This window comes from Streptomyces cacaoi, from assembly GCF_006539165.1.
In the GTDB taxonomy this organism is placed as follows: Bacteria; Actinomycetota; Actinomycetes; order Streptomycetales; family Streptomycetaceae; genus Streptomyces; species Streptomyces cacaoi.
On the sequence record NZ_BJMM01000004.1, the window covers coordinates 285,199 to 342,188 of the forward strand.

General features: G+C 74.0%; 47 protein-coding genes (2 of these 47 only partly in view). 21 read left to right on the forward strand and 26 right to left on the reverse strand.

The genetic code is table 11. The annotated features are described in order from the left end of the window. Nucleotides 1-1,246 carry the 5' portion of a hypothetical protein gene (locus SCA03_RS06700; RefSeq protein ID WP_141275251.1) on the reverse strand. It extends 191 nt beyond the left edge of the window, so only the first 1,246 of its 1,437 coding nucleotides appear in the window; its start codon is at nt 1,244-1,246; its stop codon lies beyond the left edge, outside the window. 10 nt (nt 1,247-1,256) lie between these two features. Continuing rightward, complete coding sequence (locus SCA03_RS06705) at nt 1,257-1,901, reverse strand: TetR/AcrR family transcriptional regulator (RefSeq protein WP_051846221.1); 645 nt, start codon at nt 1,899-1,901, stop codon at nt 1,257-1,259. Nucleotides 1,902-2,135: 234 nt separating this feature from the next. Between SCA03_RS06705 and SCA03_RS06710 the strand changes: the two genes are divergently transcribed. From SCA03_RS06710 to SCA03_RS06720, 3 genes are all read left to right on the forward strand, one after another. Further along, entirely contained in the window at nt 2,136-3,620 is a 1,485-nt protein-coding gene (locus SCA03_RS06710; protein WP_086818203.1) for a purine-cytosine permease family protein, read from the forward strand. Between the two features lie 107 nt (nt 3,621-3,727). After that, nucleotides 3,728-5,404, forward strand: coding sequence for an amidohydrolase (locus SCA03_RS06715; RefSeq protein ID WP_086818204.1), 1,677 nt, complete (start codon nt 3,728-3,730; stop codon nt 5,402-5,404). Between the two features lie 234 nt (nt 5,405-5,638). Further along, nucleotides 5,639-6,019, forward strand: a complete 381-nt coding sequence (locus SCA03_RS06720; RefSeq protein WP_086818205.1) for a VOC family protein — start codon at nt 5,639-5,641, stop codon at nt 6,017-6,019. Here the strand turns inward: SCA03_RS06720 and SCA03_RS06725 are convergent. Further along, complete coding sequence (locus SCA03_RS06725) at nt 6,006-7,205, reverse strand: helix-turn-helix domain-containing protein (protein ID WP_086818206.1); 1,200 nt, start codon at nt 7,203-7,205, stop codon at nt 6,006-6,008. The genes SCA03_RS06720 and SCA03_RS06725 overlap by 14 nt on opposite strands. Before the next feature lie 53 nt (nt 7,206-7,258). Between SCA03_RS06725 and SCA03_RS06730 the strand changes: the two genes are divergently transcribed. Continuing rightward, complete coding sequence (locus SCA03_RS06730; protein ID WP_086818207.1) at nt 7,259-7,774, forward strand: cupin domain-containing protein; 516 nt, start codon at nt 7,259-7,261, stop codon at nt 7,772-7,774. On the opposite strand, the gene SCA03_RS06735 is transcribed toward SCA03_RS06730, so the two are convergent. From SCA03_RS06735 to SCA03_RS06745, 3 genes are all read right to left on the reverse strand, one after another. Continuing rightward, nucleotides 7,775-8,554 carry a class I SAM-dependent methyltransferase gene (locus SCA03_RS06735; RefSeq protein WP_141275252.1) on the reverse strand — a complete coding sequence of 260 codons (780 nt, stop codon included), beginning with the start codon at nt 8,552-8,554 and terminating at the stop codon, nt 7,775-7,777. A gap of 1,097 nt (nt 8,555-9,651) precedes the next feature. After that, entirely contained in the window at nt 9,652-10,575 is a 924-nt protein-coding gene (locus SCA03_RS06740) for a hypothetical protein (RefSeq protein ID WP_086816479.1), read from the reverse strand. Nucleotides 10,576-10,762: 187 nt separating this feature from the next. Further along, entirely contained in the window at nt 10,763-10,981 is a 219-nt protein-coding gene (locus SCA03_RS06745; protein WP_030874681.1) for a hypothetical protein, read from the reverse strand. Nucleotides 10,982-11,087: 106 nt separating this feature from the next. Between SCA03_RS06745 and SCA03_RS06750 the strand changes: the two genes are divergently transcribed. Together SCA03_RS06750 and SCA03_RS06755 are read left to right on the forward strand one after the other, a co-directional pair. Beyond that, nucleotides 11,088-11,909: a helix-turn-helix domain-containing protein gene (locus SCA03_RS06750; protein WP_086816477.1), complete on the forward strand. Its 822-nt coding sequence runs from the start codon at nt 11,088-11,090 to the stop codon at nt 11,907-11,909. After that, a complete protein-coding gene (locus SCA03_RS06755) occupies nt 11,906-12,214 on the forward strand; it encodes a DUF397 domain-containing protein (protein WP_086816475.1) in 309 nt (102 codons plus the stop codon). The genes SCA03_RS06750 and SCA03_RS06755 overlap by 4 nt, the downstream gene beginning before the upstream one ends. Before the next feature lie 142 nt (nt 12,215-12,356). Here SCA03_RS06755 and SCA03_RS06760 read toward each other — a convergent pair whose 3' ends face one another. The 4 genes from SCA03_RS06760 to SCA03_RS06775 form a co-directional block, all read right to left on the reverse strand. Beyond that, nucleotides 12,357-12,824 carry a hypothetical protein gene (locus SCA03_RS06760; RefSeq protein WP_030874676.1) on the reverse strand — a complete coding sequence of 156 codons (468 nt, stop codon included), beginning with the start codon at nt 12,822-12,824 and terminating at the stop codon, nt 12,357-12,359. 3 nt (nt 12,825-12,827) lie between these two features. Continuing rightward, nucleotides 12,828-14,168 (reverse strand): AAA family ATPase, encoded by a 1,341-nt coding sequence (locus SCA03_RS06765; protein WP_212767197.1) that lies wholly within the window; start codon nt 14,166-14,168, stop codon nt 12,828-12,830. Between the two features lie 85 nt (nt 14,169-14,253). Further along, on the reverse strand, nt 14,254-14,988 hold the full coding sequence (locus SCA03_RS06770; protein ID WP_030874672.1) for a LuxR C-terminal-related transcriptional regulator: 735 nt from the start codon (nt 14,986-14,988) through the stop codon (nt 14,254-14,256). Continuing rightward, nucleotides 14,985-16,307 (reverse strand): ATP-binding protein, encoded by a 1,323-nt coding sequence (locus tag SCA03_RS06775; RefSeq protein WP_086816471.1) that lies wholly within the window; start codon nt 16,305-16,307, stop codon nt 14,985-14,987. The genes SCA03_RS06770 and SCA03_RS06775 overlap by 4 nt, the downstream gene beginning before the upstream one ends. 817 nt (nt 16,308-17,124) lie before the next feature. Between SCA03_RS06775 and SCA03_RS35975 the strand changes: the two genes are divergently transcribed. Together SCA03_RS35975 and SCA03_RS06785 are read left to right on the forward strand one after the other, a co-directional pair. Continuing rightward, on the forward strand, nt 17,125-18,654 hold the full coding sequence (locus SCA03_RS35975) for a PspC domain-containing protein (RefSeq protein ID WP_312000918.1): 1,530 nt from the start codon (nt 17,125-17,127) through the stop codon (nt 18,652-18,654). Further along, entirely contained in the window at nt 18,651-18,926 is a 276-nt protein-coding gene (locus SCA03_RS06785) for a hypothetical protein (RefSeq protein WP_086814366.1), read from the forward strand. The genes SCA03_RS35975 and SCA03_RS06785 overlap by 4 nt, the downstream gene beginning before the upstream one ends. Nucleotides 18,927-19,062: 136 nt before the next feature. On the opposite strand, the gene SCA03_RS06790 is transcribed toward SCA03_RS06785, so the two are convergent. Further along, nucleotides 19,063-19,629 carry a DoxX family membrane protein gene (locus tag SCA03_RS06790; protein ID WP_051846226.1) on the reverse strand — a complete coding sequence of 189 codons (567 nt, stop codon included), beginning with the start codon at nt 19,627-19,629 and terminating at the stop codon, nt 19,063-19,065. 291 nt (nt 19,630-19,920) lie between these two features. Beyond that, a complete protein-coding gene (locus tag SCA03_RS06795; RefSeq protein ID WP_051855451.1) occupies nt 19,921-20,859 on the reverse strand; it encodes an alpha/beta hydrolase family protein in 939 nt (312 codons plus the stop codon). A gap of 57 nt (nt 20,860-20,916) precedes the next feature. Here SCA03_RS06795 and SCA03_RS06800 point away from each other — a divergent pair, with 57 nt between their 5' ends. Then, the gene (locus tag SCA03_RS06800; RefSeq protein WP_086814367.1) at nt 20,917-21,492 is read left to right on the forward strand and encodes a helix-turn-helix domain-containing protein; all 576 of its coding nucleotides are present in this window, start codon (nt 20,917-20,919) and stop codon (nt 21,490-21,492) included. Nucleotides 21,493-21,582: 90 nt separating this feature from the next. Here the strand turns inward: SCA03_RS06800 and SCA03_RS06805 are convergent, their stop codons facing one another. Both SCA03_RS06805 and SCA03_RS06810 read right to left on the reverse strand, forming a co-directional pair. Beyond that, a complete protein-coding gene (locus SCA03_RS06805; RefSeq protein ID WP_086814370.1) occupies nt 21,583-22,275 on the reverse strand; it encodes a DUF4232 domain-containing protein in 693 nt (230 codons plus the stop codon). Nucleotides 22,276-22,413: 138 nt separating this feature from the next. Further along, nucleotides 22,414-23,163 carry an SDR family oxidoreductase gene (locus SCA03_RS06810; RefSeq protein ID WP_086814372.1) on the reverse strand — a complete coding sequence of 250 codons (750 nt, stop codon included), beginning with the start codon at nt 23,161-23,163 and terminating at the stop codon, nt 22,414-22,416. Nucleotides 23,164-23,297: 134 nt separating this feature from the next. Between SCA03_RS06810 and SCA03_RS06815 the strand changes: the two genes are divergently transcribed. Next, nucleotides 23,298-23,897, forward strand: a complete 600-nt coding sequence (locus SCA03_RS06815; RefSeq protein ID WP_030874658.1) for a TetR/AcrR family transcriptional regulator — start codon at nt 23,298-23,300, stop codon at nt 23,895-23,897. Nucleotides 23,898-23,963: 66 nt separating this feature from the next. Here SCA03_RS06815 and SCA03_RS06820 read toward each other — a convergent pair whose 3' ends face one another. Together SCA03_RS06820 and SCA03_RS06825 are read right to left on the reverse strand one after the other, a co-directional pair. Beyond that, complete coding sequence (locus SCA03_RS06820) at nt 23,964-24,425, reverse strand: nuclear transport factor 2 family protein (protein ID WP_030874655.1); 462 nt, start codon at nt 24,423-24,425, stop codon at nt 23,964-23,966. Between the two features lie 189 nt (nt 24,426-24,614). After that, a complete protein-coding gene (locus SCA03_RS06825) occupies nt 24,615-25,613 on the reverse strand; it encodes a GlxA family transcriptional regulator (protein ID WP_230988509.1) in 999 nt (332 codons plus the stop codon). Nucleotides 25,614-25,721: 108 nt separating this feature from the next. Here SCA03_RS06825 and SCA03_RS06830 point away from each other — a divergent pair, with 108 nt between their 5' ends. Next, nucleotides 25,722-26,684: an alpha/beta hydrolase gene (locus tag SCA03_RS06830; RefSeq protein ID WP_086814375.1), complete on the forward strand. Its 963-nt coding sequence runs from the start codon at nt 25,722-25,724 to the stop codon at nt 26,682-26,684. A gap of 35 nt (nt 26,685-26,719) precedes the next feature. Here SCA03_RS06830 and SCA03_RS06835 read toward each other — a convergent pair whose 3' ends face one another. Continuing rightward, complete coding sequence (locus tag SCA03_RS06835) at nt 26,720-28,099, reverse strand: hypothetical protein (protein WP_371863900.1); 1,380 nt, start codon at nt 28,097-28,099, stop codon at nt 26,720-26,722. A 605-nt stretch (nt 28,100-28,704) separates the two neighbouring features. Between SCA03_RS06835 and SCA03_RS06840 the strand changes: the two genes are divergently transcribed. Then, nucleotides 28,705-29,058 (forward strand): hypothetical protein, encoded by a 354-nt coding sequence (locus tag SCA03_RS06840; protein WP_030874649.1) that lies wholly within the window; start codon nt 28,705-28,707, stop codon nt 29,056-29,058. Between the two features lie 138 nt (nt 29,059-29,196). Here the strand turns inward: SCA03_RS06840 and SCA03_RS06845 are convergent, their stop codons facing one another. From SCA03_RS06845 to SCA03_RS06865, 5 genes are all read right to left on the reverse strand, one after another. After that, nucleotides 29,197-30,552, reverse strand: a complete 1,356-nt coding sequence (locus SCA03_RS06845; RefSeq protein ID WP_174864482.1) for an NAD(P)/FAD-dependent oxidoreductase — start codon at nt 30,550-30,552, stop codon at nt 29,197-29,199. Continuing rightward, on the reverse strand, nt 30,549-30,743 hold the full coding sequence (locus SCA03_RS06850; protein WP_030874644.1) for a ferredoxin: 195 nt from the start codon (nt 30,741-30,743) through the stop codon (nt 30,549-30,551). Before SCA03_RS06850 ends, SCA03_RS06845 begins: the two co-directional genes overlap by 4 nt. Before the next feature lie 107 nt (nt 30,744-30,850). Next, a complete protein-coding gene (locus SCA03_RS06855; protein ID WP_086814377.1) occupies nt 30,851-32,080 on the reverse strand; it encodes a cytochrome P450 in 1,230 nt (409 codons plus the stop codon). A gap of 509 nt (nt 32,081-32,589) precedes the next feature. After that, nucleotides 32,590-33,237 carry a TetR/AcrR family transcriptional regulator gene (locus SCA03_RS06860; RefSeq protein WP_086814379.1) on the reverse strand — a complete coding sequence of 216 codons (648 nt, stop codon included), beginning with the start codon at nt 33,235-33,237 and terminating at the stop codon, nt 32,590-32,592. A gap of 187 nt (nt 33,238-33,424) precedes the next feature. Continuing rightward, nucleotides 33,425-34,585 (reverse strand): C40 family peptidase, encoded by a 1,161-nt coding sequence (locus SCA03_RS06865; RefSeq protein WP_030874638.1) that lies wholly within the window; start codon nt 34,583-34,585, stop codon nt 33,425-33,427. A gap of 463 nt (nt 34,586-35,048) precedes the next feature. On the opposite strand from SCA03_RS06865, the gene SCA03_RS06870 reads away from it, so the two are divergent. Then, nucleotides 35,049-37,670, forward strand: a complete 2,622-nt coding sequence (locus tag SCA03_RS06870) for an ATP-dependent DNA helicase (protein ID WP_086814381.1) — start codon at nt 35,049-35,051, stop codon at nt 37,668-37,670. A gap of 119 nt (nt 37,671-37,789) precedes the next feature. Here the strand turns inward: SCA03_RS06870 and SCA03_RS36745 are convergent, their stop codons facing one another. Next, complete coding sequence (locus tag SCA03_RS36745) at nt 37,790-39,766, reverse strand: M23 family metallopeptidase (protein ID WP_086814383.1); 1,977 nt, start codon at nt 39,764-39,766, stop codon at nt 37,790-37,792. A gap of 478 nt (nt 39,767-40,244) precedes the next feature. Between SCA03_RS36745 and icmB the strand changes: the two genes are divergently transcribed. Then, nucleotides 40,245-40,655, forward strand: a complete 411-nt coding sequence (gene icmB / locus SCA03_RS06880; RefSeq protein ID WP_030874632.1) for a coenzyme B12-dependent isobutyryl CoA mutase small subunit — start codon at nt 40,245-40,247, stop codon at nt 40,653-40,655. 331 nt (nt 40,656-40,986) lie between these two features. Here the strand turns inward: icmB and SCA03_RS06885 are convergent, their stop codons facing one another. Both SCA03_RS06885 and SCA03_RS06890 read right to left on the reverse strand, forming a co-directional pair. Next, a complete protein-coding gene (locus SCA03_RS06885; protein ID WP_371863898.1) occupies nt 40,987-42,585 on the reverse strand; it encodes a DUF5691 domain-containing protein in 1,599 nt (532 codons plus the stop codon). A 930-nt stretch (nt 42,586-43,515) separates the two neighbouring features. Further along, complete coding sequence (locus tag SCA03_RS06890; protein WP_086814387.1) at nt 43,516-44,985, reverse strand: SWIM zinc finger family protein; 1,470 nt, start codon at nt 44,983-44,985, stop codon at nt 43,516-43,518. 731 nt (nt 44,986-45,716) lie between these two features. Here SCA03_RS06890 and SCA03_RS06895 point away from each other — a divergent pair. The 7 genes from SCA03_RS06895 (at nt 45,717) to SCA03_RS06930 (ending at nt 55,752) form a co-directional block, all read left to right on the forward strand. Further along, nucleotides 45,717-46,787, forward strand: a complete 1,071-nt coding sequence (locus SCA03_RS06895) for an ATP-binding protein (RefSeq protein WP_051855494.1) — start codon at nt 45,717-45,719, stop codon at nt 46,785-46,787. Continuing rightward, nucleotides 46,784-49,666, forward strand: coding sequence for a DUF5682 family protein (locus SCA03_RS35480; protein WP_230988510.1), 2,883 nt, complete (start codon nt 46,784-46,786; stop codon nt 49,664-49,666). Before SCA03_RS06895 ends, SCA03_RS35480 begins: the two co-directional genes overlap by 4 nt. Before the next feature lies 1 nt (nt 49,667). Continuing rightward, entirely contained in the window at nt 49,668-50,888 is a 1,221-nt protein-coding gene (locus tag SCA03_RS06910) for a VWA domain-containing protein (protein ID WP_170298213.1), read from the forward strand. A gap of 236 nt (nt 50,889-51,124) precedes the next feature. Further along, nucleotides 51,125-52,297 (forward strand): ADP-forming succinate--CoA ligase subunit beta, encoded by a 1,173-nt coding sequence (gene sucC, locus SCA03_RS06915; protein ID WP_030874620.1) that lies wholly within the window; start codon nt 51,125-51,127, stop codon nt 52,295-52,297. 35 nt (nt 52,298-52,332) lie between these two features. After that, a complete protein-coding gene (sucD, locus tag SCA03_RS06920; protein WP_030889008.1) occupies nt 52,333-53,217 on the forward strand; it encodes a succinate--CoA ligase subunit alpha in 885 nt (294 codons plus the stop codon). Nucleotides 53,218-53,566: 349 nt separating this feature from the next. Next, a complete protein-coding gene (locus SCA03_RS06925; protein WP_141275253.1) occupies nt 53,567-55,099 on the forward strand; it encodes a sensor histidine kinase in 1,533 nt (510 codons plus the stop codon). Further along, nucleotides 55,096-55,752: a response regulator gene (locus SCA03_RS06930; protein WP_030889015.1), complete on the forward strand. Its 657-nt coding sequence runs from the start codon at nt 55,096-55,098 to the stop codon at nt 55,750-55,752. Before SCA03_RS06925 ends, SCA03_RS06930 begins: the two co-directional genes overlap by 4 nt. A gap of 87 nt (nt 55,753-55,839) precedes the next feature. Here the strand turns inward: SCA03_RS06930 and SCA03_RS06935 are convergent, their stop codons facing one another. Beyond that, nucleotides 55,840-56,990, reverse strand: partial view of a sigma factor-like helix-turn-helix DNA-binding protein gene (locus tag SCA03_RS06935; protein ID WP_141275254.1) — the 3' portion only. It continues 214 nt past the right edge of the window; only the last 1,151 of its 1,365 coding nucleotides appear in the window; the start codon falls outside the window, past its right edge — the gene reads right to left on this strand; its stop codon occupies nt 55,840-55,842.

Sequence of the window (56,990 nt, forward strand, 5' to 3'; positions counted from 1 at the left end):
TGCTGCCGCCGCCGTCTCCCTCCCCGGTGCCGGCGCGGAGGCCCGCGCGGGCCCATGCGGCGGCCGTCGCGCTCGGCTCGCGGAGGGCGGCGGAGCCCTCGAAGCGGACCTTCGGGCCCTCGGCGCGTGCGCCGGGCGCGTAGCCGCCCGCGCTGTGCCGCAGGACGTCGCGGTCGAAGGCCGCGGCGTTCGGGACACGGCCCGCGGCGACGTGCTCGTCACGGGCGTGTGCGAGCGCGGCCAGACCGGCCGTGCTCCCCTGGAGCCGGGCGCTCACGCTGTCCTCTTCCGGCCCCTCGCCGTCGCCCGGTCCGCCGGACCGCCGTGCCGTGCCGCGCCCGGCGCCCTGGACGGCGGCGGGCAGCGCCTGGTCGCCGCTGAGGGGCTCTATGCGGTCGGCTGCGCGGGCGCGGAGGGCGTCGTAGAGCGTGGCGTAGCTCTTCGGCTCGGCGGCCACGTCCGCGAGGACGGTCTCCAGCTGTTCGCTGTCGAAGTTGTGGGCGCCGAAGAGGAGCCGCACCTCGCCGCTCGCCGGGTCGGTCGTCAGCATACGGGTGGCATGGTGCGCCGCTCCCGCGTCGACGGCGTCCGGCCAGCTCGCCAACAGCCGTGCCGCGTACGGGCGGAACTCCGCCGGGTAGGTCACCTCGTTGTGGCCGCCCTCGCTGCGGCCGCCGAGGAGGTTGACCGCGCGGTGGAGTATCCGGGCCATGGGCGCGGTGTGGCGGCGGGCCGGTGAGGTGCGGTCGTCGGCGGTGCGGCCGGTGGTGGCCGCGGTGAGGATGTCGCCGATGAGGCGGGGGCCGGACGGGCCGTGGCAGGTGTGCCAGTGGCTGTCGGACAGGAGGTCGGTGAGGGCGTCCGGCGAGGCGTTCTTCTCGGCACCGCCGGGGAGTTGGGCGTCGGCGACGTAGCCCGCGCCCGGGTCGAGTGCGCGGGTGGCACGTGCCGGGTCCTGCGCGAGGCGCGCGGTGGCCTTCGGCGGACGCCAGCAGTCGTCCCCGCGGGCGACCTCGTACAGCACCAGACCGGATGCCGCGACGAGGGCCAGCGCGAGCACGGTCACGGCGGTGCGCCGGGCGGCACGCCGCCGGTACCACCGCCGACGCCCGGTGCCCTGCCCACCGGACCCGGCCCCTTCCCCGCCGCCGGACCCTGCCCCGTCCCGCCCGCCCCGCGGCTGCGCTGTGTTCTCCGGAACGTTCTCCGGAACGTCCTCCGGCACGTCCTCCCCCTGGTCCGTCATGCGGGGGACGTTACCCCCGTGGGCGCGGGCGCGCCCCGGATCCGGGCGGGGTGCGGGGGATCAGACGGGTGGCCGCCGCGCGGGCCGTGGTGCGGGCGCCGTCCGCTTCGGCGGCGGAGCGGGAGAGGACGGCGCGGGTGCTCAACCCGTCGAGCAGGGCGAGGAGTTCACCGGCGCGGGCCGGTACCTCCTCGGCGGGCACGGCGAATCTGCCCTGTGCGACGCCCTTGGCGAGCAGGGATTCCAGGTCGCGCTGCCAGCCCTGGTCGAGTTCGTCCTGGATGGCGCCGAGGGCGGCGTCGGTGCCGGTCCTGGCCCACAGTTCGATCCACAGCGTCCAGCGGGGGTCGCGCGGGCCCTGCGGCAGATACAGGTCGATGAACAGGTCCAGCTTGCGGTGTGCGGTGACGCGGCGGCGGAGCAGGGCCGTGCGCTGTTCGGCGAGCGCGGACTCGCTCCAGCGCAGGGCTTCCGCGAGCAGGCGGTCCTTGCTGCCGAAGTAGTAGAGGATGTGGCCGCCGCTGGTGCCGAGCCGGCGGGCGAGCGCGGACATGGTGAGGTCGGCCAGTCCGCCTTCGGCGATGGCCGTCATGGCCTCGTGCAGCATCCGCTCCCGCGCGTTCGCGCCGTCGCGCCGTCGCGCCGCCTCGCTCACCTCTGCCGCCTCTCCGTGGCCTGCCCCGCGGTACGTCGCGAGCCTATGACAACGGATTCCGTGGATTCGCGGCCAGGTGCGGCGGAGGTATTGACGGCGGAAGGAGATCGGCCGCATCTTGAATGCTGTTCTAACTTCTAGAACGCCATTCAAACTCTGGTCCGTCGGGAGCGGCGCAGCACCGGCGGCTACGGGAAGGCACCGCGACGGAGCGGAAGAAGGGTGGGCCGTGCCATGACGACGTCGCCGGCACCGACGACGCAGCAGGACCCGGAGCGCACAGCCGCCCGCCGGCCGGCCGCCACGGGGGCGGCGGGCGACGAGGTCTTCCGCGTCGAGACGCGCGGCATCGAACCCATCCCCGACGAGGAGCGGCACGGCCGGGCCCGGGACGTCTTCTGGCTCTGGTTCGGCTCGAACCTCACCTTCACCTACGTCATCAACGGGGCGCTGGCCGTCACCTTCGGGCTGTCGTTCTGGCAGGCCACCGCGCTCGTGGTGGTCGGCGGACTGACGTTCTTCGTGATCAGCGCGGCCGGGCTGAGCGGCGTACGCACCGGCACGGCCACCCTCGTCGTCTCCCGCGCCCCGTTCGGCGTGCGGGGCAACCTGCCGGCCGGGCTGCTCAATTGGATCGTCAGCATCGGCTACACCATCGTCAACACCGTTGTCGGCGCACAGGCGTTGGAGGCGTTCTTCGCCGACCTCGGCTGGCGGGGCACCGCACCGCGTGCGCTGGCGCTGCTGCTCACGCTCGTGCTGACGTTCACGATCGCCACCTGGGGCCACGCCACCGTCCAGTACGCCGAGCGGGTGCTCGCCTACGTGCTCGCCGCCGGGTTCGGTGTGCTGCTCGTCCTCCTGCTGCCCCGCGCCGACCTCGCCGCCCACACGCACGGTGCCGGGCCCGGCGTCGCCGGCTGGAGCATGGCGCTCGTGGTGATGTTCGCCGGACCGTTCTCGTACATGCCGATGCCGGCCGACTACACCCGCTATCTGCCGCGGACGACGCGGCTGCGCGCGCTCACCTGGAGCGGGGCGCTCGGCGGCTTCGTCTCGTCCGTCGCACTCGGCGTCGCCGGTGTCGCCGCCGCCACCCGCACCGACATGACCGACGCCGTCGCCGGCACCGAGAAGCTGCTGCCCGGCTGGTTCCAGACCCTGTTCCTGCTGCTGGTGCTGCTCGGCTCGGTCACCAACTCGATCCTGACGCTGTACTCCTCCAGCCTCAACCTCCAGGTGCTGGGCATCCCGTGGAGCCGGGCCAGGGCGCTCGTCATCAGCATCGTCGTCACCGCGCTCGGCTCGCTCGGCGCGATGTTCCTCGTCGACTTCACCGACTCGCTGCTCAGCTTCCTCTCCCTGCTGATCATCGTGTTCGCGCCCTGGTCCGGGGTGTTCCTCGCCGACATGCTGATGCGGCGGTGCCGGTACGACGCGGCCGGGCTGCACGAGGGGCGGGGCGGCGCGTACTGGTACCGGGGCGGATACCACCCCGCCGGGATGGCCGCCCAGCTCGGCGGGCTCGTCTTCGCCGCGCTCACCTGCGACTCCGAGCTGTGGACCGGGCCGCTGGTCGCGCCGCTGGGCGGGGCGGACCTCACGGTGTTCAGCGCCGTGGTGGCCGCGCTGCTGTACGTGGTCCTGGCGCGGGGGATCGGCGCGGCGCCCGAGCCGGCTCCGGTGGGGGAGCGGTCCGACCGGACGCAGCGGGAGTAGCCGACGGCGCGTCCGCCGTCAGCGGGCGGACAGTCGGCGGTCGGCGGCCGTCCGCCCTGGTTTTTGTCCTTGTTCGTCTTTCTTGTCGCAAAGGGAGAAGCACGTTGATGTCCCGCACCGTTGGTTCGAAGTCCCCGGGGGCGGCCGGGCCCGCCGATCTCGTGGTCAGGTCGGCGCGTCTGTACACCGTCGACCCCGCCCTGCCGGAGGCCGAGGCGATGGCCGTGCGCGGCGGGCGGATCGTCTGGGTGGGCGGCGACGACGGCGCGGCCGAGTGGGTCGGGCCCGGCACCGAGGTGCTCGACGCCGAGGGGCGGCTCGTGCTGCCCGGCTTCATCGACGCGCACAACCATGTACGGCTCGGCTCCGACGACGCCTGTGTGCAGCTCGCCGGTGCCCGCACCCTGGACGCCGTGCACGAGCGGATCCGGGCCTGGCACGCCGCGCACCCCGAGGCGCCGTGGATCGAGGGCGAGGCGTTCGACTACTCGGCACTGCCGGGCGGCCGGATGCCGTGCGCCGCCGACCTCGACCCCGTCACCGGCGACACCCCGGCCTTCGTGCTCAGCTACGACGTGCACACCGCCTGGCTCAACACCGCGGCCCTGCGCGCGCTCGGTGTCACCCGGGGCCGGACGAGCCTGCCGTTCGGCGAGGCCGAGACCGACCCGGACACGGGCGAACCCACCGGCTTCGTCCGGGACTTCGCCGTCAAGGGCCTGTCCCGGGACGGGCACCGGGCGCTGCGCGAGCTGGGCGTGCCGTGGGCGTCGCCCGACCGGCAGTACGGGCGGCTCGTGCGCAGCCTGGACGACGCCATCCGGTTCGGCATCACCACCGTCGTCGAGCCGCAGAACTCGCTGGACGATCTCGCGCTGTTCGAACGGGCGCGTGCCGAGGGCAGGTTGCGGTCCCGCCTGGTGGCCGCCCTGTTCCACCCGCGCGGCACCGGCGACGCCGATCTGGACGCCTTCGCCGCGGCCGTCGCCCGTCACGACGACGACCGGATCCGGCTGGGCCCGCTGAAGCTGTACATCGACGACGTCGTCGAGCCGCGCACCGCCGCCCTCCTCGAACCGTACGCGGGCTGCCGGCACCACAGGGGCGAGACGTTCTACCCGCCGGAGGAGTTCGCCGGGCTGCTGGCGAAGCTGGACGCGCGCGGCTTCCAGTGCTTCGTGCACGCCACCGGCGACCGGGGGATCCGTACCGTCCTGGACGCCGTCGAGCACGCACGGGAGGTGAACGGGCCGCGGGACGCGCGGCACCAGGTCGTGCACGTCGAGTGCCTGGACGCGGCGGACGTCCCGCGGTTCGCCGCTCTCGGGGTCGTCGCGTGCATGCAGCCGCGGCACTGCGCGCCGGAGATCGCCGGGCCCGGACAGGACTGGGCGGAGAACGTCGGGCCCGAGCGGTGGCGCAGCGCGTGGCCGATGCGCAGCCTGCACGAGGCGGGGGCGACGCTGGCGTTCTCCAGCGACTGGAACGTCGCCGAGATGGATCCGCTGATCGGCATCTACACCGCCGTCACACGCCGCCCGCTGGCCGGCGGCGAACCCTGGCAGCCGCACGAGACGGTCGATGTGGCGACGGCCGTGCACGCCTACACGAGGGGCTCGGCACACGCCAACTTCCTGGAGGACGAGCGCGGTTCGCTCACCGTGGGCAAGCAGGCCGACTTCGTCGTCCTCTCCCGGGACATCCTGCGGGCCGCTCCGGAGGACATCCTGGACACACGCGTCGAACTGGCGGCCGTGGGCGGGGAGTTCGTCCACCGGGCCTGACGGGCCCGGAGGGAGCGGGAGCCGGAGCGGAGGGAGGGAGCAGGCGGACGGGGCGGGGCGCTGCGGGCTCGAAAATCCTTTCAGGTCTGCTCGCCCGCCCGGTACGGTCTCCGGCGTGCACCACCGCGGGCCCGGGCGGGCCCCGGCGTCCCCGGACACCGGAGGAAGCCGCGCGCGTTCCCCGCCCCGGAAGCCCGCACGTCCCCTCCCCTTCCTTGAGAGCAGGTTGTCTTCATGGCGTGCCGGATCAGCGAACTCGTGCTCGGTTGCCACGACCCGGAGGTGCTGGCGCGGTTCTGGTGCGAGGTCCTGGACTTCGTGGTGCTCGACCGCGAAGGCGACGAGTGCATCGAGATCGGACCGCGCGAGGGGTTCGGCGGACCGCAGCCGACGATCATCCTCAGCCGCAGGGACGAGCCGGAGCCGGGCAAGTCCCGGCTGCACATCGATGTCAACGCCACCGACCGCGATCAGGACGCCGAGCTGGAGCGGCTGCTGAAGCTGGGGGCGCGCCGCGCCGACATCGGACAGACCGGCGAGGAGCCGTGGCACGTACTCGCCGACCCGGAGGGCAACGAGTTCTGCCTGCTCAGGGCCCGCATCAAGGAGCTGTGACGGCACCGGGTTCCGAGGCGCCCGCCTGCCCGCCGCGTCGCTGCGTCGTCGCGTCGCCGCGGGCGCGTGCGTGCCCCTGCGCGCCCCGCGGGCGGGTGCGTGCCCCTGCGCGCCCTCGTATGGGTGCGGCCCGGGCATCCGCCGGTCCGAACCGTGCGCGGTAGGCGGCGGGGGTCAGCCCGGTGTGGCGCTGCATCTGAAGGCGCAGGTTGGCCGGGGTGCCGAGGCCGCTGAGCCGGGCCACGGCCTCGAAGCCCGTGCCGCCGCGCTCGATCAGCCGGCAGGCCAGCGCGAGGCGTTCCCCGGTGAGCCAGGCCAGCGGGGTGGTGCCCAGCTGGGTGCGGAACCGGCGGTGCAGGGTGGCGGGGCTGACGGCGGCCCGGGCCGCCAGACGCGCCACGGTGAGCGGGGTGTCCAGGCGTTCCTGCGCCCACTCCAGCAGCGGCGCGAGCGAGGTGTCCCGGGTCTGCGGCACGGGGCGCTCCACGAACTGCCGCTGCCCGCCGTCCCGGTGGGCGGCGAAGACCAGCCGGCGGCTGACCGCGTTGGCCACCTCGGCGCCGTGGTCACGGCGCACCAGGTGCAGCCCGAGGTCGAGTGCGGCGGCGCTGCCCGCCGAGGTGAGGATGTCGCCGTCGTCGACGAACAGCACGTCCGGCTCCAGATGGACGCCGGGGAAGCGGGCCCGGAAGTCGTCGGCCCACTGCCAGTGCGCGGTGGCGCGCCGCCCTTCGAGCACGCCGGCCTCGGCCAGGGTGAAGGCCCCGCTGCACAGTCCGACCAGACGCGCCCCGCGTGCGTGCGCGCGGCGCACGGCGTCCAGCACGGCGGGCCGCCGCGGGACGTCGACGTCCGGCCGGTTCGGCACGATCAGGGTGTCGGCGGTGTCGGCGGCCGACAGGTCACCGACGCCGGTGAGGGTGAAGAAGCCGTCCCGCATACGGGTGCGGGGACCTGCCGCGCACAGCCGGAAGTCGTACAGATCCCGGCCCAGTTCGGGGCGGTGCAGGCCGAACACCTCGGTGGCGCAGCCGAGTTCGAACGGGTTGGAGTTCTCGTCGACGAGGACGACGACACGGTGCGGACGCCCCGGAACTCCGTCCGTGGCCCCGGCGGCCACGTCCCCGGCCCGGGCCCCGTCGCTGCCCCCGGGGTCGCCGCCCCCTTGCAAGGATCCTTGCGCCATATGCGATTCCTAGCACTCACGCCGGTGCGCCTCAACGCAGCAGGATCACCGCCATGAGCACCGCACAGCCCGAACAGCCCGAACAGCCCGAGAAGCCGGCCCCCGTCGACCTCGCCGCCGCGCTGGCCTCCTTCGATGCGTTGTGGAGCCCGCACATCGTCACGCGCGTCAACGACTACGACGTACGCGTCGCCAAGGTCGAGGGCGAGCACATCTGGCACGTGCACGACGACACCGACGAGTTCTTCCTCGTCCTCGACGGCGAACTGTTCATCTCCCTGCGGGAGTCCACGGAACCGGCGGGGGCCTCCCGGGGGCCCGGCGAACCCCCGGGTGCCGCGCGGGATTCCGCGCAGGGACCGGTGCCGGAGCGGACCGTCCGGCTGCCGCGCGGTGCCGTCTTCACCGTGCCCCGGGGCACCGAGCACCGGCCGTACGCGCCCACCGGCGCCGCCATCTTGCTGTTCGAACCGACGGGCACGTCCTCCGTCGGCGACCGGCACGACGACGTCCCCACCCACGTCGACGCGACCACGGGCCACACCCTCACCACCGCGCCGAACAACTGATCACCGCGTCCCTGACTCCCGCCCTGCCTCCTGCTCCGCCTCCGGCCGCCGGAAGAGCGCCGTCCACAGGAAGGGCTCCCCGAAGTACGGGGAGTCGGGCGGCTCGTCGCGCATCCGGCGCAGCTCGATCTCCGTGAAGCCGGAGAAGACGTGACGCAGCGACTCCGGGGTGTAGGCGAAGCCGCCCCGGGGCCCGCCCGTCCGGTAGAAGTCCTCGTCCGGCAGTTCCGAGCCGGAGCCGGGAGCACCGGCGGCGAAACACGTGAGCGCGAAGTGGCCGCCGGGCGCCAGGAGTTGGTGCAGCAGTGCCAGATGGCTGACGCGCCGGTGCGGGGGCAGATGGTGGAAGCAGCCGGAGTCGTGGATCAGGTCGTAGGGGCCGTGCAGAGCGGGGCCGGAGCCGGGCGGCGCGAAGGCGTCACCGAGATGGAAGGCGGGGGCGACACCGGCCGCCCGGGCGCGCTCGCGTGCCCAGGCGAGGGCGGAGGGCGAGAGGTCGACCGCGTCGACGGTGAACCCCGCCGTGGCGAGGTGCAGTGCGTTGCGGCCCGGCCCGCAGCCCAGGTCGAGCGCGCGGCCGGGGCGCAGCAGGCCGCGCTCCAGGTACGAGGCGAGGCTCTCGTCGGGCTTCTCGGTGAAGAACGGCACGCCCCGGCCACGCTCGGCATAGAAGCCGTCCCACCAGTCCGCCGCCCGGCCGCTCCACCGGTCGGCCCCGGGCGCACCCAGCCCGTCCAGCAGCCCGAACAACTCCTCGACGGTCCGCACCGGCCGGCCCATTCCGACTCCCCTCCGCGCATGGCGCGTCTGCCCGCACGGCGCCACCGCGCCGGGCACCGTCCGTACCGCGAGCGTAGCCCCGTGCCGGGCATACCCCCAGGTCAGCGGCCGTTCGAGGATCTCCTGAACGGGCCCCTGCCGAGCCGTCGCACACCCGGCGGCCCCACCCCTCCGCGCACCCCCGGAAACACCGCGCGGCCCCCGTGCGAGCCCGTCCCGGCCCCGCTGAGCGGTACGCCGAGGTCCCGTTCTGCGGTCGGCCGAAGTTCCGTTCTTCTGTGCGTGGTGTCCCTCGGACGGTGTGATGTGGAGCACCCGTACGCGATGGAATATGCCGCGTGAGCTGGACGCTTTGTCGGGGCCTCGGCCGGCCGGGACCGGCCAACATGTGGTCAGCAGGTGCACAGTTGCCGGAATTGCAGGCAAGATAGGGGGCGTTGCGGCTTGCGCGTGTGATCCCCCACAGAATTCGCATTCACCTTGCGTACGTGGCGGTAACGACTTGCCTCGTCAAGACGTGAAGAAGGCCCTGCCTGTCGCATTCCACAGCAGTTGGGCAGGGCCTTGTCGCACCATCGCAGCTGCGACGCGCCCCGGCCTTTTGGGCCGGGGCCTTTTCGCGTCAGAGGGGCCAGTGCTCCCGCACGATCTTGTAGAGCGTGTAGGCCGGACCCATCCAGCGGAACCGGCGATACCACCGGTCCTGCTCGCACCTTCGACAGTGCCCCTCCGGCTTCTCGGCCATCGGGCACCTCCCTCCCTCTGTGTCCGAGACCACGCTTTCGTGGCCTCCGCGGAGGGTCACGAAGTGACTCGAATCAACGGGAGGTTGGTGTGATTCGGTCACCTTACAGGCACCCGAGGACAGAATTTCACCGCTGTTGGTAATCGCGCGGCTCCCGGCAGTCACTGCGTGCCAGGCGACGCGCGTAGCTGTCGGTGCGGAAGAAAAGGCGGTGAACGATGATCAACCGGCCGAACTGCGCATTCATTTGACGGGCCGTAGGGAACGGCGTGTCATGTGTGGTGCATGTATCGAAGGTCACATCCGCTCCGCTTCGGCCCGAACGCGGGCGAATCCGCTGCCCCCTTCGGGCTCAGGCCCGCGCTGCCCGCATCCCCCGCGCTGTGTCGGCTGCCCGTGCCGCCCGGAACGCCGCGAGGCCGCCGCCCGCACGTGGCGTCTCCGCCGGGCCCGAGCGGCAGTCCGCGCAGAGCCGTTCGTCCTCGTCCGGCAGGAAGAGGCGTGGCTGGACGTGGGTGCCCGCGCACTCCCGCATACGCGTGACACGGGGCGACGGTGCCGGTGCAGTGCCCACAGGCTCCGACGGTCGCGGCAGCGCATGCTCCAGCCGCCACCGGAGCGCACCGAGCGGCGAACGGGCGCTCTCCAGCCCGGAGATGAGGGTGCTGCGCACCTCGTCGGCCGTCATGCCGAGCCCCAGCCACCGCACCGCGAGCGGCGCCCAGCGGCGAGCCTTGCGCGGTGGCATGGCCAGGAACGGTGCCGCTCTGCCGAGGGAGAGGAGCAGGGCTTCCGCTTCCGCTTCCGCCTCCCGGGGTGCCGCCGCCGGTACTGCCCCGCTCGTCGCGGCGGCTGCCGCCGGGTGGGAGGTGTTGTTCCCGGGGTCTTCACGGGGTTGAGGGGCAGCCGGCCGGTCCGCCGGTGCACCGGGGGCCGGTGGGGAGCCTGTCGGAGGTGCGAGCGCCGCGCGGGCCTCCTCGGCCGTCAGCGGGGTGTTCGCGATCAGCTGGACGGTGATCCACCGTCCCCGCTCACCCTGCCGCCGCCACTCGAACAGATAGTGCTCGGCCCGCAGTTGGCGCTTCGCCTGCTGGAACGCCACCTTGCCGATACCGGCCCGCTGCGCGGTCCGCGACAGCGGCTCGTCCGCCCCGTCGGGCAGCGACAGTTGCCAGAGGAGCAGGCGGACCGCGTTCGCGGACAGCCGGGGGTGCCGGATGAGGTCGTTCGGCACCTGCGAGAAGAAGCGCGAGGGCGCGATAACATGCCGCTGCATCCCAGGGTCCCTTTCGCTGTTTAGACCTTGGTGGTGAAGGCCCTCGCCGGTGTTGGCGCACCGTCGGGGGCCGCCTCATGTGACGCGTGAGGCGAGTTGACGAGTGGCAGCGTACACCGCGTGTGAGGCCGCAACGGTATACCGCTACGGTGCGTAAATCCCCTGCCATGGCGGGGCGTTGGCCGGATCACGGCAGTCGGCTCTGCCAGTTGAGTCCGCGCACCCGGGCGCTCAGCTCCTCTCCCGCCTGCGCCGCCCGGACCGCCTTGGGCGGCACATCCCATTCGATCCCGCCACCCGGCGGCCGCAACTGCACGAACGGCCCGTCCACGGCCATCACTTGACCGACCCGTCCGTCCCTGGTGTCCACCGCAAACGCCCCGACCGGGGGAATCCCGCTGCTCATGGCTCGAAGTGTGCGGATACCGGCGTACGGTGCCGAGTTACGACGTGGGGACGTCCAGTGGTCGCACCCCGGGCGCACCGGGGTGCCGGGTCCAGGAGGTGGGCGGATGCCCGGCAACGGCAGGAGCAGCGACGAGCGCCCCATGGCGTGGCGCTACGCGGGCGACCAGCTGAAACGCTGGCGAGAAGCGGTCGGCGTCAGTCGGCAGAAGCTGGCCGACGAGGCGGGGTACAGCTACGAGGCGATCAAGGGCATGGAGCGCGGCGTACGCAAGCCGCAGGCGCATGTGTTGCGCTGCGCCGATGAACTGTGCGGTGCCAAGGGGAAGTTGGCCGCAGCGGAGGAGTACCTCCGGCCGCAGCCGTTTCCGTCGTATTCGCAGGACTTTATGGCGGCGGAGGCCGAGGCCATCTCGCTGTGCTCGTACGAGAGCGAGTTCGTTCCGGGGTTGTTGCAGACGGAGGAGACAGTGCTCGCGATGCTGCACGCCCATTGCCCCCCTCTTGATGACGAGACGGTGGCGGAGCGGGCCCGCGCACGGCTGGAGCGCCGCATGCTCCTCGACAAGCAGAACAGGGCTTTCAACTTCGTGCTGTCGGAGTCGGCGTTGAAGGAGCGTGTGACAGGACCGGAGGCGCACAAACGGCAGTTGCACCATCTGTTGGACATGGGTGCACGGCGCAACGTCACCATCCAGGTGATGCCGTACGGCCGAGGCCCGCACCCCGGCCGACTGGGGCCTTTCGTGCTGCTTGAGACCCCGGACCACGAGTACATGGGGTACGAGGAGGGGCAGACGACCGGCGTGCTCTACAGCGACCTGGCCAAGGTCTCCGTCATCCGGCAGCGCCATGAAATGATCCTGAGGTTGGCCCTCGGACCGGAGGAGTCGGCGGCGTTCATCGGCAAGTTGGCGGAGGAGCTATGAGCGACGAGCTGGTGTGGTTCAAGTCGAGCTACAGCAACACCGAAGGTGGCAACTGCGTCGAGGTCGCCCTGACGTGGCGCAAGTCGAGCTACAGCAACACCGAGGGCGGCGCCTGCGTCGAAGTCGCTCTCGACTGGCGCAAGTCGAGTCACAGCAACGATGAGGGCGGCGAGTGCGTCGAGGTGGCGGCCTGCCCGGGCACCGTCCATGTGCGGGACTCCAAGGACGTGTCGGTCCCGCACCTTGCCTTCGCCGCGGAGGCGTGGTCGAGCTTCGTGGCGCGGGGTGCGGTGCGTCAGGCGTAGCGGTGGGTCGGCGGCCGGGCGTCGAGGTGTCGTCGCCGGGCCGCCGACCCGTTCGGGGGCCCGGGCCCCCGCCTCACACCAACCGGCGGGCCGTCGCCCGGCGCGGTGGCAGTCGGGTCACACGTCCGAGGCCGACGAACCGTCAGGCGTAGGAGGCCAGTTGGCGGTCCAGAGTCCAGATGTCGGCAGTCGTGCAGGCCACCCGCTCCAAGTAGCGGTTGCGTTCGGCCAGGATGCACAGGTCGCCGCAGCCCAACCGCTGGGATGCCAGCTCGGTCAGGGACAGCCCCGTCCCGGCCCCGGCCACCAGCTCCCGTAGGTGCTGCTCGTCCCATTCCACCCGGTTCAGCGTCCAGGGCGCCTTGCGTTCCACCACCATCCGCAGGACATCGGAGAACCGTTCGGCGCAGGACCGGCGGGCGCGCCCGTCCGACACCTGGGCCACGTGGTTTCCCGTTTCGAGTACGGCGGTGACCGGAAGGACCAGATCGCTGCTGACGCGACGCGCTCTCAGTTCGTCGGCCACGGCTGCACGGTCCTGGTCCATGTGCGGTACCCGGAGAAGGTTGCACAGAACCGAGGTGTCGACGAAGGTGACGGGACGTGCCATGGGTCAGTCGATTCCCAGGAGCCGGTCGAATTCGGTGTAATCGCGCTCGGGTGGGCGCCCCGGAAGCAGTCCGCGGGTGATGACGTCCCCCAGTCGTCCTTCTGCCATGGCCGCGGAGTAGCCCTCCAGATCCGTCAGTTGCTGGAGGCGGCTTCTGCCGGTCGCGGTGTCGCGGTCGCAGACGACGACGCCCCGGTGGTCGGCTCCGGTGAGTGCCGACAGCAGGGCGGGGCTGTGGGTCGTCACCAGCGTCTGGGTGTGCTCGCGGGCGGACGCCTCGTGCAGCAGCTCCAGGAGGAGGGACGCCTGCGACGGGTGCAGCCCGTTCTCCAGTTCCTCGACGACCAGGGTGAGTGAAGGCTCCGTCCCGGGCTCCGTCCCGATGGCGACCCCGTGCCGGCCCGTCAGCAGCGCGGTGGAGACCGCCAGGAAGCGGAGCATGCCGTCGCTCAGCTCGCGGGCCGGGGTGACGCTCCCTCCCCCTTCGTCCACGAGCAGCATGACGTCGCCGAGGTCGGAGCGGGTGGTGCGCACCTGCTCGATGGGGTGCTCGGCGATGCGCCGCAGGCCGGCGACCAGCCGGTCGAACTCCGCCGGGTCGCGCTCCGCGACGCGGCTGACCGCGGCCGACAGGTTCTCCGCGCTGCGCCGCAGTTCGGCGTCCCGAGCGGGAACGTACTGCCGCATCAGGTGCGGGACCGGGTCCAGATGGAAGACGCCGCGCAGCGCGCCGGTCACCACTTCGGCGACCTCGACGACCTCCCGCTCCGGGTCGGAGAGGGCGGGCAGCCGCGTCGGCAGCTGCGTCGTCAGCAGCCGGTCGCAGCGGAGGGAGGCGTGCGGGCGACGGCCGGGTTTGCCGTTGTACCACTTGATGCCGATGTCCCCGCTGTCCGGCTGGGGCGGGAGGGTCTCGAAGAGCACTTTGTGCCCGCCGTATGTCGGTCCGGTCAGTCGCTCGCTGACGATCCGCACGTCGGGGTGTACCTGTACCGTCACGTCCAGGTGGGCCGGAGCCTCCCAGGGGGTGTCGACCGTGCAGCCCAGTGTGAAGACGTCCTCGCCGTGCGGTGGGCAGCCCTCCAGACCGCCTCGTACCGATCCCGTGTCCCGGCGACGGCCGTCCAGCGCGTCCCGGATCTCCTCCCCTTCCGCCAGGCGGGAGAGTACGTCGAGGCCGTCCAACGCGTTGGACTTGCCGCTGCTGTTGCGCCCGATGAGCACGGTGAGAGGTGCCAGGGGCAGCACGGCGTCCCGGAACGTCTTGAACCGCGTGAGCCGAAGCTGCGACAGCGGAGCCGAGGGGGCGGTCACAGTGTCGGTCCCGGCTGACGTGTGGGACAAGAAGACCTCCTGGAACTCGGACGGCAGCCTACGCCGGACAAGTGGCCGCGGTGACGGTGCACTTCGGCTCCCCGCACGCCCCGCCTCACACCAACCGGCGGGCCGTCGCCCAGCGGGTCAGTTCGTGGCGGTTGGACAGTTGGAGTTTGCGGAGGACGGCCGAGACGTGGGTCTCCACCGTCTTCACGGAGATGAACAGCTGCTTGGCCACCTCCTTGTACGCGTAGCCGCGCGCGATCAGCCGCAGGACCTCGCGTTCGCGCTGGGTGAGGCGGTCGAGGTCCTCGTCGACGGGCGGGGCGTCGGTGGAGGCGAAGGCGTCCAGGACGAAGCCCGCGAGGCGCGGCGAGAAGACGGCGTCGTTGTCCGAGACGCGGAAGACGGCGTCCACCAGGTCGTCACCGGTGATGGTCTTGGTGACATAGCCGCGCGCGCCGCCGCGGATGACGCCGATGACGTCCTCGGCCGCGTCCGAGACGGACAGCGCCAGAAAGCGCACGGGCTGCTCGACGGCGCCCATCAGCGGGGCGCAGCGGCGCAGCACCTCCACCCCGCCGCCGCCCGGCAGATGCACATCGAGCAGGACGACATCGGGCCGGGTGGCCTGGATGACGGTGACGGCCTGGTCGACGTCGCCGGCCTCGCCGACCACGTCGACGCCCGTCTCCTCCGTGCGGCCGATCTCGGCCTGCACGCCCGCCCGGAACATCCGGTGGTCGTCGACGAGGACGACCCGGACCCTGCGGGCCCCGCCCCCGTCCTGCTCCTCGGCGCCCCGCGGGGCCCCGCTCTCGTTCGGTCCGCTCGCCTCGTCGGTCACGACCCGTCCGCCCTCTCCATCTCCAGCTCCACCTCGGTGCCCTCGCCCGGCGCCGTACGCAGCCGGGCCGTGCCCCCGTTGCGCTGCATCCGGCCGATGATGGACTCGCGCACACCCATCCTGTCCTCCGGCACCGCGTCCGGATCGAAGCCCGGACCCCGGTCCCGCACGGAGATGAAGACGGTGCACCCCTCCACCTCGGCGAACACCTGCACCGGTCCGCCCTCGCCACCGTACTTGGCCGCGTTCACCATCGCCTCACGCGCGGACTGGAGCTGCGCCCCCAGCCGTTCGTCCACCGGGCAGTCCCCGACGCACACGACCTCCACCGGCACCCCGTGGTAGTCCTCGACCTCGGCGGCCGTCGCCCGGACCGCCTCGGCCAGCGTCCGGGGCTGCTCGTCCTCCTCGGCGGCCTCGCCCGCCGCGCCCGGCCGCCCCCTGTCCGGCTTGTACAGCCACTCGCGCAGCTCCCGCTCCTGGGCGCGGGCCAGCCGGGCCACCTCGCGCGGGCGCTCCGCGTTGCGCTGGATCAGGGTGAGGGTGTGCAGCACCGAGTCGTGGACGTGCGCGGCCACTTCGGCGCGCTCCTGGGCGCGGATACGCATCAGCCGCTCCTCGGACAGGTCCTGCATCATCCGCACCAGATACGGCCCGGCCATCAGCGCGATACCGACGATGACCGCCAGCGCCGCCTGGAGCACCGAGCCCAGGTGGCTGACCGAGCCCTGCACGACGACGATGCCGGTCACGCCCGCCGCCACCAGCGCCACACCGGCGGCGCTGCGCGCCAGCGGCAGCAACCCCTTGCGGCGGCTGACCTCCGCCCAGTGCTCCCGGCGGGAGTTGTCGGCCTGCCGCCAGACGAGGGCGACACCGATACCGATCAGCACCACCGGCCACAGGTAGGTGTTGGCGGCGCCGAACTGGAGATTGTCCGCGAGGATGAAGATCGCGACGATCAGCGCCACGACCGCCAGCAGCGAGCCCTTCTCCGGCCTGCGCACGAACCGCCGCAGCCCCGGACGCCCCACCGCCTCCACCGGACGGGGCGCACTGCTCACCCCGCCCGTGCCCAGCGGGACGACGAACCAGAACGCCGCGTACAGCAGCACCCCGAGCCCGTTGGCCACGCTCAGCGCGATGAAGACCACCCGGACCCACGACACCGGCAGCGCCAGATGCCCGGCCAGGCCCCGTGCGACCCCGCCCAGCAGGCGGCCCTCGGCGCTGCGGTAGAGCCGGCGCAGGGGCGCGGCCTCGTCGGCGGGCGGCGGCTCCGCTGACGCGTGCGCGGTCGGGGAGGCGGGGGCGGTCATGCCCCGATCGTCACATGCCGCGCCGCGCCCGACATCAGGGTCGACCCCTGAACCGGCCCCTGACCCGTCCCCGAGGAGCGCCCGGCGTTCCCGTACCGATCTCAGGGACGGCTCCGGGTAGGGCCCCGATGCCGTGCGGTGCGGGGACAGCGACCATGGGGGCATGACGCAGGACGAGCAGCGCGCCCCGGAGCGGTCGTATGCCGGCGCGGCCGGCGCCGGACCGGCCGGGGGCCACGCGTCTTCCGTGCCGTCCGGCCCCGGGCCCGGGCCGCGATCCGATTCCGGCAGCGCGTCCGGTTCCGGTAGCGCGTCCGGTTCCGGCAGCGCCTCCGCTTCCGGTGGCGCCTCTGGTCCCGGCAGCGCCTCTGGTCCCGGTGCCGGTGGTGCTTCCGCTTCCGGTGGCGCTTCCGCTGTCGGGGTCGCTTCCGCTGCCGGGGGCGCTTCCGGCGTCGGTGGTGGTGCCGACGCCGGGCCGGTCCACGGGGCCGGTGCCGCCGGGGAGCGCGGAACCGGTGGGGTGGGCGAATCCGGTGGTCGGGGCGGCGCGGGGGGCCGCCCCGGCCCGGTGGATTCCGCAGAACCAGGAGCCTCTGGAGGCCCCAAGAGGCCCGAGGACTCCGGGAGTTCAGGGAGTTCAGGGAGTTCCGCGAGTCCCGGCGCCACCGGCCCTTCTGACGGCGCCGGCGGCCGGAGCGGCTCCGATGGACGGGGCGGAATCGGTGGCTCGGGTGGTACCGGCGGCACAGGCGGTACCGGCGGCACAGGTCGTACCGGTGGCCCGGGCGGTACCGGCGGCCCAGGTGGGAGCGGCGGTGTGGGCGGTGTCGGCGGAGCAGGCGGCTCCGGCGGCGACGGCGGAACCGGTGGCGTCGGGGGGCGTTGGGGGAGCGGTGCGGTGGGGGAGGAGGCGTTCGGCGGCGGGGGGCGGAAGTTGCGGCGTAGCCGGTCCCACAAGGTGGCGGGGGGCGTGTGCGGCGGGCTGGGCCGGTACTTCGACCTCGACCCGGTGATCTTCCGGGTGCCGCTGGCGGTGCTGTCCGTCGTCGGCGGGCTCGGCCTCGTCTTCTACGGCTTCGCCTGGCTGCTGATCCCCGCCGAGGGGGAGACGGAGAACGAGGGGCGGCGGCTGCTGTCGGGCCGGGTGGACGGTGCCTCGCTGTCGGCCATCCTGGTGGCGCTGGTCGGCTGCGGCCTGTTCCTCGCGTCGCTGGGCAGCCGCAGCGTCCCGTTCTCCGTGCTGCTGATCGGCGCGGTGGCGGGCGCCGCCCACTGGTCGCAGCGTCGGCGGCAGGCGGAGGCGGCCGGTGCGGGGGGCGCCCCGGTCGATCCGGCGACGGCGCACGCGGTCGCCGACGCGCCTCCGGAGACCAAGGCCCCGCCCACACCGCAGGCTCCCTCGTGGTGGCGTGAACGCCCGTCCGGTCAGGGTGCGGACGGCGACGGCTATCTGTGGGGGCCGTCGGGCGCCGTGCCCGGCGCGGGCGCGGAGGCTGCCGGGCCGGCCCGGACCGGGCGCCCGTGCGCGCGCCGCTCGCGCCCGCGCCCGACCCGGCAGGGTTCCCTCGGCGGGCTCGTCTTCCTGCTCGCGGTGGCGGGCTGCGCCGTCGGTACGGTCGTCACCTGGGAGGGCCACACCCTCGGTACCGCGCTCACGTTCGGGCTGGGGACGGCCCTCGCGGTCTTCGGCGTGGGCCTGGTGGTCAGCGCGTTCGTCGGCCGGGTCGGCGCCGGCACCCTGGTGTGCCTCGTCCTGACGGCGGGGCTGCTCGCGGGCGCCGCCGCGCTGCCCAAGGACATCTCCACCCGGTTCCGGGAGGCCCACTGGGCACCGGCCGCCGCCGGCGAGGTCAAGCCGCACTACCGGCTGGGCTCCGGCTCCGGCGAGCTGGACCTGCGCAAGCTGGAGCTCAAGAAGGGCCAGAAGCTGCACAGTTCGCTGCGGGTGGGTGCGGGACAGCTGAAGGTCGTGGTGCCGGACGACGCGAACGTCCGGGTGCGGGCCGATGTCGGCGCGGGCGACGCCCGCTTCCCCACCGGCCTGGACGGCGACGGGCAGGTCGCGTTCGAGTCGTCCTCCGGGTTCGACCAGAGCCGCGAGATGATGCTGCGTCCGTTCGACGGCGCCCCGTCCAAGGGGACGGTCGTGCTGGATCTGAGCGTCGGGCTGGGCCGCGCCGAGATCGTCCGCGAGCTGCCCTCGGGGGAACGCTCCGACCTGGAGTCGGCCGTCCCGGACAGCGACCAGCCCGGACGGCGGGGAACGGAACCCGGGCCCGGCACCTCGGGGGCCGGTGAGCGGGACGGAGACGGCGAGCAGCCCGCCGGGGAGGACAGCGCACGATGACCCGACACCCCTTCGAACCGGCCCGGTTGCTCCTCGGCCTGGTCATGGTGGCGGTCGCCGTCGCCTATCTGCTGGACGCCTCGGGGGAGTGGGACGTCCCGCACTGGGTGCTGCCGATCGTCGTCCCGGCGGCCCTGCTGCTGGCCGGGTGCACGGCCCTCGCGACCCTGTGGGCCCGCCGCTCCCTGGCGTCCCGGCGCCGCGGCCTGCCGGGCGGCTCCGGCGGTGAGGGCCGGGAGGGACGCCCCGGTGAGCCGGTGGACCGGCGCTGACGGACGGACGGGACGGCACCCGGACGTTTCGCACCCGGACGTGTCCGCGCATCGGGACGTGTCCGCGCACCCTGACGTGTTCGCACCCGGACGTGTCCGCGCTCGACGGTGCACAGCCGGGGACGCCTGAGCGGCGTCAGCCGAAGATCTGCCGTCCCCGGCGTCGGCGCCGCAGCGCGAGCAGCGCGTCCAGGGAGAGCATCGGCGCCCCGGCCATGACCAGCGGCAGCCAGGCCATCAGATACGGCAGGTCGTTGCCGTAGTAGTAGGGGTCGCTGGCCCAGCTGACCGTCATCCACAGGACGAACGAGAGCACCGCGCCCCCGGCCGCGGCCACCCGCGCCCACAGCCCGAGCAACGTGCCCAGCCCGACGGCGAGTTCGCCCGCGGCGAGGGCCGTGCCGAAGCCCTCGGGGCTGTGCTGTGCCAGATCGACGAGCCAGGTCGCGGCGGCCTGGTCGTGCGCGGACCGCAGCGTCGCGGCGAGCGTGCCGGGGCCGTCGCCGGTCAGGAAGTGGGGGTCGGTCAGCTTGTCGAGACCGGCGTAGCAGAAGGTGATGCCGAGGAAGAGCCGCAGGGGCAGCAGCGCGTACCGGGAGGCAAGGGTGCGGGGGCCGACCGGCGCCCCCACGACCGGTCCGGAGAAGCCGCTGACGGCCCGTGGGCCCTCGTCCGCGCCGCCGATGCGTCCCGTATCAGGCATGCCGTACCGCCTTCCGCTTCCGCGTTCGGTGTGCGGAAGCGATTCTTCCTCCCGAGCCGCCCCCGGGGGCAAACCGGGCCCGACTCCGGTGCGGTTCCGGGCCCGGGTGCGGGGGCGGTTCCGGCCCGACTCGGCGGCTTCCAGGCGCACTTCGGGGTGTCGGGGGCGCACGTCGGGGCGTACCCGGGGCCCGGTGGCCCCGGGTGGATCCAGGGCGCTGCTCGGGCGGTGCCGCTCAGGCGGTGCTGCTCAGGCGGTGCTGCTCAGGCGGTGCCGCTCAGGCCGTGCCGCTCAGGCGGTGCCGGTCTGTTCGACGGCCTGGAGGCGGGGGCCGGCCTCGCGCAGCCGGGGCGCGAGCCAGCCGGAGACCTGGGCGAGCAGCTCGGCGTCGACGGGGGCGCGCAGCAACCGCCGGTAGGTGCGCAGCGAGGGCCGGCCGGGGTCGCGGCGCAGCAGGTGGGTGAGGTCGGGGAGGCGGTGGGTCTCGATCTCGCCGGGCACCAGCCGGCGCATCTCGTCCAGGTCCGCCGGGTCGACCTGGATGTCCTTGGCGCCCGTGATCGCCAGGGTGGGGACCCGGATCGCCGAGAGGTCGGGGCGCGAGTCGTGCAGGAACATCTCGCGGGACCAGCGGGCGTTCATCCGGACACCGGCGACGCGGGCCACATCGGTGCGGGTCCGCTTCATCCGGGCGATGTGGCGGTTGCCCACGGAGCGCAGCAGCGAGCGCAGCGGCGCGGGCAGTCCACCGGCGATCTGCCGGCCCTGCCACCGCAGCGCGTCGTCGCCCCGGCCGGCGAATCCGGCGAGCAGTACGACGGCCTTCACCCGCGGGTGCGAGCCGAGGGTCATGGCGTGCACGGCGCCTTCGCTGTGGCCGACGACGCCGAGGGCGTCCGGCCGGATCTCGGGGTGTGCGGCGAGCGCACGTATCGTGGCGGCGGCGTCGGCCTGGTTGTCGGCGAAGCCGGTGGCCGTCCAGTCGCCGGGGGTCGCCGCGACGCCGCGCCGGTCGTAGCGGAAGGTGGCGATCCCCTCTGCCGCGAGGGCGGCGGCGAGCGGCGGCCCCAGCTCCATGCGGACCTTGGCGGTGTTCCCGTCGCGGTCCAGCCGGCCGGAGCCGTGCAGCAGGACCACCGCCGGGTGCGGGCCGGTGCTCTCGGGCAGGGTCAGCGTTCCGGCCAGCGGCAGCCCGTCGTCCGCGGCGGCCGTCATCTCGATGTTCCGCATCTCGCCCCTCATTGATCTCAACTTCGAGAAAGTTATCAAACATGAGACCATGGCCTCATGGCAACCGCGAATCTTCTTCTGCACCCGGTCCGGCTCCGCATCCTCCAGACACTCGTCGGCTCCGATCCCATGACCACCGCGCAGCTGCGCGAGCGCCTGCCGGACATCGCACCGGCCACGATGTACCGGCACATCGCCGTGCTCGCCCGCGAGGACGTGCTGGAGGTGGTGGAGGAGCGGAAGGTGCGCGGCACCGTCGAGCGCAGCTACCGGGTGCGCCAGGAGCACGCCGTCATCGCCCGTACGGCGCGCGAGGAGATGACCCTGGACGACCACCGGCAGGCGTTCACCGCGTTCTCCGCCGCCGTGCTGGCGGACTTCGAGCGCTACCTCTCGCACGAGGACGCACGCCCCGCCGAGGAGGGCGTGGTCGCCCGGCAGGGCGCCGTCTGGCTCACCGACGAGGAGTTCGCCGCGCTGGTCGAGGAGATCGAGGCGGCGGTCCGCGCCCGCGCCGAGGGCACCCCCACCGAGGGCCGCCGGCGGCACATCTTCAGCTACGCCATCGTCCCGGACCGGCCGGGGAAGAAGCCGGACGTCCGCGGCGGCGGCGCGCAGGACGCCGGGGAGTGAGCCGGTTCCGCGCCGGCGAGGGCCGGAAACGCCGCCGAGGCGCCCGGTCGGCCGGACGCCTCGTGCGGCAGGAGGGGAAGCGAGCCGTCGTCAGCCCTGGGCGACGGGGTTGACGAAGGTGCCGGGCCGGGTGGCGCCGGACTGGTCGAGGATCGCGCCGCCGTAGGGCCAGTCGAGGGTGACGTGGGAGGTCTCGTCGGGCGGGGTGAGCATCACCTTGTCGACGAGGAAGGGCTTGGTGTCCTTCAGGTCCCGCTTGACGGGCAGCAGGTCGAGCGGCACCGACGCGGCCTCGCCGGGCTTCAGGGTGACGGTGGTCGGCTCGACCCCGGAGCGGCGCAGATCCCAGGTCTCGCCGGACTCGCTGATCAGCCGGACGCCCGGGAAGCCGTGCAGGGTGCAGGTGCTCCCGCTGTTGTTCTCCAGCTTGATCCCGGCGGTCTGCTGGTTGTGGGCGGCCATGTCGGGTGCGCCGCCGTGCGGCAGGCCCCAGGAGTAGTCGAGTCCGCCGGTGTGGCAGCGCTCGCTGCCGCTGGAGGCGGCGGCCGAGGTGCTGTTGATGGCGTCGGTGCGCGAGCCCTTCTGCGCCATCTTGTCCACCTTGACGCCCGAGACCTCCTTGCCGGCCTTGTCCGCGGCGCCCTTCGCCTCGGAGGAGGCGCTGGAGGCGGCCTTGGAGGAGGACGAGTCGGAGGAGTTGCACGCCGTGGCGCCGGCGCCCACCGCGATGACGGCGAGCACGGCGGCGGCGCAGCGGGCGGCGCGGTTGAGCCTGGCGGTCATGGTTCCTCATTTCCGGCGCCGGGTTCCCCGGCGCTCCCCGTCGTCAGTGCGTCCAAGTGCGTTTACGGGAGGTGTGATGCGCCGCCCCCGGCGGGAGTTCACCGGATTGTGTCCGGGACCTGTAACAGCGGGCGCGCCTCAGTACGCCAGCTCGCCGACGCCGCCGTCGACGCGGAGCACCGTGCCGACGGTGTAGGCGGACTCGTCCGAGGCGAGATAGACGGCGGCCTTCGCCAACTCGGTGGCGCTGCCCAGGCGGTGGAGCGGCACGGTCCGCCGCAGCTCCTCCTGGAGGGCGGCCGCGCGCTCCTCGCCCAGCGGCTTGAACACATCGGTGACGGTCGGCCCCGGGCTCAGCCCGTTGACGCGCACGCCCCGGTCCTTCAACTCGTGGGACAGGCCGCGCGCGTAGGACAGCAGGCCCGCCTTGGCCGCCCCGTAGACCGTCGCCTGCTCGTGGCCGACGAACGCCGAGACCGAGCCGACGAGAAGGACCGACGACTGCTGCGAGAACAGCGGCAGCAGGGCCTTGATCAGGAAGAACGGTGCCTTGAGGTCGGTGGCGACGAGCCGGTCGAACGCCTCCTCCGTCCACTCCTCGATCGGGAGGTGGGTGGTGTCGGCCGCGTTGCTCATCAGGATGTCGAGCTTCGGCCACTCCGCCTCCAGGCGCGCGGCGAGCGCCGCCTGGGCGGGCACGTCGCCGGCGTCGCTGACGAGGGGCAGCACCGGGCCCTCCAGCCGGCGGGCGGCCTCGTCCAGCCGTTCCCGGGAGCGGCCCGTGATGGCGACGGTCGCTCCCTCGGCTAGGAACTCCCGTGCGGTCGCGAACCCGATGCCGCTCGTGCCGCCGGTGATCAGTGCGTGCTTTCCCGCAAGTCGGCCCATGGCTCTTCTCCTTGTCCGGTGCGCCGGCGCACGGGCCGACGGTGCTCACGACTTCTGTGTGAGTGTTCCAGAAATGGTGCGAGGGAAGCTACGACTTCTTGAACGTGTCGTCAAGAAGTCGTAGTGTCGGGCACGTGCCACGGACCGGACGCCCCCGAGCCTTCGACAAGGACCGCACGTTGCAGCGTGCGGTCGAACTGTTCTGGTCCCGTGGCTACGGGGCGACGTCGATCCAGGACCTGGTCGACGCGCTGGCCGTCGAACGCGGCAGCCTCTACGGGGCGTTCGGGGACAAGCGCCGCTTCTACCTCGACGCCGTCCGGCTCTACTGGGAGGTGTACGAGCGGCATCTGGTCGCCGCGCTCGACACCGTGCCGCTCCTGCCGGCGCTGCGCGAGATCCTGACCCACCCGGCACGCCTGGACGAGCTGGTGACCGACATGGGAGCACCGCAGGGCTGTCTGGTCGGCAACACCGCCGCCGAGCTGGTGCCCCACGACAGCGAGGCCACCGAGCTGGTCGCCCGCTCGTACGGCCGGTTCACCGAACTCGTCACCGAAGCGCTCCGCCGCGCACAGGCCAGCGGAGAGGTCACGGACAGCGCCCGCCCCGAGGCGCAGGCCAGGCTCCTGCTCTATGTCGTCCAGGGGCTCTCGCTCGTCTCCCGGGCGGAGAGCGACAGGAGCGCGGCGCCGGCCGCCGTCGACACCGCGATCGACGCACTGCGGGCGTGACCGGGCCGACGCCGCCGCCGGCCCGGGGCGGGCGGCGGCGTCAACGGCCCGGTACGGACGGGGGTGTCAGCGGAGCGGGAGGTCGGCTCCGTGCTCGTCGCGGGCGCGCGGGCCGTGGATACGGCGTTCCGCCTCGGTGATCGCGACATCGTTGATACTCGCCTCGCGGCGGCTCATGAGCCCGCGCTCGTCGAACTCCCACAGCTCGTTGCCGTAACTGCGCCACCACCGGCCCTGTGCGTCGCGGCACTCGTACTGGAAGCGGACCGCGATCCGGTTGCCGTCGAAGGACCAGAGGCTCTTCCGCAGCGCGTAGTCCAGCTCGCGCTCCCACTTGCGGGTGAGGAAGGCGACGATCTCCTCCCGGCCGGTGACGAAGGTGTCGCGGTTCCGCCAGACCGAGTCCGGCGTGTAGGCCAGCGCCACCCGCCGGGGGTCGCGGGTGTTCCACGCGTCCTCGGCCGCCTGCACCTTCTGGAGGGCGGTCTCGCGGGTGAACGGCGGGCAGGGCGGGCGCTCTTCTGTCATGGCGGCCTCCTCGTGGTGGACTCCGAGGCGGTCTCCCCGCGCGGGCCCGGCGCCTCCCGGTGGTGACCCCTCGTACGGAGAACGGGCGTTCTCCCGACAGCCTACGGCAGGCGCGTCCGCCGGGCGGCGCCGGTCCGCCGGGCCGGTGCGGCGGGCCGGTGCGGCGGGCCGGTGCGGCGGGGCCGTGCCTCAACTCCCGGGCCGCGCCGGGGCGGTGGGGGCCGCGCGGAAGGCGCGGCGGTAGGCGGAGGGTGTGGTGTTCAGGGCGGCCCGCATGTGCTGGCGCAGATTCGTGCCGCTGCCCAGGCCGGTGGCGGCGGCGATGTCGTCCACGGGCTGTTCCGTGGACTCCAGCAGATGGCGTGCGTGCTTCAGCCGGGCGGAGGTCAGCCACTCCGCGGGGGACAGTCCGGTCTCCTGCCGGAACCGTCTGGTGAAGGTCCGCACGCTCATGTGGCAGTGCGCCGCGAGCCGGCCGAGGGACAGCCGCCGGTCCAGGTGGCGCACCATCAGCGTGCGGGCCGCGGCCGTCGAGGTCCCCGCGTCCTCCGCGACCGGATGGTCGATGTACTGCGCCTGCCCGCCCTCCCGCATGGGCGCGACGACGTTGTACCGGGCGATCCGGTTGGCCACCGAGCTGCCGTGGTCCTCCCGCACCACGTGCAGGCACAGGTCGATGGCCGCGGCGCCGCCCGCGGACGTCAGCACGCCGCCGTCGTCGACGTAGAGCGGATCGGTGTCGAGGTCGACCGAGGGGAAGAGCCGTCGGAACCGTTCCGCGTAGCGCCAGTGCGTCGCGGCCCGGCGCCCCTCCAGCAGGCCGGCCGCCGCGAGCACGAACGACCCGGTGCACAGGGACACCATCCGCGCCCGGCGCCGGGCCGCCCGCAGCGTCTCGGCGAGACGGGGGTCCAGCACACCCTCGTCGAGCACGTCCGGCGCGCGGGTGCCCGCGACGATCACGGTGTCCGCCTGCTCCACCAGGGACAGATCACCCTGCGGCAGCACGCTGTACCCGTTCACCGTCACCACCGGGGCGCCGTCCGGCGTGACCGTCCGTACGTCGTACGCCGCCTCTCCTCCCCGCGTGGTGACCATGGCGAGCATCTGCGCCGGAATGCTGAGGTCGAAGGCGACGGCCGGTGCGAGGGCGAGCACGGTCACCCGGTGCGGGGCTGGAGAGGTCATGGCCCGATAGTTGCACATCATGGCCCTCGGGCCACTTCTGCGGTGATCGGAAACCGGCGAAGCTGACGGCAGTTCGCTTCCGCACCGCACGAAAGGCGGCCACAGGCCATGTCGCTCCCCGCTGTCGACCCCGAGATCCGGACCCTGCTCGACACCTCCGACGCCGAGGTCTTCCCGCTCCACGACCTGGACGACGTCCTCGCCGACCCGGCGCGGTACGCGCTGCTGCGGGACCGCCCCGACACCCGCGTCGACGACCGTGTGAAGGTCGGCGACCTGTACATCCCCGGGCCCGGCGGACAGCTGCGGCTGCGGGTCTACCGCCCCGCCGCCGACGACACCGCGCCCGCCGCCGTGCCCGCCGCACTGCCCGTCGTCCTCTATCTGCACGGCGGCGCCTTCACCTACGGCTCGCCCGAGGCCGAGGAGGACCACGCCCTGCGCTACGCCGCCGAGGCCCGGGCCGTCGTCGTCTCCGTCGACTACCGTCTGGCGCCCGAACACCCCTTCCCCGCCGGGCCCGATGACGCCTACGCGGCGCTGACCTGGCTCGCCGCACACGCAGCCGAGATCGGCGGCGATCCGGAGCGGATCGCGCTGGTGGGGGTGAGCGCCGGCGGCAACATCGCCGCCTCGACCGCCCTGCGCGCCCGCGACCTCGGCGGCCCGCAGCCGGTCTTCCAACTGCTGACCTACCCGGCCCTGGACAGCCACGCGGCCAGCGACTCCATGCGCGAGGCCACCGGAACCCCGGTCCTCAACCAGGCCGCGGCCGCCTGGGCCTGGCACTACTACACAGGCGGCGACCTCCACACGCCCTACGCCGCACCGCTCGCGGCCACCGACCTCAGCGGGCTGCCGCCCGCGCTCGTCGTCGTGGCCGAGGTCGACCCGCTGCGCGACGAAGGCCGCCGGTACGCGGAGCGCCTCACCGCCGCCGGGGTCACCACCGAACTCATCCAGGTCCCGGGCGCCGTGCACGGCTTCGACCTGATCTTCCCGAACGCCCGGGTGAGCGAACGCAATCTGGCGGACCAGGTACGCGCCCTCCGCGAGGCGCTGCACGGCTGATGCCGCTGGTCCCGGCCGGTCTCCGCTGCCCGGTGCTAGTCCACGACGTCGATCGTGTACCGGTTCGTCTCCACCCCGGCCGCCGTGACGACCTGCACCTCGACCCGGCCCGGCTCGACCTCCACCGGTACGGGCACCGTCAGCACCCCGTCCGTCGGGTTGGCGAAGCCGCCGGGCACCGGGATCAGCGGGGCGTGGACGTGCACCGTGCCGACGCGGACGACGGTGCGGGCGAGCCGGTCCGCCCCGCCCGCGCCGGGCGGGACGAAGCCGGCGCCGCGGATCTCGATGTCGTCGCCGGTACGGATCGGCGCATGGAGATCGCCGACCTCCCGGGCCCGGACGACGGACAGCACGACGGGCCGCCCGCCCTCCGCGTACTTGCCCGCCAGATACGTGACCGTCGAGACCACCACCAGCAGCGCCAGCGCCCACGGCAGATCCGGCAGCCGCTCCGGCTGACGTGCCAGCCGGACCGCGGCGAAGACCACCGCCACCCCGCTGACCAGCACGTACTGCACATCCGAGAAGGCGCCCCTGCCCTCGTCGTCGGTGAGCAGATCGGCGGCGCGCGGCCGGTCGGCCCGCACCTTCTGGAGCCGCCGGCCGTGCACCCGCACCGTCACCGCACGCCGTACGACGACCGCGACGGCGCAGGTCAGCGCGAGCACCGTGAGCGCGCCCGCACCCTGGGCCAGGTCCAGCCCGGACAGCAGCCGCTCCCGTCGCGCGGCGGAGGACGCCGCCGCCAGCTGGACGGCGAGCACCAGCACGGTGAAGACGGCCAGCAGCACCCAGGCGGCGGCGACGGTGCGCGAGGTCGACAGCCGGTTGTCCTCGCCGATCACCGGGGCCAGCGCCCCGCCGCGCCGCCGGTGCAGCACGGCCGCCGTCGACAGGCCGCCCGCGGCGACGAGCGCCGCCACCAGCCCCGCCGTGCGCGCCACCGTCCAGCCGGTGCCCAGCGCCGTCAGCAGCTCGACGAGCAGCAGCAGTCCGACGGCCGCCCAGACGACGACGAGGGTGCGGCGTGCCAGCAGTGCCAGCCACGCCTCACCCTCGGTACGGCGCCGGTCGGCGACCTCCCGCGCCGCCGCCGTCAGTTCGTCGGAGATCCACTGGCGGGAGGCGCTCGGCGAGTGGGAGAGCGCCGCGGGAACGCTCTCCCCGCCGGCGAGTTCGTCCCGCCGCCGCGCGAACGCGGCCCGGGCGCTCCGGTAGGCGTCCCGCGCGCCGCGCCCGGTGCCGCCCGGTGCGGCGTACGGGGGCGCCGGCTCCGGGGGCGCCTCGCGTGGCGGTTGTCCGGACGCGTACGGGGGAGACGCGTGCGGGTGCGCCTGCGGAGGTGCGTGCGGCGGCGGGGGCGCGGGCGTGCGCGGGGCCGTACCCCGTGCGCCGGACAGGCGGGCGGCCAGCCCGGCCGCGAACTGCCGGGACCGGCGCGCGACTCGGTCCGCCCAGCCGCCGTCCTCCCGCTGCCGCGGCGGTGCGCCGCCCTGCCCGTCCGGGGTGTCGGACCCCGGAGCGCCGGGCTCCGGGGGCGGTGCGGCCGGAGCGGGGGTGGCGGTGGTGTCGGGCGGCGCGGTGTCGGACGGGGAGCCGCCGGGTGCCGGGGAAGGTGGCTGCGGTGTTCGCGCCGGGTCGGCGCCCGGGTGCGGGTGGGCGGCCTCCCGGCGGGCGTTCCCGTGCGCGTCGTGCTCGTTCCCGGCCCCGTCCCCGGGACGGTCCCCGCTCGTCGAACCGTCCCGAGCCGTGTCCACGGCCACTGCAACCCCGCCTTCCAACTTCCTTGCAATGGAAGGGGATTGTGCCTTACGCCGAAGGTGGTCCGTTCATCAGGTCACCCCGGAGCCGGGTGACGGCCGCCACAGGCGGTTGACGGGGCCCGCCGTACGCCTCGCGCCGCCGGCCCTCGCCGGGTACGGACGCAGAACGTTCCGGCCGGACGCGCGCGGACGCTCGACGTGAGGGGAGGGGGTGTGCTAATGGACGCCGAACGGGCCCGGATACGCTCGCGGCCATGGACGTACTCATCAATGTCTTCGTCGGCCTGCACATCATCGGTATCGCCGCCCTGCTGGGCGGCTTCTTCACGCAGATGAAGGCCATGGGCCAGGGCGAGGCCAGGATCGCCAAGGGCATGCTGCACGGCGCCCTGACCATGCTGATCACCGGCGCGGCCCTGGTCGGCTTCAACCAGGCCGCCGATCATCCGGTCGACAACATCAAGATCGGCGTCAAGCTGGTGCTGCTGATCGCCATCCTCGGCATCACCTACGTCAAGCGGGACGACGAGAAGGTGCCGGCCCCGCTCTTCGGCGCCGTCGGCCTGCTCACGCTCGCCAACATCTTCATCGCCGTCCTCTGGGTCTGACGGCTTCCGCTCCTTCTTCCTTCGGCGCTCCTCCCCGGGCCGCCCGGAACCCGCCGCCGCTTCGGGGGAGCCCGGCCGCCGCGCCCCGCTCGGGGGTGGGAGGCGCGACGACCGGGCAGCTCGGGGCGCCGGTGCGGGTCAGCCCTGGACGGCCGTGCGGAAGGCGGCCAGCGCCTCGTCCCAGTCGGCCGGCGCGTCCCCGGCGACCAGCGCACGCAGCCCCCGGACCGTCCTGGGCGGCAGGCCGGCACCGAGCACGCCCGTGGCCCGGCCCTCCCGGCCGTGCAGCGCGGCCAGCCGCAGCGGATCCTTCTCCAGGCACAGCACCTCGATCCGGTCGGCGCCCTCCAGCACCCCGTACGCCTGGAGCTTGAGCCCGAACTGGTCCGACCAGAAGTACGGGACGGGCGCGAACGGGCGCGGCGCGCCGAAGCGTTCCGCGTCCAGCTCGGCGAGGAGGTTGCGGGCCGCCGCCAGGCCCTGCTCGGTGGCGTTCATCCGGTGCTCGACACGGAGCGTGCGGCCCAGCACCGGGTGGTACCAGCGGGCCACGTCCCCCGCGCCGTACACGCCGGGCGCCGCCGCGCAGTGCGCGTCGCACCCCAGCCCGTCGGCCAGATCGAGCCGCACCCCGTCGGCGGCGCGCGCCCCGGCGCCCGCGGCCTCCGCGCCCGGGGCCGCCGCCTCGCCGGACGGGCCGAGCCAGTCGACCGCGGGGACGGAGCCGGTGGCGACCAGCACCGTGTCCGCCTCGACGGTGCCGCCGTCCGCCAGCCGCACCCCCGTGACGTGCCGGCCGTCCGGACCGCCCGCCGGGTCCGGGCCGGTGACGACGCCGCTCGCGCGCCCGGCGCGCAGCTCCACACCGTGCGCCCGGTGCACCGCCGCCAGCAGCGCGCCCGTCTCGGCGCCCAGCACCCGGCCCATGGGCGCCGTACCGGAACCGATCAGGACGACCCGGTGACCCAGCCCGGTGGCGACGGCCGCGGCCTCGGCACCCAGCACCCCGTCGCCGACGACGGCGAGCCGGCGGCCCGGCGCGGCGAGCCGCTCGCGCAGGGCCAGCGCGTCCTCCAGGGAACGCAGCACGTACACCCCCGCCACGCCTTCCGTGCCGGGCAGCGTGCGGGGCCGGACGCCGGTGGCGACGACGATGCCCGCGCAGTCCAGGACGGTGCGCTCGGCGTCGTCCAGGGTGAGCCGCCGGGCCGCGGCGTCGAGCGCGGCGGCCCGGGTGCCCAGCCGCAGATCGAGATCGAGCCCGGCGAGCTGCTCGGCGCTGCGCAGCCCGGTGCGGTCCGGCTCCCAACTGCCGGACAGCACCTGCTTGGACAGCGGCGGCCGGTCGTAGGGCGGATGCGGCTCGTCGCCGACGAGGGTGAGCAGGCCGTCCCAACCCGCCCGGCGCAGCCCCTCGACCGCCGCGAGCCCCGCGGCGGACGCGCCGACCACCGCTATCCGGGGCGCCGGTCGCCCCCGGTCGCCGCTGGTCACGCGTCGACCTCGATGGCGGCGGCGGGGCAGATGGCGGCGGCTTCCCGTACGGCCTCGTGCCGGTCGGCGGGCGGGGCCGCGTCGAGCAGGACGACGATGCCGTCCTCGTCCCGCTGGTCGAAGACCTCCGGCGCGACCAGTACGCACTGGCCGGCGCCGCAGCACTTGTCCGGGTCGACGGTGACTCGCATGGGGACCTTCCTTCGTGTATCGCTGCGTTGATGGCCGCGTTGCCGGCTGTGGTGGTTGTGCAGGTTGTGGTGCGGGTTGCCGTGCCGGTGGCGTGCGGCGTGGGCCGTCACCAGGTCACGGGCAGTGCGTGGCACCCGTGTATGGCCATGTCGGTGCGGAAGGGGATCTCGTCGAGCGGCACGGCCGGCCGCATGGTGGGGAAGAGGCGCAGCAACGTCCCGATGACGACCTGGAGTTCGGCACGGGCCAGCGCCTGGCCCAGACACTGGTGGATGCCGTATCCGAAGGCCACATGGTGCTGCGCGTTGGGGCGGCACACGTCCAGCCGGTCCGGGTCCTCGAAGGTGGCGCCGTCCCGGTTGGCGGCGGGCACCGCGACGACGACGCCCTCACCGGCCCGGATGAGCCGGCCGCCCACCTCCACGTCCTCGGTGGCGGCGCGGCGCGGGCCGTTGCGGATGATGCTGTGGAAGCGCAGCAGTTCCTCCGTCGCGCCGCGGATCAGCGAGGGGTCGTCCCGCAGCCGGCCGGCGGTCTCCGGGTCGAGCATCAGCGTCAGCGCCGACAGGCCGATCATGTTGGCGGTCGTCTCATGCCCCGCGATCAGCAGCAGGGCCGCGAAGGCGACGACGTCCTCGTGGCCCAGCTCGCCCGCGTCCTGCTGCTCGGTCGCCAGCCGGCTGAGGATGTCGTCGCCCGGCCGCTCCCTCTTCGCCCGGACCAACGCGTCCAGATACGCGACGAGTTCGGCCCGTGCCGTGCGGCGCTCCTCCTCGCTCTTCTCGCGGGAGAGGAGCGTCCCGGTCAGCCGCTGGAACAGCTCGTGGTCGTCGTACGGGACCCCCAGCAGCAGGCTGATCGCCAGCGACGGCAGCGGCAGCGCGAGCGCCTCGACGAGGTCCACGGGGTGCTCGGCGGGATCGGTGGCCGCCATCGCGTCGCACAGCTCGTCGGTGATCCGCTGGAGGGTGGGACGCAGCGCCTCCACCCGCTTGACCATGAAGTCCCGCGTCACCATGCGGCGCAGCCTGGTGTGGTCGGGCGGATCCATCCGGATGAAGCCGCGGGCCGCGCCGTCGACCGGTGCGCCTCCCGTCATGCCGCTGCGCGGATAGCCGGGGCTGGTGGTGTCCGAGCTGAAGCGGCGGTCGCCGAGTATCGCCCGGACGTCCGCGTACCGGGTGGCCAGCCATGCCCGGCTGCCGTCCGGCAGCGAGATCCTGGACAGCGGCTCCTCCAGCCGCAGCCGGCCGAGCCCCTCGGGCGGGTCGAACGGGCAGCCCGGGGGCGGCTGGACGGGCAGGGGCTGCGGTGCTTCCGCGGAGGTGGTGGTCATGCCGCTCCTCGCTCTGCGCGGTGGACGCGGGCCGCACGGACCCACGCCTGGGCTTACAGGCGTTAGCTTACGCATGTATCCCCAGGGAGCGCACCACCGGGCACCCGCCGGCCGGGCACCGCATTCCGGCTACCCACGGAGCAGAGGTGGCAAGCCGGGCACGGGAGTTGAGCGGGTTCGCCGCGCGGGGCGGGGCACATGGCGCGGGGGAGCCCGGCGCCGTGCGTGCGCCCGGTCGCGGCGCGGGGGAGCCCGGCGCCGTGCGTGCGCCCGGTCGCGGCGCGGGGGCGGATTCGGCGGAGGGCCGGCGCCCCGGGGAGGGATGCCCCAGCCGGAAGGGCACCCCAGCCGGAAGGGCGCCCCATCAGGAAGGGGCTCAGCCGGAAGGCGGGCTCAGTCGGGAGGAGGGCTCCGTCGGGAAAGGGGGCTCAGCCGGAGGGGAGGGTCCAGCCGGAGGAGAGGGCTCGGTTGGGCCCGGTCGGGGAGGACTCGGCCGGAGGGGAGAGGGCTCAGCGTTCCAGGAGGAGGGCGAGCAGTTCGTCGACGAAACCGTCCAGCCGGGCCGGGTCCTTGCGGCGCGGCATCACCTGCCAGAGCGTCACCCGGCCGTGCACGCTGTACCAGAGCACGTACGGGGCCTCCGCGCGGGTGCCCCGCACCCGCCAGCCCGCGTCCTCGCACCGCCGCAGCGCCTGCTCCCAGCCGCGGACCAGCACCCCCGCCGGATGCCCGGGCAGCCGTTCGGCCTCGACCGGGGTCTGCCAGGTGTCGTACATCAGCCGGTACTTGGCCGGATGCTCGACGGCGTACCGGCAGTAGGCGCGCAGCTGGGCGCGGAGCCGCTCCAGCGGTTCGTCGTCCGCGGCGTCTGCGTCCGCCTCCGCCATGGCCTCCGCCAGCCGCTCGTAGTTCTGCGCGAGCGTCGCCCAGACCAGCTCCGTCTTGTCCGTGAAGTGCCGGTAGATGCTGGGCGCTGCGATGCCGACCTCGCGGGCGACGGCACGCAGCGACAGGGCGTCCTCGCTGCCCAGCTCCTCCAGCAGCCGTTCGGTGGCGCGCAGGATGTCGGTGCGCAGCCGGTCGCCCTGGCCGCGCGGATTGCGGGCTCTGGCGCCGCGCGTACCGCCCGCCCGCGCCCCGGTGTTCCGCTCACTCATCCGCCGCCGCCACCTCCCTCGGCCTTCCCGGCCGGCCCGCTCGCTCCGGCCGCCGGACACCCAGAGTAACCGGGGGCGGGGGACCTCGGGCCGGGACGGCCCCGGCCCACGGGCCCCGGCGGGCGGGCCGGGGGCCGGGGCGGACGAGGCCGGACGAGGCCGGACGAGATCGGACGAGGCCGGGCCGTCAGCCGGGGCGGACGGCGGAGTGCCAGGGCATGTAGTCGATCGACTCGTACCGCACGTTCGCCCCCGGCTTGGGCGCGTGGATCATCTGCCCGTCCCCGGCGTAGATGCCCACGTGGCTCACGTCGTCGTAGAAGAAGACGAGGTCACCGGGGCGCAGCTGGGACTTGGCCACCTTCGTGCCGACCTTCACCTGGTCGAAGGTGGTGCGCGGCAGCGACACCCCGGCCGCCTTCCACGCGTCCTGGGTCAGCCCGGAGCAGTCGTAGGAGCTGGGCCCCGTGGCGCCCCACACATACGGCTTGCCCAGCTGCTGCTTCGCAAAGGCGATGACCTTCTTCGCCTTGGCCGACTGGGAACCGCCCGGCGCGGGCGTCCCGGGCGAGGAGTCACCGCCCCCGCCGCTGCCGCCCGAGCCGCCGCCGTCCTCGCGCTCCCGCTCGCGCCGCTCCTTCTCGGCCCGCTCCTTGGCCCGCTCACGGGCCTCGGCCCGCTTCTTGCGCTCCTGCTCGGCGAGGCGGGCCTTCTCCTCGGCGGTGAGCTGCGACAGCAGGGTGCGCGCCTCGGACAGCTTGGACTGGATCTCCCGCTTGTCGCTCTTCAGCTGCTTCTGCGACGAGGAGAGCGACTTCAGCTGCGAGGTCGCCTCGGAGCGCTTGCGTGCGGCCTCCTTCTGCTGCTTCTCGAAGTCGTCGACGGCCTGCTTCTGGCGCCCGGTCATCCGGTCCAGGACGTGCGTCTGCCGGAAGAACGTCTGCGGGTCCTTGGTCAGCAGGAGAGTGGCCGTCTGCGAGATGCCGCCGGTGCGGTACTGCGCGGCGGCGAAGCTGCCGAGCACCCGCCGGGCGTCGTTCAGCTTGTCCGTACGGTGCGCGACCTGGTCGAGGAGCCCGTCCACGTGCGCGCGCTGCTTGTCCGTCCTCTCCTTGGCCGCGTTGTATCTCTGGGTGGCCGACCCCGCCTGCCGGTACAGGCTGTCGACCCGGTTCTGCACCTCGGAGAGGCTCGGCTTGTCCCCGTCGCCGGGCCGAGCCGGCGCGGCGTTCGCGGACTGGGAGAGCAGGGTGACGGAGGCGAGCGCCGCGGTCGTGAGACCGAGGGCGCTGCGGGTGGACAGGGCCGACTGAGGGGTACGGCTCCGCGGCTTGCGATGCGACGCCAAGGCCGGCGACTCCTTCCGTGGACCGCCTACCGGGTCAGCCGGGGGCATCGCCCGACCGAGGGCTGGGGCAGGGTTCGGGCTTCGGCCGGAAGGTGCCCTACGGCGGGAGCGGTGCGGCGGCCCGAGGGGTCCTGCCGTCCGATCCGCGCCGATTCACCCCTGGTGGTACGTGTGGGTCCCCGGTTCCGGTTCGACCGGACTCGGCGGGGGCCGCCCGTGCCGGCGCTTTCGTCGGCTGGTGGACCGGGCCGCCCGGCATCGCACCGTAGCGGTGTGTGGTGCTCCTGTGAAGGCTGGTGTGCGTTTCGCCGCTGTCTTTCCGTTATCTGCGCCTGCCCGTTCCGTGATCTGCACCGCATTTCCCGGCGGTTTCCTGGCACAGCCCCGCCGGGGAACGGCCCGGGCGGCCGGTTCGCGGGACCCCGGGACCACTGTCCCCGGGTCGGCCTAGACTCGGAGGACGATGAGCAGCCTCTTCGACGACAGTTTCCTCCGCTCCCTCGACGGCCCGGCGGCGGACGCCACCGGCCCGGACGCGGATGTGCCCCCGCCGCCCGAGGATCCCGAGGGCCACGGCGCCCCGGAGGAGGAGATCCCCGACGATCTCTTCTCCGGCTCGTTCGCGGGCGCGGGCGCCCCCGCCCGGGACGCGTACTACCGGAACGGCGCCGCGCGCCCCGCCGTGGACGCCGACGCGCTGCTGGACGGCATGAACGAGCAACAGCGGGAGGCGGTGCTGCACAGCGGGTCGCCGCTGCTCATCGTCGCGGGCGCCGGCTCCGGCAAGACGCGGGTGCTCACGCACCGCATCGCGCATCTGCTGGCGGCGCGGAACGTGCACGCGGGCCAGATCCTGGCGATCACCTTCACCAACAAGGCCGCCGGTGAGATGAAGGAGCGGGTCGCGGAGCTGGTCGGCCCGCGCGCCCAGTCGATGTGGGTGTCGACGTTCCACAGCGCGTGTGTGCGCATCCTGCGCCGCGAGAGCAAGAAACTGGGCTTCACCTCGTCGTTCTCGATCTACGACGCGGCCGACTCCAAGCGGCTGATGGCCCTGGTCTGCCGTGATCTCGATCTCGACCCGAAGCGGTTCCCGCCCAAGTCGTTCAGCGCGAAGATCTCGAACCTGAAGAACGAGCTGATCGACGAGGAGGACTTCGCGGGACAGGCCTCCGAAGGATTTGAGAAGACCCTCGCCGAGGCGTACACGATGTACCAGGCCCGGCTGCGCGAGGCCAACGCGCTGGACTTCGACGACCTGATCATGACGACGGTCCATCTGCTCCAGGCGTTCCCCGACGTCGCCGAGCACTACCGCCGCCGCTTCCGGCACATCCTCGTCGACGAGTACCAGGACACCAACCACGCCCAGTACATGCTGGTGCGGGAGCTGGCCGGGTCCGGCGCCGCCGAGGCGCCGCCGTCGGACGAGGCACCCGTGGAGCGGGCCGAACTGTGCGTGGTGGGCGACGCCGACCAGTCCATCTACGCCTTCCGCGGCGCCACGATCCGCAACATCCTCCAGTTCGAGGAGGACTACCCGGACGCGCGGACGATCCTGCTGGAGCAGAACTACCGCTCGACGCAGACGATCCTGAACGCCGCCAACGCCGTCATCGAGCGCAACGAGGACCGCCGCCCCAAGAACCTGTGGACGAAGTCCGGCACCGGCCCGAGGATCACCGGCTACGTCGCCGACACCGAGCACGACGAGGCCCAGTTCGTCGCCGAGGAGATCGACCGGCTCACCGACGAGGGCGAGGCCAAGCCGGGCGAGATCGCCGTCTTCTACCGCACCAACGCGCAGTCCCGTGTCTTCGAAGAGGTCTTCATCCGCGTCGGGCTGCCGTACAAGGTCGTCGGCGGGGTGCGCTTCTACGAGCGCAAGGAGGTCCGGGACATCCTGGCCTACCTGCGGGTGCTGGCGAACCCGGAGGACACGGTGCCGCTGCGCCGTATCCTCAACGTCCCCAAGCGGGGCATCGGCGAGCGCGCCGAGGCGATGATCGAGGCCCTGGCGCTCCGCGAGAAGATCACCTTCCCGCAGGCGCTGGCCCGGGTCGACGAGGCGTACGGGATGGCCGCGCGCTCGGCCAACGCCGTCAAGCGGTTCAACGCGCTGATGGACGAGTTGCGCACCGTCGTGGAGTCCGGCGCCGGCCCGGCCACGGTGCTGGAGGCCGTGCTGGAGCAGACGGGCTATCTGGCCGAGCTCCAGTCCTCCACGGACCCGCAGGACGAGACCCGCATCGAGAACCTCCAGGAACTCGCCGCCGTCGCCCTGGAGTTCGAGCAGGAGCGGACCGGAAGCGCCGGGGCGGCCGGGGAAGCCGGGGGCGCCGGAGAGGCCGGGGACGCAGGTGAAGCCGGGGACGCAGAGGGCGCCGGGGAGGCTGAGGGCGCCGGGGACGCCGGGGACGTGGTGTCCGGGGGCACCCTGTCGGACTTCCTGGAGCAGGTCGCGCTCGTCGCCGACTCCGACCAGCTCCCGGAAGAGGGCGCGGACGACGGCGTCGTCACACTGATGACCCTGCACACCGCCAAGGGCCTGGAGTTCCCCGTCGTCTTCCTGACCGGCATGGAGGACGGCGTCTTCCCGCACATGCGCGCCCTCGGCCAGGTCAAGGAGCTGGAGGAGGAACGCCGGCTGGCCTACGTCGGGATCACCCGCGCCCAGCAGCGGCTCTACCTCACCAGGGCCGCGATGCGCAGCGCCTGGGGCCAGCCCTCCTACAACCCGCCGTCCCGCTTCCTCGACGAGATCCCCACCGAGTACCTCGACTGGAAGCGGACCGCCGGCACCCTCGCCGGTGCGCCCGGCGGCGCCTCCTCGGTGTCCGCCTCCCTGTCCTCGTCCGCCAACGCCTCCGCGCGGCGCGGCCCTTCGGGCTTCGCGACGCGGCGGGCCGGTGACCGGCCGGTGGTCTCGCTCCAGGTCGGCGACCGCGTCACACACGACACCTTCGGCCTCGGCACCGTCCAGGCCGTCAAGGGCAGCGGAGACAAGGCGGAGGCCACCATCGACTTCGGCGGCGAGAAGCCCAAGCGGCTGCTGCTGCGCTACGCGCCCGTCGAGAAGCTCTGACCGGACGCGCGGGGCACCGCTTCCCCGCGCACTACCGCCCCGTCCCTCGATGAGGTGACGGGGCGGCAGTGCGTGCGGGACGGGGAGAGCGACGAGGACGGTGACCGAAGACAGGGTCCTCAGCTGATGTCGAGGCCCTTGTCCTGGAGCCACGGGATCGGGTCGACGGCCGAACCGCCGCCCGGCCGGACCTCGAAGTGCAGATGCGGGCCGGTGGAGTTGCCGGAGCTGCCCGAGTAGGCGATGGTGTCGCCCGCCTTCACCTCACCGGAACGGATCTTGGTGCTGCTCAGATGGCAGTACCAGGTCTGGGTGCCGTCCTTGGCGGTGACGATGGCCATGTTGCCGTAGGACATGTCGTACTTCGTCGAAACGGTGCCGTCGGTCGCCGCGTGCACGCTGGTGCCGTAGCTGACGGGGAAGTCGATCCCGGTGTGCACGGACATCCAGTTGACGCCTGCCTGGCCGTAGCGCGCGCTGAGCGTGTGGTCCTTGACCGGGAGCACGAACTTCGGCCGCATCGCCTCCTTGCGGGCGGCCTCCTTCGCCTTCCGCTCCTTCTCGGCCTTCTGCCGTTCCTTGAGGTCGATGCGCTCCTGGGTGCGGCTGGCGCGGTCCCGGAAGTCGGAGGCGTTCGCCGAGACACCGGACAGCTGGCTGTCGAGCTTGCTGTTGGCGGCGGACGGCTTCACCGGGGCACCCGCGTCACCCTGCGCGTCCGACGCGGTGGTGACCTTCTCGTCGTCCCCGCCGCCGCCCAGCACGGTCGCCGCGGCGGCCCCCGCGACGCCCATCACGGCGACCGACGGGACGGCGACCGTGAGCAGGGCCCGGCGCCGGGGCTTGGGCGAACGGCGGCGTCCACGGGACGAGGGCGCGAGCGGGGAGAGAGGGGCGGCGCCCTCGGCGTCCTCGGTGTCGGCGCTGTCGGCGGCGGCGTCGAAGTGCTCGGTGCTCTCGGCGGCCCGGGCGTCGGAGCGCGCCTCGCTCCCGGGGAACTCGGGGAACCGAGCGGGGAAGTCGTCTTGGAGGTCGGCGGTGACGGCGGCGAACTCGGCGGTGTCACCCGCCCCGTGGCCGGAGGCGTCGACGGGGCGTCCGGCCGGGGCAGCGGAGTCGTGCGGCGTCGCACTGTGCGCGTCCGGATCGGGGAAGCCCCAGGTGTCGGCCGTGTCGTACTCGTGCTGCGTGGCGAAGCTCCACTGGCCGGTGGCCTCCTGCGGAGCAGGGGAGGCGTGCGCGGCCGTGCCGGGGGCGAAGCCCTCGGGGCCGTAGCCGTGCTGGTCGCCCTCGGTGGCGTGGCCGCCCGCAGCGAATCCGGCGGTCCCGTCGGGAAGTCCGGTCCGCCCGTCCGCGAACGCGCCCTGCGACTCGGGGAGTCCGGCGTACCCGTCGAGGCCGTAACCGTCCGCGCCGTACGCGTCGGTGCCGTACCCGTCGGTGTTGTACCCGTCCGTTCCGTAACCGCCGTAGCCGTAGGCGGTGGGCGCGTGCTGCTGCTGGTAGCCGTTCGGGGCGTAGCCGTCGTGGGTGCCGCTGCCGTCCTGCACACCCCAGGCGCCCGTGCCCCAGGCACCGGTGTCCTGGACGCCGAACGTCCACTGGCCCGTGCCGTCGTCGGGGGCGGGACAGCCGCCCAGGGACCGCTCGGGTCCCGACCCGTCCGGAACGTGAGCCCCCGGGCCGACATGGCCGTGGCTTCCGGTGTCGTAGGCGGCCTGTCCGTACGGGTCGGAGCCGTATCCGTCGGCGTAGGCGGCGGAGCCATGGACATCCGTGCCGTAGGCGGCCGTTCCGTAACCGCCGGTGTCCCAGGACGACGAGTCCCAGGAAGCGGAGGTGTCGAAGGAGCCGGTGGTCCAGGCCCCGGCGTCGTAGGCGCCGGTGTCGTAGCCCCCGGAGTTCCAGGCGGCGGTGCCCTCCCAGGAGGCCCCGGCGTAGGCGTCGTTCGCGGTGGCGTATCCGGCGTAGGCGTCGGCGCCGTCGGGGGCGCCGTACTCCGACTGCCCGTGGGCCGCGTCGAAGGTGCCGTACGAGAAGCCGGAGGCGGAATCGTCGGGACTCGGGACTCCCGACGGATGACGGTCGTTCACCACCAACTTCTCTTTCGCCTCGGTGACAGGGGCGGAGCAGTGCGGGCGACTGTACCCGGCGGTCTGCGACGGCGACAATCTATCGGTGGTTTCGGCAGCTCAGGGGCGCGTGCGGCGGTGGACAGCGGGCCGCATACCGGTGGACAAGCGGCTGTTGCACCGTCCCGGCAGCTGTCCGTCATGCGGGGCCGGACGGGAACGGAACGCTCAACTCGCCCACCCGTCGGGGGCGGTGTGCGCTTCCCCGACGCGGAAGCGGAACCCGCGCACCGGCACGGCCGCCGGCCGCGCACCCTTTCGCCCGGTCCGCCGGGGCCTGCGCGGCCGTGCCCGTGTGATTTCCCCCTCCCTTCCGCGCGGGACAGGCCACGGTGCGGAATGCTGGGGATGCTGGGAATGCCGGCGATACCGTGCGTCAGCCCGCGGCCGCGATCCGGCCGGGGCATGGGCGTCGAGCTGATCGATCTGATGGAGGCAGCAGATGGGTGTGTCGGGTCCGATCCGTGTGGTCGTCGCCAAGCCGGGGCTGGACGGCCACGACCGTGGCGCCAAGGTCATCGCGCGTGCGCTGCGTGACGCCGGTATGGAAGTCATCTACACCGGGCTGCACCAGACCCCCGAACAGATCGTCGACACCGCGATCCAGGAGGACGCGGACGCGATCGGCCTGTCGATCCTCTCCGGCGCCCACAACACCCTCTTCGCACGGGTGCTGGAGCTGCTCGCCGAGCGGGACGCGGCCGACATCAAGGTCTTCGGCGGCGGGATCATCCCCGAGGACGACATCCCGGCGCTCAAGGAACAGGGCGTCGCGGAGATCTTCACGCCGGGGGCCACGACGAACGAGATCGTCACCTGGATCCGCGACCACGTCGGCCCCGTCGCCGCCTGAAGACCGCCGCCGGAAGCTCACCGTGGGAAGTCTCCGCCGCTGAAGTGCGCGGCTGAAGCCCGCGGCTGGGAGTCCACCGTCGGGAGGCCGTGGCTGGAAGGCCGCCGTCGGGAGTCCGCGGCTGGAAGTGCACCGCCGGGGGTCCGCGGCCGGGAGTCCACCGCCCGAGGAACACCCCCGGAGGCTCAGCGCCTGAAGCGTGCCGTTGGGCCGTTGGGCGCGGCGGCTCAGCGCAGGTGAAGCGTGCCGTCGGGGCGTCGGGCCTGCCCCGCCCGGACCGGCAGCCGCCGGCCGGGCGGGGACCCGTCGTCCGACCGACGGCGCGGGGAACTCAGCCGGCGGACTCCCCGGACCGGCCCCGGCCACCGCCCCCGGCGTCCTCGTCCGTCCCCGGGCGCAGTTCGTCCAGCATCACGGCGCGCAGGCGGAGCGTCGCCACCAGCCGGTGGAAGGACTCCGACCAGTACTCGGCCGCGCCCGGCGAACCGCCGGACCCCTCCTCACGGACCGCCGCCAGCGGAGCGAGCCGCTCCGCGTCCGCCGGGTCGAGACACCGCTCCGCCAGGCCCGTCACCCCGCTGAAGCTCCACGGGTAACTGCCCGCGTCCCGGGCGATCTCCAGCGCGTCCACCACGGCGCGCCCCAGTTCCGACGGCCACGGCACCCCGCACACCCCCAGGATCCGGAACGCCTCCGACAGCCCGTGCGTGGAGACGAAGCGCGCCGCCCACTCCGCCCGTTCCCGCTCCGGCAGCACCGTCAGCAGCTTCGCCGGATCGCCCGGACCCTCGCTGAGCGGTGCCGTCGGCGGGCCGATCAGGGCGCGCGCCCACTGCGCGTCCCGCTGCCGCACCGCCGCCGCGCTCCACGCACCGTGCAGATCGTCCCGCCAGCCGTCGGCCACCGGCAGTGCGACGATCCCGGCCGGTGACAGTCCGCCCAGCCTCTCGGGCCACACCCCCAGCGGTGTCGCCTCCACCAACTGCGCCAGCCACCAGGCGCGTTCACCCCGCCCGGAGGGCGGCTTGGCGACCAGGCCGTCCCGCTGCATGGCCGCGTCGCACGCGTGCGGTGCCTCGACGACGAGGCCGCCGTCCCCCAGCCGGTCCCGGGCGACACAGCTTCGGGACCGCTCCGCCATCCGGGCCGCCAGCGCCGAACCGGGCAGCGTGGCGAGCAGCTCGGCGGCCGTCGCACGGACGGTGCGGCTGCGGTCGGTCAGGGCACGCTCCAGAAAATCCTCATCCTGCGCGCTCAACCCCTGGCGCAGCGCGTCCAGGAACATCAGCCGGTCCTCGGCACGCTCCGTGCGCCACGTCGACGCCAACAGCTCCCGGCCCGCCGCCGGATCGTGCCGGCGCAACGCACCCAGCAGCGCGACCCGTTCGGCGAACAGGCCCTCCTCCCACAGCTGCCGCGCGGCATCGGCGTCCGCCCCGGACGACTGCTCCGGACGGACCCCGTGGGCGCTGTCCCGCAGCGCGAACCGCCAGTCCGGGTTGAGCCGGGCGAGCCACAGCGCCCGCGGGCCGGCCAACGCCAGGGCCTGTGCCCGGAGATCCGTACGCGCCCGGGCGGCGTCCAGCAGCGCCGGCAGCTCGGCCGCGGGCGCGCGGTACCCGTGCGCGTGCGCGGCGGCGAGCCACTGCGGCAGCAGTTCACCCAGGTCGGGGTAGGGGCCGCGGCGGCCCGCCGACGTACCGGAGCCGCCGCCCGCCCGGTTGGCCAGCAGCATGCCGAGCCGACGACAGGCCGCCTCCGGCGGCAGCGGACGGTCGTCCACCGGCGGTTGCGGCGGCCGTGTGCGGGGCGCCGCGGGCCGGGCACCCGCCCGCCGGCGCACCGTCTCGACGGCCGCCGCGTCCAGCAGCGCCGTCACACTGCCGCCCGGCGGCCGCCGCCGCTCGGCCCCGAGCAGCGCCGCAGCCACCAACTCCGGCCACACGGCCGCGCGCCCGGGCCCGTCCCCGTCCCTGCCCCCGTCCGCCGGACGTCCGGCTGCCGGTCCCGTGTGTCGTTCGGTTCGGGGAGGGCGGCCGGTGAGGCCCGGCTGTTCCTCGGTGCGGGGAGGTCGGCCGGTGGAGGGTGCGGCGTCGGACGGGGAGGTTCCGGCGGGGTCGGACCGATTCCCGGGGGAAGCAGGCCGGCTCCCGGGGGAAGCGGCGGGGGCGTGCGGTGCGGAGGTGTGCGGTGCTGAGGTGCGCCGGGGTGTCGGCGCGGTACGGGCGCGCGGCCGGTCCTGGCCGGTGCGGGCGGCATCGGTGCCGCGGAGCCCCGACGACGGCGCGGAACCGCTGCCGGGCCGGGTGCGGGAGCGGGGCGTACGGCCGGGCCGGGACGGTGTCGCGGCGGCCGTGCCGGATACGTCGGTCATGAGCTGCGTCCCCTCGTGCGAAATGCCGTGCTCTCGGTGGGGCGTCGTCCCCTGGTGGCTGTGGCGTCCCTTGGCGGGCGTGGCGCTCCTTGGTGCGCCCCTCTGGCGGTGCGGGCCCTGCCGGGACGGGGACGGGCGCCGGTGCGGGTGTCGGGTTCGGGCGGACCCGGAGCGGGCCGGGGCTCGAACAGGTCTGAGTTCCGAACGGGCGTGCGTCGCGGGCGGGTTCGTCCTCCGGCCGGGGGTCCGCCGTCCCGGCGCGGGGCGAGGCCCGGAACCCGGAAGAGGCCCGGGTCCGGGGCGGTTTCGCTCGCCCCGGGCGGGTTTCCCCTCGGAGAGGTGCGCGCTTCGGAGAGGTTGTCGTCCGGTGAGGTGTGTGGTGCGGAGAGGCCCGTGGTGTGAAGGGTTCGTCGTTCGGAGGGGCAGTCCTCCCGCAGGGGTGCGTTCGGCAGGGGCCGTCGTTCGATAGGGGTGCGTCGTGCGGTGTCACAGGGGGACGGCGGTTGTCGTGCTTCCGGTCCAGGCCGTGTGCGGGGTGAAGCCGCGGTGGCCGCATTCGCCGAAGACGGTGAGGGGGCCCTCGGCGGACAGCGCGGTGAGCTTCCACAGCGTGGCCGGAGCACACCAGGGCGCCACGGGGAGGGCGAAATCCCCGTCTGCCGAGGCGAGTTGCCACTGCGCGTCCGTCGTGCCCGTGTCGTCCCGGTCCGCCGGGGGCGGTACCGGTGCGACCTCGCGCAGCACCACGGGCCAGCCCTCCAGCCAGGGGTCCTGCGCCAGGGCCTGCCCGTAGGCGTCGAGCGCCTCCGGAATGGTGCCGCCCGGTGGCCGGAAGCCCGGCACGGGCGCCCCGTGCCGTTCGCCCAGGGCCGCCCGCAGCGGGCCGGCGCCCGGGTAATAGGCCAGCTCGGCGTCGAGCGTGGCGCCGACCGGCAGGGCCTGCTCGGGCGCGCGCCCGGCCGCACCGTAGGAGAGCAGGAGCGCGGGGCGGCCCGTGCGCTGCCCGTACAGCCATATGCGGCGTACCAGGAGCCGGCCCTCCTCGGCGTCCCGCTGTGCCAGGACGAGCCAGCCGTCGCGTATCCGTGCCGAGTCGTCCGCCAGTACGTCGGCCGCCTCGACGGTGCGGCCCACGCGGGACTCGACGGTGCGGGCCTGCGCCTCCGGCAGCGTGTCGATGCGACGGTAGGCGCGCGCCAGCAGATGCAGCAGCGCGCACTCGGCCAGCAGCCGCTCCGGCCAGCCCTCGCCCGAAGCGGGCACGGAACCCAACTCCCGTACGCGCGCGGCGAGTCCGGGCGCCTGTGCGTCGACCATCCGGGCGGCCGTCTCCTCCCACGGTGCGTAGCCCGCCCGGTCGGCGTCGGCCAGCCCGCCGCGCAGCACGTCCGCCAGCCGCTGCTCCAACTCCTCGGCGCCGGCCGCCATCCGCTCGGCACGCTGCCGGGCCCGGCGCCGCGCGGCCTCGGCCCGTGCGCCGTCCGCTCCGCCGGGCGCCTCCCCCCGCGCGCCCGCGCCGTCCTCCGCCCTCCCCGACGCCGCGCCGCCGGCGCCCGCTTCGGCCGCCGCGCGGGCCGCCTCCGCCTTGCGAGCGGCTCTGCGGCTGCGCGACTCCAGCCAGGCGCCGGCCCACTCCGGTGGCTCCTCCGCCGTGTCCGGGACGGCCTGTGGTTCCTGCGCCCACAACAGCAGAAGGCCCAGTGCGTGCTTGCACGGGAACTTCCGGCTGGGGCAACTGCACTTGTAGCCGGGGCCCTGACCGCCGTCGAGGTCGACCACCGTCTGGTACGGCCGGCTGCCGCTGCCCTTGCACAGGCCCCAGACGGCGGAACCGTCGGTGCCCGTGGCGCTCCAGGGCCGTGCTGTCGACAGCTTGCTCCCCGCCTTGCGTGACGCCGCGTCGGGCGCCAGCGCGCTTATCTGCTCCGCTGTCCAGCGGACCGTCTGTCCACCCATGCCGACGACGGTAGGCACGGGCACTGACAACGCCCGCCCGCCGACGCCGCCGACGCCGACACCGCTGTCGAGGGCCGTGCGGACGGCCCCGCACACCGATGCGCCGTCACGCGACGGAGGACGTCGCGGGCGATCCCGCTCCGGACGTCGAACGGGCCGCCTCCACAGATCGTTTCGACGGGGCGCCTCGACAGGCCGTCTCCGCGAACCCTCCAACAAGCCTCCTCCGTGAGCCGTTTCCGCAGGTGGGCGCCATTGTCAGTGCCGGGGTGCACAGTTGGGGACAGTTCGGCGGCGTGCCGGAGCCGAGGGCTCGGTGCGTTCGCCGTGACCGTCCCCTGCCTTCCTCGGGGCCGGCTGCCCGCGCCCGGACGTGTTCCGCGCGCCCCGCACCGGACCCGCACACGACCCTGCACTCGCACACCGACCCTGCACTCGCACACCGATCCCGGACCCCGCACGCCCACCTCGGACCCGTACGCCGAGCCCCGGTTCCGATCGACCCGTCCCGAACGCATCCGTCCCGCAGCAGATCTGGCCCGCACCGAGTCGGATCTGTCCCGCACAGAGGGGGAGTTGTGACCCAGAGCGCCGAGCGCACCGCTCTTCGCGAGACCGCCGAGACCACAGCGCACGCCGAGACCACAGCGCACGCAGAGACCCCAGCGAACGCCGAGACCACAGAGACCTCCGGGAGCACATCCCACGCCGAGGCCACCGCCGCGGGCGCGCTGCGGCCGCACGCGGAGGACGCCTTCGCGGAGGAGCTGGCCGCGCTCGCCGCCGTCGACGACCGGCCGCGGCCCGAGCGCTGGCGGCTCTCCCCCTGGGCGGTGGCCACGTATCTGCTCGGCGGGGAGCTGCCCGACGGCCGGGTCGTCACACCGAAGTACATCGGCCCGCGCCGGATCGTCGAGGTCGCGGTCAGCACGCTCGCCACCGACCGCGCCCTGCTGCTGCTCGGCGTGCCCGGCACGGCGAAGACATGGGTGTCGGAGCATCTCGCCGCCGCCGTCAGCGGGGATTCGACGCTGCTGGTGCAGGGCACCGCGGGCACGGCCGAAGAGGCCGTCCGCTACGGCTGGAACTACGCCCAGCTGCTCGCCCAGGGCCCCAGCCGTGCGGCGCTCGTGCCCAGCCCGGTGATGCGGGCCATGGCCGAGGGGATGACGGCGCGGGTGGAGGAGCTGACCCGCATCCCGGCCGATGTGCAGGACACGTTGATCACCATCCTCTCCGAGAAGACGCTGCCCGTCCCGGAGCTGGGCGAGGAGGTGCAGGCCGTCCGCGGCTTCAACCTCATCGCGACGGCCAACGACCGGGACCGCGGGGTCAACGAGCTGTCCAGCGCGCTGCGGCGCCGCTTCAACACCGTCGTGCTGCCGCTCCCCGCGACGACCGAGGACGAGGTGGACATCGTCGCCCGCCGGGTGGACCAGCTGGGCCGGTCGCTCGAACTGCCGCCCGCGCCGGAGGGGTTCGACGAGATCCGCCGGGTCGTCACGGTCTTCCGCGAGCTGCGGGACGGCGTCACGGACGACGGACGTACGAAGGTCAAATCTCCTTCGGGCACCCTGTCGACGGCCGAGGCGATCTCCGTCGTCACCGGCGGCCTCGCACTGGCGGCGCACTTCGGGGACGGTGTGCTGCGCGCCGGCGACGTGGCGGCGGGCCTGCTGGGCGCGGTGGTCCGCGACCCGGCGTCGGACCGCGTGGTCTGGCAGGAGTATCTGGAGACGGTCGTGCGCGAGCGGGAGGGCTGGAAGGACTTCTACCGTGCCTGCCGTGAGGTGTCCGCATGACGGATGCCGTCGACACGAAGGGGCGTGCGGCCCGAGGCGCGGGGCCCGAAGGGCCGTTGCTGCTGGGGATCCGGCACCACGGGCCGGGCTCGGCCCGTGCCGTGCGGGCCGCGCTGGACGCGTACGCGCCCCGTGTGGTGCTGATCGAGGGCCCGCCGGAGGGGGACGCCGTGGTCCCGCTCGCCGCGAGCCCCGACATGGTGCCGCCGGTCGCGCTCCTCGCGCACGCCGTCAACGAACCGGGGAAGGCGGCGTTCTGGCCGCTCGCGCACTTCTCGCCGGAGTGGGTGGCGCTGCGCTGGGCGGCGGAGCACGGCGTCCCTGTCCGGTTCATCGATCTCCCGGCCGCCCATGCGCTCGCGCTGGGCGACGGGGACCCGCCCGCGGAGGCGGACGGGGAGGCAGGGGAGGGCGGCGCCCGGGACGGGGGTCCGGGCGCCGCCGCCCCCGGCGGCGGGAGGGGCGCACCGCCGGCCGCCGAGGAACTGCGGCTGGATCCGCTGGCCGCGCTCGCGGAGGCAGCCGGGTACGACGACCCGGAACGCTGGTGGGAGGACGTCGTCGAGCACCGCGGCACGTCGGCACGCGCGCCGGCGCCCGCGCCGGACGGGCCCGCCCCCGCGCGTTCCGCCCCCGCGCACCCGGGCACCCCCTCGGGCGCCGCCTCCCGCGCCACCGAACTCACCGAGCCCCGCCGAGCGTCCGAAGCCCCGGACCCCTACGAGCCGTTCGCCGCGCTCGCCGAGGCGATGGCCGAGCTGCGGGCGGTGCACGGGGACGGCGGCCACCGCCGGGATCTCGTCCGTGAGGCGCACATGCGGCTGCGGCTGCGCGAGGCGTGCAAGGAGTTCGGGGACGGGCACACGGCCGTGGTCTGCGGTGCCTGGCATGTGCCGGCGCTCGCGGCGCGCTCCACGGTCACCGCAGACCGCCGGCTGCTGAAGGGGCTGCCGAAGGTCAAGGCGGAGGTCACCTGGGTGCCGTGGACGCACCGCCGGCTGGCGCGTGCCTCCGGGTACGGCGCGGGTATCGCCTCGCCCGGCTGGTACGGGCATCTGTTCTCCGCGCCGGACCGCCCGGTGGAGCGGTGGATGACGAGGATCGCCGAACTGCTGCGCGAGCAGGACATGGTGGTGTCCTCCGCGCATGTGATCGAGGCCGTCCGGCTCGCGGGGACGCTGGCGTCGCTGCGCGGCCGCCCGCTGGCCGGGCTCGGCGAGACGCTGGACGCCGCGCGGGCCGTGCTGTGCGAGGGTTCCGGCGTACCGATGGACCTGGTGGCGGACAGGCTCGTCGTCGGTGACGTCCTCGGCCGGGTGCCCGAGGGCGCGCCCGCCGTCCCGCTCCAACGGGATCTGGAGCGCTGCCGGCGCGCGGTACGGCTCACGTTCTCCGCCGAGGTCCGGGAGCTGGACCTGGATCTGCGCAAGGAGACGGACGCGGCCCGCAGCAGGCTGCTGCACCGGCTGCGGCTGCTCGGTGTCGACTGGGGCGAACCGGCGCGGTCGCGCAGCGCCGGCACGGGCACCTTCCGCGAGAGCTGGCGGCTGTGCTGGGAGCCGGAGTTGTCGGTGCGCGTCGCGGAGGCCGGCATCTGGGGCACGACGGTGTACGACGCGGCGACGGCGAAGGCGCGTTCCGCCGCCGAGGAGGCGGCCACGGCGGACGGCGCGGCGCTCGCCCGGGTCACGGCGCTCGCCGAGACGTGTCTGCCGGCCGCGCTGCCGGAGGCGGTGCCCGTCGTGATGCGGGTGCTGGCGGACCGCGCGGCGCTGGAGTCGGACGTCGGCCATCTGGCGCAGGCACTGCCCGCGCTGGTGCGGACCGTCCGGTACGGGGATGTGCGGGGCACGGATCCGGTGGTGCCGGCGCGGGTGGCGGCCGGGCTGGCGGAACGCGTGTGCGTGGGGCTGCCGCCGGCCTGCGCCGTCCTGGATGCGGAGGGCGCCCGGGACATGCGCACCCATCTCGATGTCGCCCACCAGGCGGTGACGCTGCTCGCCCGCGAGTCCCCCGAGGGCGGCGAGGGAGCCGGGTCCTGGTCCGGGGCTGTGTCCGGAGCCGATCCCGGCTCCCGGTCCGGAACCGACCCCGACCCCGTCCCCGACCCCGTCCCCGACCCCGAGCCGAAGTCAGTGCCCGTGCCCGGGGGTGCGGCCCTGCTCGGACGCTGGCGGGGCATGCTGCGTTCGCTCGCGGCGCGGGACGGGATGCCGGGGCTGATCCGCGGTCGCTGTGCCCGACTCCTGCTGGACGACGGCGCGTTGGCGGACGAGGAGGCGGCCCGGCTGATGGGTCTCGCCCTGTCGCCGGGTACGCCGCCGGCCGAGGCAGCGGCCTGGGTCGAGGGGTTCCTGTCCGGCGGCGGCATGCTGCTCGTCCACGACGAACGGCTGCTCACGCTGGTGGACCGCTGGCTGACGGCGGTGCCGGCCGAGGCGTTCACGGACGTCCTGCCGCTGCTGCGGCGCACGTTCGCGGAGTACGAGGCGGGGGTGCGCCGCACCCTGGGCGAGCTGATCCGGCGCGGACCGCTGGGCACGACGGGCGACGGGCCCGCGTCCGGCGGGGCGCTCCCCGGTTTCGGCCCGGGGCTGGACGAGGAGCGCGCCGGTGCCGCGGCGGACACGGTGCTGCGGCTGCTGGGCGCCGCGGCGGACGAGGCGGTGTCCCCGGCGGCGGCAGCCGTGGCGCCCGCAGCACCGGGGGAGCCCGCGACAGCCGCGGAGTCCGCGGCACTCGGGGAGTCCGGGTCGCCCCTGGGGTCGGCCGTGCTCAGCGGAACGGCGGCGTCCGGGGCGTGGGGAGCAGACGAGCTGACGGCGACAGCGGCGTCAGCGGTGGCGACAGCGAACGCGGTGACGAAGGGCGGTGCGTGAGGTGGCCGGCGGTCAAGTGCTGGAAAAAGAAGGGGAGTTCGGGTCCGGTGGTGCCGAGGCCGAGCGGCTGCGCAGATGGCGGCTGGTGCTGGGCGGTGGCCCGGCGGACGGCACCGGCTGCACGCTGAGCGGGGCGGACGACGGTATGGACCGCACCCTGGAGGCCGTCTACGGGGGAGGCCGTGGCGGCCGGGCGGGCGCGGGCGGGGCCGGTGGCGGTCCGGGCGGCGGCCGGCGCGGCGCGGGGCTGGGCGGTTCGGCGCCGCAGGTGTCCCGCTGGCTCGGGGACATCCGCACCTACTTCCCCAGTTCGGTGGTGCAGGTGATGCAGCGGGACGCCATCGACCGGCTCGGCCTGGCGTCCCTGCTGCTGGAGCCGGAGATGCTGGAGGCCGTCGAGCCGGATGTGCATCTGGTCGGCACGCTGCTGTCGCTGAACAGGGCCATGCCGGAGTCGAGCAAGGAGACGGCGCGGGCCGTCGTGCGCAAGGTCGTCGAGGAGCTGGAGAAGCGGCTGGCGGCGCGGACGCGCTCCACGCTGAACGGGGCGCTGGACCGCTCGGCGAAGGTCAACCGCCCCCGGCACCGGGACATCGACTGGAACCGCACGATCCGCGCCAATCTGAAGAACTATCTGCCCGAGTACGGCACCGTCGTGCCCGAGCGGCTGATCGGCTACGGGCGGGCCGCGCAGGCGGTGAAGAAGGACGTCGTGCTGTGCATCGACCAGTCGGGCTCGATGGCGTCGTCCGTCGTCTACGCCTCGGTGTTCGGCGCGGTCCTCGCGTCGATGCGCACGCTGGACACCCGGCTGGTCGTCTTCGACACCAGCGTCGTCGATCTGACCGAGGAGCTGGACGACCCGGTGGACGTCCTGTTCGGCACCCAGCTCGGCGGCGGCACCGACATCAACCGGGCCCTGGCGTACTGCCAGTCGCGCATCACCCGGCCCGCGGAGACCGTCGTCGTGCTGATCAGCGATCTGTACGAGGGCGGGATCAGGGACGAGATGCTCAAGCGGGTGGCGGCGATGAAGAGCGCGGGCGTGCAGTTCGTGACGCTGCTCGCGCTCTCCGACGACGGCGCCCCCTCCTACGACCGCGACCACGCCGCGGCGCTGGCCGCGCTGGGCGCCCCGGCCTTCGCGTGCACGCCCGACCACTTCCCGGAGGTGATGGCAGCGGCGCTGGAGAAGCGTCCCGTCCCGGTGCCGGACGTGTAGCCGGCCGCGGGGGAGGGCCGGGAGCGGGGCGGAGGCCCGGCCGCCGCCGGGGAGGCCCGGGCCGTCCGCTCTGTGACCGTTGTCACCGCTCATGTGTGAGCTGTGATTTAGGAAGCGCACACACGCAGAGCTAACCTGCAAGGCGGACATGCCGCGCGCTCCCGTGGACCACGCGGCCTCGCGGCACGCCCACGCTGACAACGATCGCGACCACTGATCTAAGGGGACGGACGCGCGTGGACCTGTTCGAGTACCAGGCGAAGGACCTCTTCGCCAAGCATGACGTGCCGGTGCTGGCCGGTGAAGTCATCGAGACGCCGGAGGCGGCGCGCGAGGTGACCGAGCGACTCGGCGGCCGGGCGGTCGTCAAGGCGCAGGTCAAGACCGGCGGCCGCGGCAAGGCCGGCGGTGTGAAGCTGGCATCCGACCCCGCGGACGCGGTCGAGAAGGCCGGTCAGATCCTCGGCATGGACATCAAGGGCCACACGGTCCACAAGGTCATGCTGGCCGAGACGGCGGACATCCAGGACGAGTACTACGTCTCGTTCCTGCTGGACCGCACCAACCGCACCTTCCTCGCCATGGCCTCCGTCGAGGGCGGCGTGGAGATCGAGGAGGTCGCGGCCACCAAGCCCGAGGCCCTGGCCAAGATCCCGGTGGACGCCATCGCCGGTGTGACCGAGGAGAAGGCCCGCGAGATCGCCGAGGCCGCGAAGTTCCCGGCCGAGCTGATCGACCAGGTGGCGAACGTCCTGGTGAAGCTGTGGGACGTGTTCGTCAAGGAGGACGCCCTCCTCGTCGAGGTCAACCCGCTGGTCAAGACGGCCGAGGGCAAGATCATCGCGCTGGACGGCAAGGTCTCGCTGGACGCCAACGCCGACTTCCGCCAGCCCGAGCACGAGGCCCTGGAGGACAAGGCCGCGGCCAACCCGCTGGAGGCCGCCGCCAAGGCCAAGGGCCTCAACTACGTCAAGCTCGACGGCCAGGTCGGCATCATCGGCAACGGCGCGGGCCTGGTCATGTCCACCCTCGACGTGGTGGCCTACGCGGGCGAGAAGCACAGCAACGTCAAGCCCGCCAACTTCCTCGACATCGGTGGCGGTGCCTCCGCCGAGGTCATGGCGAACGGCCTGGAGATCATCCTCGGCGACCCGGACGTCAAGTCCGTGTTCGTGAACGTCTTCGGCGGCATCACCGCCTGCGACGCGGTCGCCAACGGCATCGTGCAGGCGCTGGAGCTGCTCAAGTCCAAGGGCGAGGACGTCACCAAGCCGCTGGTCGTGCGTCTGGACGGCAACAACGCCGAGCTGGGCCGCAAGATCCTGACCGACGCGGCGCACCCGCTGGTGCAGCAGGTCGACACGATGGACGGCGCGGCCGACAAGGCCGCCGAGCTGGCCGCCAAGTAAGCCCGGACGAGACCGAACGAGGACATCTACACACCATGGCTATCTTCCTCACCAAGGAGAGCAAGGTCATCGTCCAGGGGATGACCGGCTCCGAGGGCCAGAAGCACACCAAGCGGATGCTCGCTTCCGGCACCAACATCGTCGGCGGCGTCAACCCGCGCAAGGCCGGCACCAACGTCGACTTCGACGGGACCGAGGTCCCGGTCTTCGGCGGCGTCAAGGAGGCGATGGAGAAGACCGGTGCCGACGTCACCGTCATCTTCGTCCCGCCGAAGTTCGCCAAGGACGCGGTCGTCGAGGCCGTGGACGCGGGCATCGGACTGGCCGTCGTGATCACCGAGGGCATCGCCGTCCACGACACCGCCTACTTCTGGGACTACGCCTCCCAGAAGGGCAACAAGACGCGGATCGTCGGCCCCAACTGCCCCGGCCTGATCACCCCCGGCCAGTCGAACGCGGGCATCATCCCGGCCGACATCACCAACTCGGGCCGTATCGGGCTGGTCTCCAAGTCCGGCACGCTGACGTACCAGATGATGTACGAGCTGCGCGACATCGGCTTCTCGACCTGCGTCGGCATCGGCGGTGACCCGGTCATCGGCACCACCCACATCGACGCGCTGAAGGCGTTCGAGGCCGACCCCGACACCGACCTGATCGTGATGATCGGCGAGATCGGCGGCGACGCCGAGGAGCGCGCGGCGGACTTCATCAAGGAGAACGTGACCAAGCCGGTCGTCGGCTACGTCGCGGGCTTCACCGCCCCGGAGGGCAAGACCATGGGCCACGCCGGCGCCATCGTCTCCGGCTCCTCCGGCACCGCGCAGGCCAAGAAGGAGGCCCTGGAGGCCGCGGGCGTGAAGGTCGGCAAGACCCCGTCCGAGACCGCCCGCCTCGCCCGCGAGCGCCTCTCCGCCTGAGCCCTCGCCGAGCCCTCGCGGAGCCTTCGGCCGGGCACCGGCCGATCCCGCTCCCGGGCGGCCGGCGCACCGCCCGGCGCACGGCGGCTGCCCGACGGCTTTCCGTCCACGGACGGTGTCCGCCGGCCGGCCTCCGCGCGGCGGTCGCCCGCCGCGGCCCGTGGGCTGCCGCCGCCCGCCGCCGGGCGGCCCCCGGCAGGCTCTTCGGCAGGCTCGTCGTCAGGCCCGCGTCCCGGACCCGTTCCGGGGCGCGGGCCTGACGCGTACCCGGGGTGGTACCTGAGGAGGACGCCGGCAGATCAGTATCTGTGGGGACGGCAGCGTCCCGGCGGCTGCCTACTGTGGCGGTATGAGCGACCAGACCGGGGCCGCGAGCGTGCCCACCGAAACCGCCCTCGTCGCCGGTGTCCTGCGCACCGTGCGGCGGGACCTGTTCACCGACGTCCTCGCCCCGCGCCCGCTGCCGCCGCGCCCCGAGCCGCGCCCCGACGGGCGGCTGCGCAGGCTGCCCGCGCCGCTGCGGGAGAAGGCACGGTGGACCCCGCACGCGCTCGTCGTCGGCTGCGCCGCCTTCGCCTTCTTCGTGCTGCTGATCAAGGGGGTGGAGTTCGGTTCGCTCGGCTCCGTGGTGCCGCTGACGCTGTCCCTGCTGGCCACCGGCCCCGTCGCGCTGACCCTGCTGCGGCCCGTCGGCGCCTACTGGATCTCCTGCGCCGGGCTGGTGCTGGCGATGGGGTACAGCGGTGACTGGGGCTCGGCGGCCCTGCTGTGCCACGTGGTGGTGATGGTGCTGGTGGTGCTGCGCACCCGGCCGCGGCTGGCCGCCGAGATGTGGGTGGTGACCTTCGTCGGCTGTGCGCTCGTCCTGACCCTCCTCCAACGCGGCGACCGCGATCTCGCGCAGTACGCGGCGGCCACCGCCGTGGGGCTGGTCGCCGCCGCGGCCGTACGGGCCTGGCGGGACGAGCGCCGGCACGTCGAGGAGACCGAGACCGTCAAGGAGCAGGAGCGCGCCCACCGCACCGTCCTGGAGGAACGGGCCACCATCGCGCGGGAGTTGCACGACGTCGTCGCCCACCACATGTCCGTCATCGCCATCCAGGCCGAGGCGGCGCCGTACCGGGTGGAGAACACGCCGCCCGAACTCGCCACGGCCCTCGGCACCATCCGGGAGAACGCCGTCGCCGCCCTCACCGAACTGCGCCGCATCCTCGGCGTCGTACGCTCCGGCGACACCGACCCGTACCGGGACACCGACCCGGAGGCGCCCCAGCCGACCCTCGCCGACCTCGACGCGCTGCTGGAGAGCGTCCGCAAGACCGGCCTGGACGCGGACGCCGTCGTCACCGGCGCGGTACGGCCGCTGCCGCAGGGCGTCGAACTGTCCGCCTACCGCCTGGTCCAGGAGGCGCTCAGCAATGTGCTGCGGCACTCGCCCGGCGCCTCCGCGCGCGTCGAGATCGCCTATGTGCTCGGCGGGCTCGGGCTGCGCATCGTCAACGGCCGCCCCGACCGCCCCGCCGAACCCTCGCCGGGCGCCGGGCACGGCGTGCTCGGCATGCGCGAGCGGGTGCAGGTGCTCGGCGGCGAGATGACGGCCGGGCCCACCGACGACGGCGGATACGAGGTGGCCGCGTTTCTGCCCGCGCCCGGGACCGAGACGGGGACCGGGGGCCGGGGCGGGGCCGGGGACGCTGCCGGTGACCCCGACGGGTCCGAGGAGGGCTCATCAGCCCGCTCCGACGGTTCCGACCGGTCCGACGCGCCCGACGGATCCGGGGAGTCGGCGGAGCCGGCGGGGCCAGCCGGGCCCGACGGGGCGGCCGGGGCGGCCGGTCGGAAGTCCGTCGGCTCCGGCCGGGACGCGGAGGCCACCGCATGATCCGGGTGCTGATCGTCGACGACCAGGCCATGGTCCGCGAAGGCTTCTCCGTGCTGCTCGGCGCCATGCCCGGCATCGAGGTCGTCGGGGAGGCGGAGGACGGGCGCCGCGCCGTCGCCGAGGTGGCCCGGCTGCGCCCGGATGTGGTCCTCATGGACGTGCGGATGCCGCACATGAACGGGCTGGAGGCCACCCGCGAGATCGTCGCGGCGGACAGCGGTACGAAGGTGCTGATCCTGACCACCTACGACCTCGACGAGTACGTCTACCGGGCGCTGCGCGCCGGTGCCAGCGGCTTCCTGCTCAAGGACGCCTCGGCGGAGCGGCTGGCGGAGGGCGTCCGGGTGGTCGCGAGCGGCGAGGCGCTGCTCGCGCCGACCGTCACGAAGCGGCTGCTGACCGAGTTCTCCAAGCTCGGCTCGGTGCGCACGAACCCCCACGAGCGGATCGAGGAGCTGACGGAGCGCGAGTCGGAGGTCCTCGTGCTCGTCGCGCAGGGCCTGTCCAACGGCGAGATCGCCGCCCATCTCGTCGTCGCGGAGTCCACCGTCAAGACGCACGTCGGACGTGTCCTGGTCAAGCTCGGCCTGCGGGACCGCACCCAGGCCGTGGTCTTCGCCTACGAGGAGGGCCTGGTGCGGCCCGGCGCCTGACGCCCGACACCGGTACCGCACCGTCCCGGCGGTCCCGCCCCCGTCCCGCCCGGCACGGGGGCGGGGCCGCGCTCAGGCCCGCCGCGCTCAGGACCGCCCCGCGTCCCCGCCGCCGTCCGGCACACCGTCACCGCTCCCGCTCGCGTCACCGCTCCCGCCCTCGTTCCCGCTCCCGTCGTCCTGCCGGCTGTCGTCCTGTGCGCCGCTGTCCGTGCCGCCGTCCCGGTCCCTGTCCCCGCCGAGGAAGTCGTCCAGGTCGTTGCGGGTGTTGGTGGAGCGCAGCTGCGGGAGGTACGCGTGGGCCGGCTCGTACGCCGGGCCCGACCGCTCCGTCCGCGGCTCGACGGGCAGGGCCCGCAGCGACGGCAGACGGCCGTGCCCGGCGGCGCCCGCCGTGCCCGGCCCCGGCACCGGGTCCCGCAGCGGGGCCCCCGTCCCGGGTTCCGGCACTCCGGGGGCGGTCTCCCGCGAGGACTTGCCCTCGTCGGAGGTCATCAGCGTGAAGACGGTCGCGACGGTGATCACGACCGTCAGGGCCACCGAGGCCGCCGTCCAGCCGCGCGTCGTCCGCTCGCTGTCCCGCCGCACCAGACGCGGCGGCAGCAGCCGCACGGGCTGGGCAGCGCCCAACTCCCGCAGGGCGCGCGCCAGCAGCGTCCCGCGCTCCCGCTCCGGTGCCTCGCGCAGCGGCGCCCAGTCGTCGACGAGCGCGGCCCGGGCGTGCGCCAGGCGCGCACCGGCGGCCCGGGCGCTGGCCTCCGTCTCCGCCGCGGTCTCCGACAGGCTCAGCCCGAGCCCGTCGTGCAGCAGCACCGTCGCGCGGTAGCAGCGGGGCAGCCGCAGCAGCGCCTCCAGCAGAGCCCGGTCGCGCGGCGGACCCGCGTACGCCTCCGGCAGGCCGCGCCCCGGGCGCAACTGGTGCCACGGCGAGAGCGCATAGGTGTAGACCGAGGCCCGGACCCAGCTGCCCGGATCGCCGTCCGCCTCGACCTCGGGCCAGTTCTGCCACGCCTGGTGGAACGCCCACTCGACCGCGCGCCGTGCCATCTTCCGGTGGCCGCACAGCAGGAACGCCTGCCGGGTCAGGGAGCGCCCGTGCGCGAGGTACAGCTGGTCGAAGGCGGCCTCCGGCGCGCTCGTTCCCTCCTCCGGCGCCGTCTCGGGCACCGCCTCCGGCGCGAACGGGCCCGGCGCCGACGGACGCGCCCCCTGCCCCGGAACCGCGTCCGTCACCCGCG

Excerpts from the sequence above, each read along its gene's own strand:
- SCA03_RS06710 (WP_086818203.1), top strand. The coding sequence starts at position 2,136 with ATGACGACGTCGCCGGCACCGACGACGCAGCAGGACCCGGAGCGCACA.
- SCA03_RS06715 (WP_086818204.1), top strand. The coding sequence starts at position 3,728 with ATGTCCCGCACCGTTGGTTCGAAGTCCCCGGGGGCGGCCGGGCCCGCC.
- SCA03_RS06720 (WP_086818205.1), top strand. The coding sequence starts at position 5,639 with ATGGCGTGCCGGATCAGCGAACTCGTGCTCGGTTGCCACGACCCGGAG.
- SCA03_RS06725 (WP_086818206.1), bottom strand. The coding sequence starts at position 7,205 with ATGGCGCAAGGATCCTTGCAAGGGGGCGGCGACCCCGGGGGCAGCGAC.
- SCA03_RS06730 (WP_086818207.1), top strand. The coding sequence starts at position 7,259 with ATGAGCACCGCACAGCCCGAACAGCCCGAACAGCCCGAGAAGCCGGCC.
- SCA03_RS06735 (WP_141275252.1), bottom strand. The coding sequence starts at position 8,554 with ATGGGCCGGCCGGTGCGGACCGTCGAGGAGTTGTTCGGGCTGCTGGAC.
- SCA03_RS06740 (WP_086816479.1), bottom strand. The coding sequence starts at position 10,575 with ATGCAGCGGCATGTTATCGCGCCCTCGCGCTTCTTCTCGCAGGTGCCG.
- SCA03_RS06745 (WP_030874681.1), bottom strand. The coding sequence starts at position 10,981 with ATGAGCAGCGGGATTCCCCCGGTCGGGGCGTTTGCGGTGGACACCAGG.
- SCA03_RS06750 (WP_086816477.1), top strand. The coding sequence starts at position 11,088 with ATGCCCGGCAACGGCAGGAGCAGCGACGAGCGCCCCATGGCGTGGCGC.
- SCA03_RS06755 (WP_086816475.1), top strand. The coding sequence starts at position 11,906 with ATGAGCGACGAGCTGGTGTGGTTCAAGTCGAGCTACAGCAACACCGAA.
- SCA03_RS06760 (WP_030874676.1), bottom strand. The coding sequence starts at position 12,824 with ATGGCACGTCCCGTCACCTTCGTCGACACCTCGGTTCTGTGCAACCTT.
- SCA03_RS06775 (WP_086816471.1), bottom strand. The coding sequence starts at position 16,307 with ATGACCGCCCCCGCCTCCCCGACCGCGCACGCGTCAGCGGAGCCGCCG.
- SCA03_RS06785 (WP_086814366.1), top strand. The coding sequence starts at position 18,651 with ATGACCCGACACCCCTTCGAACCGGCCCGGTTGCTCCTCGGCCTGGTC.
- SCA03_RS06790 (WP_051846226.1), bottom strand. The coding sequence starts at position 19,629 with ATGCCTGATACGGGACGCATCGGCGGCGCGGACGAGGGCCCACGGGCC.
- SCA03_RS06795 (WP_051855451.1), bottom strand. The coding sequence starts at position 20,859 with ATGCGGAACATCGAGATGACGGCCGCCGCGGACGACGGGCTGCCGCTG.
- SCA03_RS06800 (WP_086814367.1), top strand. The coding sequence starts at position 20,917 with ATGGCAACCGCGAATCTTCTTCTGCACCCGGTCCGGCTCCGCATCCTC.
- SCA03_RS06805 (WP_086814370.1), bottom strand. The coding sequence starts at position 22,275 with ATGACCGCCAGGCTCAACCGCGCCGCCCGCTGCGCCGCCGCCGTGCTC.
- SCA03_RS06810 (WP_086814372.1), bottom strand. The coding sequence starts at position 23,163 with ATGGGCCGACTTGCGGGAAAGCACGCACTGATCACCGGCGGCACGAGC.
- SCA03_RS06820 (WP_030874655.1), bottom strand. The coding sequence starts at position 24,425 with ATGACAGAAGAGCGCCCGCCCTGCCCGCCGTTCACCCGCGAGACCGCC.
- SCA03_RS06825 (WP_230988509.1), bottom strand. The coding sequence starts at position 25,613 with ATGACCTCTCCAGCCCCGCACCGGGTGACCGTGCTCGCCCTCGCACCG.
- SCA03_RS06830 (WP_086814375.1), top strand. The coding sequence starts at position 25,722 with ATGTCGCTCCCCGCTGTCGACCCCGAGATCCGGACCCTGCTCGACACC.
- SCA03_RS06840 (WP_030874649.1), top strand. The coding sequence starts at position 28,705 with ATGGACGTACTCATCAATGTCTTCGTCGGCCTGCACATCATCGGTATC.
- SCA03_RS06850 (WP_030874644.1), bottom strand. The coding sequence starts at position 30,743 with ATGCGAGTCACCGTCGACCCGGACAAGTGCTGCGGCGCCGGCCAGTGC.
- SCA03_RS06855 (WP_086814377.1), bottom strand. The coding sequence starts at position 32,080 with ATGACCACCACCTCCGCGGAAGCACCGCAGCCCCTGCCCGTCCAGCCG.
- SCA03_RS06860 (WP_086814379.1), bottom strand. The coding sequence starts at position 33,237 with ATGAGTGAGCGGAACACCGGGGCGCGGGCGGGCGGTACGCGCGGCGCC.
- SCA03_RS06870 (WP_086814381.1), top strand. The coding sequence starts at position 35,049 with ATGAGCAGCCTCTTCGACGACAGTTTCCTCCGCTCCCTCGACGGCCCG.
- icmB (WP_030874632.1), top strand. The coding sequence starts at position 40,245 with ATGGGTGTGTCGGGTCCGATCCGTGTGGTCGTCGCCAAGCCGGGGCTG.
- SCA03_RS06890 (WP_086814387.1), bottom strand. The coding sequence starts at position 44,985 with ATGGGTGGACAGACGGTCCGCTGGACAGCGGAGCAGATAAGCGCGCTG.
- SCA03_RS35480 (WP_230988510.1), top strand. The coding sequence starts at position 46,784 with ATGACGGATGCCGTCGACACGAAGGGGCGTGCGGCCCGAGGCGCGGGG.
- sucD (WP_030889008.1), top strand. The coding sequence starts at position 52,333 with ATGGCTATCTTCCTCACCAAGGAGAGCAAGGTCATCGTCCAGGGGATG.
- SCA03_RS06925 (WP_141275253.1), top strand. The coding sequence starts at position 53,567 with ATGAGCGACCAGACCGGGGCCGCGAGCGTGCCCACCGAAACCGCCCTC.
- SCA03_RS06930 (WP_030889015.1), top strand. The coding sequence starts at position 55,096 with ATGATCCGGGTGCTGATCGTCGACGACCAGGCCATGGTCCGCGAAGGC.